Annotated in this window: 46 protein-coding genes, 8 tRNA genes and 1 riboswitch (1 of these 55 running past the window's edge); of the genes, 28 read left to right on the forward strand and 26 right to left on the reverse strand. The window is 70.2% G+C overall.

Annotated features, from left to right (window positions below; all coding sequences use genetic code 11):
- Positions 1 to 210 precede the first annotated feature (210 nt).
- From trmB to ABZS71_RS07240, 3 genes are all read left to right on the forward strand, one after another.
- The gene (trmB, locus tag ABZS71_RS07230) at positions 211 to 951 is read left to right on the forward strand and encodes a tRNA (guanosine(46)-N7)-methyltransferase TrmB (protein WP_356208377.1); all 741 of its coding nucleotides are present in this window, start codon (positions 211 to 213) and stop codon (positions 949 to 951) included.
- A 222-nt stretch (positions 952 to 1173) separates the two neighbouring features.
- On the forward strand, positions 1174 to 2742 hold the full coding sequence (locus ABZS71_RS07235) for a PrsW family intramembrane metalloprotease (protein ID WP_356208378.1): 1569 nt from the start codon (positions 1174 to 1176) through the stop codon (positions 2740 to 2742).
- A gap of 63 nt (positions 2743 to 2805) precedes the next feature.
- Positions 2806 to 4536, forward strand: a complete 1731-nt coding sequence (locus ABZS71_RS07240) for an Ig-like domain-containing protein (RefSeq protein ID WP_356208166.1) — start codon at positions 2806 to 2808, stop codon at positions 4534 to 4536.
- A 146-nt stretch (positions 4537 to 4682) separates the two neighbouring features.
- Here the strand turns inward: ABZS71_RS07240 and ABZS71_RS07245 are convergent, their stop codons facing one another.
- Positions 4683 to 5708 (reverse strand): DUF3578 domain-containing protein, encoded by a 1026-nt coding sequence (locus tag ABZS71_RS07245; protein ID WP_356208167.1) that lies wholly within the window; start codon positions 5706 to 5708, stop codon positions 4683 to 4685.
- Positions 5709 to 5751: 43 nt separating this feature from the next.
- Between ABZS71_RS07245 and ABZS71_RS07250 the strand changes: the two genes are divergently transcribed.
- Positions 5752 to 8886, forward strand: a complete 3135-nt coding sequence (locus ABZS71_RS07250; RefSeq protein ID WP_356208169.1) for a DUF3427 domain-containing protein — start codon at positions 5752 to 5754, stop codon at positions 8884 to 8886.
- A 1-nt stretch (position 8887) separates the two neighbouring features.
- On the opposite strand, the gene ABZS71_RS07255 is transcribed toward ABZS71_RS07250, so the two are convergent.
- Positions 8888 to 9523: an ATP-binding protein gene (locus tag ABZS71_RS07255; RefSeq protein WP_356208171.1), complete on the reverse strand. Its 636-nt coding sequence runs from the start codon at positions 9521 to 9523 to the stop codon at positions 8888 to 8890.
- A 230-nt stretch (positions 9524 to 9753) separates the two neighbouring features.
- Here ABZS71_RS07255 and ABZS71_RS07260 point away from each other — a divergent pair, with 230 nt between their 5' ends.
- The 3 genes from ABZS71_RS07260 (at position 9754) to ABZS71_RS07270 (ending at position 11224) form a co-directional block, all read left to right on the forward strand.
- Entirely contained in the window at positions 9754 to 10599 is an 846-nt protein-coding gene (locus ABZS71_RS07260) for a helix-turn-helix transcriptional regulator (RefSeq protein WP_356208172.1), read from the forward strand.
- Positions 10599 to 10823, forward strand: coding sequence for a DUF397 domain-containing protein (locus ABZS71_RS07265; RefSeq protein WP_356208174.1), 225 nt, complete (start codon positions 10599 to 10601; stop codon positions 10821 to 10823). The genes ABZS71_RS07260 and ABZS71_RS07265 overlap by 1 nt, the downstream gene beginning before the upstream one ends.
- A 95-nt stretch (positions 10824 to 10918) precedes the next feature.
- Complete coding sequence (locus tag ABZS71_RS07270; protein ID WP_356208176.1) at positions 10919 to 11224, forward strand: hypothetical protein; 306 nt, start codon at positions 10919 to 10921, stop codon at positions 11222 to 11224.
- 245 nt (positions 11225 to 11469) lie between these two features.
- Here the strand turns inward: ABZS71_RS07270 and ABZS71_RS07275 are convergent, their stop codons facing one another.
- Positions 11470 to 12414, reverse strand: coding sequence for an aldo/keto reductase (locus ABZS71_RS07275; protein ID WP_356208177.1), 945 nt, complete (start codon positions 12412 to 12414; stop codon positions 11470 to 11472).
- A 107-nt stretch (positions 12415 to 12521) separates the two neighbouring features.
- Positions 12522 to 13703 (reverse strand): M23 family metallopeptidase, encoded by a 1182-nt coding sequence (locus tag ABZS71_RS07280; protein WP_356208178.1) that lies wholly within the window; start codon positions 13701 to 13703, stop codon positions 12522 to 12524.
- 11 nt (positions 13704 to 13714) lie between these two features.
- Positions 13715 to 13851, reverse strand: a riboswitch (cyclic di-AMP (ydaO/yuaA leader).
- On the opposite strand from ABZS71_RS07280, the gene ABZS71_RS07285 reads away from it, so the two are divergent.
- Positions 13844 to 14014 carry a hypothetical protein gene (locus tag ABZS71_RS07285; RefSeq protein ID WP_356208180.1) on the forward strand — a complete coding sequence of 57 codons (171 nt, stop codon included), beginning with the start codon at positions 13844 to 13846 and terminating at the stop codon, positions 14012 to 14014. (Overlaps the previous riboswitch by 8 nt.)
- Positions 14015 to 14168: 154 nt before the next feature.
- Here the strand turns inward: ABZS71_RS07285 and ABZS71_RS07290 are convergent, their stop codons facing one another.
- The gene (locus ABZS71_RS07290) at positions 14169 to 15485 is read right to left on the reverse strand and encodes a PP2C family protein-serine/threonine phosphatase (protein WP_356208181.1); all 1317 of its coding nucleotides are present in this window, start codon (positions 15483 to 15485) and stop codon (positions 14169 to 14171) included.
- Between the two features lie 344 nt (positions 15486 to 15829).
- Positions 15830 to 16600: a DUF6227 family protein gene (locus ABZS71_RS07295; protein ID WP_356208183.1), complete on the reverse strand. Its 771-nt coding sequence runs from the start codon at positions 16598 to 16600 to the stop codon at positions 15830 to 15832.
- Positions 16601 to 17163: 563 nt separating this feature from the next.
- On the opposite strand from ABZS71_RS07295, the gene ABZS71_RS07300 reads away from it, so the two are divergent.
- The 3 genes from ABZS71_RS07300 (at position 17164) to ABZS71_RS07310 (ending at position 19022) form a co-directional block, all read left to right on the forward strand.
- Positions 17164 to 17535 carry a hypothetical protein gene (locus ABZS71_RS07300; protein WP_356208185.1) on the forward strand — a complete coding sequence of 124 codons (372 nt, stop codon included), beginning with the start codon at positions 17164 to 17166 and terminating at the stop codon, positions 17533 to 17535.
- Between the two features lie 167 nt (positions 17536 to 17702).
- Positions 17703 to 18257: a hypothetical protein gene (locus ABZS71_RS07305; RefSeq protein WP_356208186.1), complete on the forward strand. Its 555-nt coding sequence runs from the start codon at positions 17703 to 17705 to the stop codon at positions 18255 to 18257.
- A gap of 279 nt (positions 18258 to 18536) precedes the next feature.
- A complete protein-coding gene (locus ABZS71_RS07310) occupies positions 18537 to 19022 on the forward strand; it encodes a hypothetical protein (RefSeq protein WP_356208188.1) in 486 nt (161 codons plus the stop codon).
- An 87-nt stretch (positions 19023 to 19109) separates the two neighbouring features.
- On the opposite strand, the gene ABZS71_RS07315 is transcribed toward ABZS71_RS07310, so the two are convergent.
- From ABZS71_RS07315 to ABZS71_RS07335, 5 genes are all read right to left on the reverse strand, one after another.
- On the reverse strand, positions 19110 to 20093 hold the full coding sequence (locus ABZS71_RS07315; RefSeq protein WP_356208189.1) for a right-handed parallel beta-helix repeat-containing protein: 984 nt from the start codon (positions 20091 to 20093) through the stop codon (positions 19110 to 19112).
- Between the two features lie 333 nt (positions 20094 to 20426).
- Positions 20427 to 20499 (reverse strand) — tRNA-Lys (locus tag ABZS71_RS07320).
- Positions 20500 to 20605: 106 nt separating this feature from the next.
- Complete coding sequence (locus tag ABZS71_RS07325) at positions 20606 to 22954, reverse strand: DEAD/DEAH box helicase (RefSeq protein WP_356208191.1); 2349 nt, start codon at positions 22952 to 22954, stop codon at positions 20606 to 20608.
- Between the two features lie 264 nt (positions 22955 to 23218).
- The gene (locus ABZS71_RS07330) at positions 23219 to 23782 is read right to left on the reverse strand and encodes a hypothetical protein (protein ID WP_356208192.1); all 564 of its coding nucleotides are present in this window, start codon (positions 23780 to 23782) and stop codon (positions 23219 to 23221) included.
- Positions 23783 to 23992: 210 nt separating this feature from the next.
- Positions 23993 to 24343, reverse strand: coding sequence for a metallopeptidase family protein (locus ABZS71_RS07335; protein ID WP_356208193.1), 351 nt, complete (start codon positions 24341 to 24343; stop codon positions 23993 to 23995).
- Positions 24344 to 24446: 103 nt separating this feature from the next.
- On the opposite strand from ABZS71_RS07335, the gene ABZS71_RS07340 reads away from it, so the two are divergent.
- The 6 genes from ABZS71_RS07340 to ABZS71_RS07365 all read left to right on the forward strand — a co-directional run bounded on the left by ABZS71_RS07340 (position 24447) and on the right by ABZS71_RS07365 (position 29994).
- Entirely contained in the window at positions 24447 to 26024 is a 1578-nt protein-coding gene (locus ABZS71_RS07340) for a metallophosphoesterase (RefSeq protein ID WP_356208194.1), read from the forward strand.
- A 158-nt stretch (positions 26025 to 26182) separates the two neighbouring features.
- Positions 26183 to 26255, forward strand: a tRNA-Glu gene (locus tag ABZS71_RS07345).
- 259 nt (positions 26256 to 26514) lie between these two features.
- Positions 26515 to 26589, forward strand: a tRNA-Asp gene (locus ABZS71_RS07350).
- A 4-nt stretch (positions 26590 to 26593) separates the two neighbouring features.
- A tRNA-Phe gene (locus ABZS71_RS07355) sits at positions 26594 to 26667 on the forward strand.
- A 1034-nt stretch (positions 26668 to 27701) separates the two neighbouring features.
- The gene (locus tag ABZS71_RS07360; RefSeq protein ID WP_355851941.1) at positions 27702 to 28385 is read left to right on the forward strand and encodes a DUF899 family protein; all 684 of its coding nucleotides are present in this window, start codon (positions 27702 to 27704) and stop codon (positions 28383 to 28385) included.
- A gap of 532 nt (positions 28386 to 28917) precedes the next feature.
- A complete protein-coding gene (locus ABZS71_RS07365) occupies positions 28918 to 29994 on the forward strand; it encodes a DUF1152 domain-containing protein (protein WP_355851938.1) in 1077 nt (358 codons plus the stop codon).
- A 181-nt stretch (positions 29995 to 30175) separates the two neighbouring features.
- Here the strand turns inward: ABZS71_RS07365 and ABZS71_RS07370 are convergent, their stop codons facing one another.
- Positions 30176 to 31228, reverse strand: coding sequence for an ABC transporter permease (locus tag ABZS71_RS07370; protein ID WP_356208196.1), 1053 nt, complete (start codon positions 31226 to 31228; stop codon positions 30176 to 30178).
- Between the two features lie 100 nt (positions 31229 to 31328).
- Here ABZS71_RS07370 and hrpA point away from each other — a divergent pair, with 100 nt between their 5' ends.
- The 3 genes from hrpA to ABZS71_RS07385 all read left to right on the forward strand — a co-directional run bounded on the left by hrpA (position 31329) and on the right by ABZS71_RS07385 (position 35887).
- Entirely contained in the window at positions 31329 to 35288 is a 3960-nt protein-coding gene (gene hrpA / locus ABZS71_RS07375) for an ATP-dependent RNA helicase HrpA (protein WP_356208197.1), read from the forward strand.
- A 182-nt stretch (positions 35289 to 35470) separates the two neighbouring features.
- Positions 35471 to 35545, forward strand: a tRNA-Asp gene (locus tag ABZS71_RS07380).
- Positions 35546 to 35665: 120 nt separating this feature from the next.
- Entirely contained in the window at positions 35666 to 35887 is a 222-nt protein-coding gene (locus ABZS71_RS07385) for a DUF6274 family protein (protein WP_356208198.1), read from the forward strand.
- A gap of 439 nt (positions 35888 to 36326) precedes the next feature.
- Here ABZS71_RS07385 and bldC read toward each other — a convergent pair whose 3' ends face one another.
- On the reverse strand, positions 36327 to 36533 hold the full coding sequence (gene bldC / locus ABZS71_RS07390; protein WP_003949541.1) for a developmental transcriptional regulator BldC: 207 nt from the start codon (positions 36531 to 36533) through the stop codon (positions 36327 to 36329).
- A gap of 520 nt (positions 36534 to 37053) precedes the next feature.
- Positions 37054 to 37890 carry a hypothetical protein gene (locus ABZS71_RS07395; RefSeq protein ID WP_356208200.1) on the reverse strand — a complete coding sequence of 279 codons (837 nt, stop codon included), beginning with the start codon at positions 37888 to 37890 and terminating at the stop codon, positions 37054 to 37056.
- A gap of 175 nt (positions 37891 to 38065) precedes the next feature.
- On the opposite strand from ABZS71_RS07395, the gene ABZS71_RS07400 reads away from it, so the two are divergent.
- Together ABZS71_RS07400 and ABZS71_RS07405 are read left to right on the forward strand one after the other, a co-directional pair.
- Positions 38066 to 39223, forward strand: a complete 1158-nt coding sequence (locus tag ABZS71_RS07400) for a Glu/Leu/Phe/Val dehydrogenase dimerization domain-containing protein (protein WP_356208202.1) — start codon at positions 38066 to 38068, stop codon at positions 39221 to 39223.
- Positions 39224 to 39590: 367 nt separating this feature from the next.
- Positions 39591 to 39851: a DUF3073 domain-containing protein gene (locus tag ABZS71_RS07405; RefSeq protein WP_355859106.1), complete on the forward strand. Its 261-nt coding sequence runs from the start codon at positions 39591 to 39593 to the stop codon at positions 39849 to 39851.
- Positions 39852 to 39953: 102 nt separating this feature from the next.
- Here ABZS71_RS07405 and purM read toward each other — a convergent pair whose 3' ends face one another.
- From purM to purS, 6 genes are all read right to left on the reverse strand, one after another.
- Entirely contained in the window at positions 39954 to 41021 is a 1068-nt protein-coding gene (purM, locus tag ABZS71_RS07410) for a phosphoribosylformylglycinamidine cyclo-ligase (protein ID WP_356208203.1), read from the reverse strand.
- Between the two features lie 53 nt (positions 41022 to 41074).
- The gene (purF, locus tag ABZS71_RS07415; RefSeq protein ID WP_356208204.1) at positions 41075 to 42634 is read right to left on the reverse strand and encodes an amidophosphoribosyltransferase; all 1560 of its coding nucleotides are present in this window, start codon (positions 42632 to 42634) and stop codon (positions 41075 to 41077) included.
- Positions 42635 to 42805: 171 nt separating this feature from the next.
- A complete protein-coding gene (locus ABZS71_RS07420) occupies positions 42806 to 43519 on the reverse strand; it encodes a sterol carrier family protein (protein WP_356208205.1) in 714 nt (237 codons plus the stop codon).
- A 183-nt stretch (positions 43520 to 43702) separates the two neighbouring features.
- Positions 43703 to 45952: a phosphoribosylformylglycinamidine synthase subunit PurL gene (gene purL / locus ABZS71_RS07425; RefSeq protein WP_356208207.1), complete on the reverse strand. Its 2250-nt coding sequence runs from the start codon at positions 45950 to 45952 to the stop codon at positions 43703 to 43705.
- Positions 45949 to 46629, reverse strand: coding sequence for a phosphoribosylformylglycinamidine synthase subunit PurQ (gene purQ / locus ABZS71_RS07430; protein WP_356208209.1), 681 nt, complete (start codon positions 46627 to 46629; stop codon positions 45949 to 45951). The genes purL and purQ overlap by 4 nt, the downstream gene beginning before the upstream one ends.
- The gene (purS, locus tag ABZS71_RS07435; RefSeq protein WP_355859117.1) at positions 46626 to 46910 is read right to left on the reverse strand and encodes a phosphoribosylformylglycinamidine synthase subunit PurS; all 285 of its coding nucleotides are present in this window, start codon (positions 46908 to 46910) and stop codon (positions 46626 to 46628) included. Before purS ends, purQ begins: the two co-directional genes overlap by 4 nt.
- Positions 46911 to 47212: 302 nt before the next feature.
- Between purS and ABZS71_RS07440 the strand changes: the two genes are divergently transcribed.
- The 5 genes from ABZS71_RS07440 (at position 47213) to ABZS71_RS07460 (ending at position 48840) form a co-directional block, all read left to right on the forward strand.
- Positions 47213 to 47530 (forward strand): Lsr2 family protein, encoded by a 318-nt coding sequence (locus tag ABZS71_RS07440; RefSeq protein ID WP_356208211.1) that lies wholly within the window; start codon positions 47213 to 47215, stop codon positions 47528 to 47530.
- A gap of 104 nt (positions 47531 to 47634) precedes the next feature.
- Positions 47635 to 47706: transfer RNA gene (locus tag ABZS71_RS07445), tRNA-Gly, on the forward strand.
- A gap of 78 nt (positions 47707 to 47784) precedes the next feature.
- Positions 47785 to 47860 (forward strand) — tRNA-Gly (locus ABZS71_RS07450).
- Between the two features lie 187 nt (positions 47861 to 48047).
- The gene (locus ABZS71_RS07455) at positions 48048 to 48674 is read left to right on the forward strand and encodes an alpha-ketoglutarate-dependent dioxygenase AlkB (RefSeq protein ID WP_356208212.1); all 627 of its coding nucleotides are present in this window, start codon (positions 48048 to 48050) and stop codon (positions 48672 to 48674) included.
- Positions 48675 to 48767: 93 nt separating this feature from the next.
- Positions 48768 to 48840, forward strand: a tRNA-Gly gene (locus tag ABZS71_RS07460).
- 55 nt (positions 48841 to 48895) lie between these two features.
- Here the strand turns inward: ABZS71_RS07460 and ABZS71_RS07465 are convergent.
- The 4 genes from ABZS71_RS07465 to purD form a co-directional block, all read right to left on the reverse strand.
- A complete protein-coding gene (locus ABZS71_RS07465) occupies positions 48896 to 49816 on the reverse strand; it encodes a phosphoribosylaminoimidazolesuccinocarboxamide synthase (protein ID WP_356208213.1) in 921 nt (306 codons plus the stop codon).
- A gap of 316 nt (positions 49817 to 50132) precedes the next feature.
- Positions 50133 to 51644: a N,N-dimethylformamidase beta subunit family domain-containing protein gene (locus tag ABZS71_RS07470; RefSeq protein WP_355859125.1), complete on the reverse strand. Its 1512-nt coding sequence runs from the start codon at positions 51642 to 51644 to the stop codon at positions 50133 to 50135.
- Positions 51645 to 51834: 190 nt separating this feature from the next.
- On the reverse strand, positions 51835 to 53751 hold the full coding sequence (locus ABZS71_RS07475; RefSeq protein WP_356208215.1) for a hypothetical protein: 1917 nt from the start codon (positions 53749 to 53751) through the stop codon (positions 51835 to 51837).
- Positions 53752 to 54069: 318 nt separating this feature from the next.
- A complete protein-coding gene (purD, locus tag ABZS71_RS07480; protein WP_356208216.1) occupies positions 54070 to 55344 on the reverse strand; it encodes a phosphoribosylamine--glycine ligase in 1275 nt (424 codons plus the stop codon).
- 351 nt (positions 55345 to 55695) lie between these two features.
- Between purD and ABZS71_RS07485 the strand changes: the two genes are divergently transcribed.
- Positions 55696 to 56445 carry an SLATT domain-containing protein gene (locus ABZS71_RS07485; RefSeq protein ID WP_356208217.1) on the forward strand — a complete coding sequence of 250 codons (750 nt, stop codon included), beginning with the start codon at positions 55696 to 55698 and terminating at the stop codon, positions 56443 to 56445.
- A 38-nt stretch (positions 56446 to 56483) separates the two neighbouring features.
- On the opposite strand, the gene ABZS71_RS07490 is transcribed toward ABZS71_RS07485, so the two are convergent.
- Both ABZS71_RS07490 and ABZS71_RS07495 read right to left on the reverse strand, forming a co-directional pair.
- Positions 56484 to 57134: a hypothetical protein gene (locus ABZS71_RS07490; protein ID WP_355859133.1), complete on the reverse strand. Its 651-nt coding sequence runs from the start codon at positions 57132 to 57134 to the stop codon at positions 56484 to 56486.
- A 191-nt stretch (positions 57135 to 57325) separates the two neighbouring features.
- On the reverse strand, positions 57326 to 57671 hold the 3' portion of the coding sequence (locus ABZS71_RS07495) for a GntR family transcriptional regulator (RefSeq protein WP_356208218.1). The gene runs 368 nt beyond the window's last position; the window shows 346 of its 714 coding nt (coding positions 369-714); its start codon lies off the right edge, out of view; it ends in the stop codon at positions 57326 to 57328.

Raw genomic sequence — 57671 nt, forward strand, 5'->3', positions numbered from 1 at the left:
CCCCGCACGCCGAGGAAACGGAGACGCCGGTGACGACGGTCGCGGACGACAGGACGTATGAGCAGGGCCGGCCCGGGCCGGCCCGGGCCGGCCCGCCCGTAGAATCGAAGCACTGTGTCCGAGAACCCCACCGCCCCCGATTCCCGCGCGGAGCGCACCCTGCCCGGCGCGGAGCGCACCCTGCCCGCACCCCGTGACCGCAGCGAGCCGATGTTCCCCGGCGGCCCCGTCGCCGACCCGGCGGGCTCGCACCACGAGCGCCGGATCCGCTCCTTCCGCCCCCGCCGCGGCCGGGTCACCGTCGGCCAGGGCGAGGCGCTGCGCCGGCTGTGGCCGCAGTGGGGCCTGGACATCGACGGGCTGCGCCGCATCGACCTCGGCGAGCTGTTCGGCACCGCGGCGGGACCGCGCCCGGACCTCCCCGTGGTGCTGGAGATCGGCTTCGGCATGGGGGAGGCCACCGCGCAGATGGCCGCCGCCGACCCCGGCACCGGCATCCTCGCGGCCGATGTCCACACCCCCGGCCAGGGCAATCTGCTCGCGCTCGCGGAGCGGAACGGCCTGACCAACATCCGGGTCGCGAACGGTGACGCGATCATCCTGCTGCGCGAGATGCTGGCGCCCGCCGCCCTCTCCGGGCTGCGCGTCTTCTTCCCCGACCCATGGCCCAAGAAGCGGCACCACAAGCGCCGGCTCCTCCAGCCCGAGTTCGTCGAGCTCGCCGCCACCCGGCTGAGGCCCGGCGCGCCGGTGCACTGCGCGACCGACTGGGAGCCGTACGCGGAGCAGATGCTCGAGGTCCTGACCGCCAGCCCGGCCTTCGAGAACACCCAACCCGACGGCGGCTACACCCCGCGGCCGGACTTCCGCCCGCTCACCAAGTTCGAGAGCCAGGGCCTGGACAAGGGGCATGTCGTTCATGACCTGATCTTCCGTCGCAACGACACATAACGACCCCTGGGTGATGGGCATAACCCTCAGTGCCCCACTCCCCCTTTCGTTAGGGTCGGTTGAGTGCATCAGTCCCCGCCCCCTCAGCAGCCGCCCGAGCCACCGGCCACGCCGCCGTCCGGCACGCCGTACGACGCTTCGTACGAGGCGCCGTACGGCCGGCAGCCGTGGTTCGACGCCGCGTCCGCGCCGGCGGGCTGGCCGACTCCGCCGTCCCAGGACCTGTGGCGCCGGCACGGCCTCCTCAGCCGCCTCTGGGGCAACAAGGCGCTGCGCGCCACCGCGCTCATCAGCCTGCTCTCGCTCTCCGGCCTGATCATCCTGGCCCTGGTGCGCGAGCAGACCGGCACCAAGGGCTTCCTGGTCGGGCTCGGCCTCGCCGTGCTGCCCGTACCGCTGATCATCGCGGCGTTCCGCTGGGTGGACCGCGTCGAGCCGAAACCGTGGCGGAACCTCCTCTTCGCCTTCGCCTGGGGCGCCTGTGCCGCGACGCTGGTCGCGCTGATCGCCAACGGCTTCGCGACCGAGTGGCTCATGACCACCGTCGACTCCTCGTCCCCCTCCGGCCAGGCGGACGCCGACGCCTGGGGGGCCACCTTCGTCGCACCGTTCGTGGAGGAGAGCGCCAAGGCGGCCGCCGTACTCCTGCTGTTTCTCTTCCGGCGGCGCGACTTCAACGGGATCGTCGACGGTGTCGTCATCGCCGGAATCACCGCCACCGGTTTCGCCTTCACCGAGAACATCCTCTATCTCGGCTCGGCCTTCGTCAGCGACCAGACCTTCGGCTACTCCGGCATCCGGTCCACCACCGCCGCGACCTTCTTCATCCGCGCGGTGATGTCCCCCTTCGCGCACCCCCTCTTCACCTCCATGACCGGCGTCGGCTTCGGCATAGCGGCCGCGGCCGCACGCCACCAGCGCGTCCGCCGCGTCCTCATACCCATCGCGGCGCTGCTGACCGCGATGGTCCTGCACGGCGTCTGGAACGGCTCGGCGACCCTCGGCGGGTACGGCTTCCTCGCCGTCTACGCCCTGTTCATGGTCCCGCTCTTCGGGCTGCTGACCTGGCTGACGATCTGGTCCCGCAAGAACGAGCTGCGCACCGTACGGAGCCAGCTCTCCGTCTACCAGGCCACCGGCTGGCTCACCCCGCCCGAGCCCATCGCCCTGTCGTCCATGCGCGCCCGCGGTATCGCCCGCGATCTCGCGCGCCGCACCCAGGGCGCCGCGGCGGCCCGTACGGTCGGCGAGTACACGGCCTTCGCGACCTCGCTCGCCTTCCTGCGGCGGCGCGCGCACCGCGGCACGGCGGGGCCGGGCTTCGCCACCCGCGAGAAGGAGCTGCTGGACCGCATGTGGGAGCGGAGGGAAGTGGCACAACCGGCGCTCGCCCACGCGGCCCTCTCCGTCCCGATCCCGCGGCCCCGCCCCGTCCCCAGGCCAGTCCCGGGCACGGTGCCCCCGCCGTTCTGGCAGACGGGGCCGACGACGTACGGCGGGTACGGGTACGGGTACGGGGCGCAGCCGCAGCACGGTGCACCGCCGCCGTACGCGGGACCTCCGCCATACGCGGGACCTCCGCCATACGCGGGACCTCCGCCATACGCGGGACCTCCGCCATACGCGGGACCTCCGCCATACGGGGGACCTCCGCCATACGGAGCTCCTCCGGTATACGGGGCACCGCCCTCGTACGCACCTCCGGGCCCCCACCCGTCATACGCCCCCACTGAGCATCAGACCTCGCCCGTGCCGTACGGGCCCGCGGGGCCGCCCCAAAGTCATCTGTAACCTTCCGCGCCTTTTAGACGTGTTCCTTAGTAGAAGCGGGGAGCACGGGGGCGCGGGGGATACATGTCAGCACCATCAACATCATCGGCACCATCCGATTTCGACCAGTACTGCACGGCCACGGCGAAGCGGCTCGTAGCCGCGGTCCATGCCGCGACCGACGATCTCGCCGAAGCCGAAGCCGAGGACGCGGTGCGGGAGGCGTATGCCCAGGCGTGGCAGCGCTGGGACCGCCTGACCGCCGACGGCGATCCGACCCCGTGGGTCCGCACCGTCGCCCCGCGCCTCGCCGTCAGCTCCTGGCGCCGTGCCCGTAACCGCGTGCGGGCCCACTTCCGGCACGGACCGCCCGCCGACCTCCCCGATCTCGCCCCTGACCGAGTGGCGCCGGCCCATGCCCCGCGCGGGCTGAAACCGGCGCAGCGTACGGCCGTGGTCCCGCACCGCCCCGTCGGCGTCCCGCATGTCGGTCTCCCTCTGGCGCCTCGATCCCTCCGCCGCCGCTTCACCGGCCCCGTACGAGCAGAACCCCGAGGAGGCGAAGCGGCGTTGCTGACCCGCTCCTCCCCCGACGGCTCCCACGACTCCTACAACTCCCGCAAGAGGTCCTCTGTGCGCTCCGTACGTTCCCTCCGCATCCTCGCGGCGCCCTCCCTGGCCGTGGCCCTGCTCGCCGGCTGCCAGTCGGCATCGGACACCGCCTCGGTGGACGGCAAACCCGCCCGGATCACCATCACCCCAGACAGCGACGCGGCCGCGATAGCCCCCGACGCCACGGTCAAGGTGGCCGCCGCCCATGGCGCCCTCACCACGGTCCGCATCACCCCCGACGGCGCCGGCAGCCACGCCGTCACCGTGACCGGCTCGCTCTCCAAGACCAAGAGCAGCTGGCGCTCCAACCGCCCGATGACCCCGGGCACGACCTACACCGTCGAGGCCACGGCCACCAACGCCGCGGGCCGCACCGCCACCCAGCACTCCACCTTCCGCACCCGCGCCGGCCAGCAGTTCAACGGCGTCACCGTCACCCCCTCCAACAAGGCGGTCGTCGGCGTCGGCCAGCCGGTCTCCCTGGCCTTCGACCACCCGGTCACCGACAAAGCAGCGGTAGAGCGCCAACTCTCCCTCTCCACCGCCCCCAGGACCGAAGGCTCCTGGGGCTGGGTCAAGGACCCCCTCACCGGCACCGAGCGCGTCGACTGGCGCCCCAAGACCTACTGGCACAAGGGCACCAAGGTCACCCTCCGCGCCCGCCTCAGCGGGGTGAACACCGGCGACTCCCGCTACCTGCGCCGCGATGTCTCCACCGCCTTCACCATCGGCACGGCCCGCGTCTCCAAGGTCGACCTCAACCAGCACACGATGACGGTCTACGAGGACGGCCAGAAGAAGAACACCATCCCCATCTCCGCCGGCCAGCCCTCCTACCCCACCTGGAACGGCACCATGGTCGTCCTCGACAAGGCCCCCACGGTCCATATGACCAGCGAATCCGTCGGCATAGCCGACCCCTACAGCAAGGACGTCCCCTGGGCCGTCCACCTCACCACCTCCGGCACCTACGCCCACGCCGCCCCCTGGAACGAGGGCCGCGGCTACTTCGGCCACGTCAACATGAGCCACGGCTGCGTCGGCATGGCCCTGGCAGACGGCAAATGGTTCTACAGCCGCGCCACCCGAGGCGACGTCGTAGAGGTCACCGGCTCCACCCGCGCCACGGTCTCCCAAGGCAACGGCTTCGGCGACTGGAACCTCTCGTACGGGGCCTGGCAGAAGCTCAGCGCCCTGCGCTGAGCCTTCCTGCACTGCGGGCACCCGCCCCGGTAGGGGTGTGTGCCCGCGTGTGCGTCAGACGAAGGATCATTACTGCTCGTCGACCATCCCGCAGGCCACGGCCATGGGAGAGCCCGCCCATCCGTCCACTGTCTTCCAGAGGGAAGCTATGCCTCGCTCTTCGAGGTAGGGGGCATATGCCTTGATGTCCTCGGTGAAGAGTCCCAGAAGGTGCGGTTTGGCCTGCCTCTGCCGCTCATACAGTAGCTGTACTCGGAGAGCTGCCCCAGGACTTCGCGCACTGCCGTAGTGGGGTTGCCACGCTTGACGGTCTTTGCTTCCACCAGCCACTCCACGCCAGCTTGTCGCAGCACGAGGTCCTTGGGATGCATCTTCTCGGTGATCGGGACGAAGCCGCGCTTTTCCATGTACTCACCGAACCTGCGGACAAGCACTTCATGGGCACGGGACTTTGTGATCGTGCGCTGGAGGATGTGCGCCACGTAGTCGCTGCCGTCCTTCGGCCGGAAGCCATCCAAGCCGGTGTGCTCGAGACGGCTTTCCTTCACCCGCTTGGTTGTCGGAACGCCCTTGGAGGTCGCCTCATCCTTGAGCGTTCTCTCCACCTCAGCCGCCCGTTGAAGAACCTCGGCCATGTGCCACAGGTCTTCGCGCAAGCTGTTCTCCGTCGGCATGGCGGTCGTGCTGTACGTCCGCGCCGCTACGCTGCCCGCTTCGTAGGACAATGCCCGCAATACATCGCACTTGAAGTCAGGGCGGTCCTCCCAGCCTTCCACCAGGTCCTTGGGGAGCCCTCCCAGCAGAGCCTGGGCCCTAGCGCGCAGGTAAGTACGGCGCTTCTTCCCCTCGCCCAACTTCTTCTTGAGCGACGCCACCCCCTGCTGAAGCGTCAGCGTCACCGTGCTGAGGTCAGCCGCGAAGATGTAAGCCAGGTAAAGGCCCTGCTTGGGGTCGCGGGTGATGTCGGGATCGTAGACGCCGATCCACGGGGTCCGGCTCGCATCGCCGCTGCCCCCGTTGCCCTTGGCCTCAAAACCTCCTGGCAGGAGGCGTGCCCACTCCTCCCGTGCTGCACGGAGGCGATCCTGGGCATGGACCCCCGACGACGTCCCCTGCTTCTCGTCATAGGTCAGAGCGACATCGAGGACCGCCCAAGGACTGTCCGAAGCCACTGATAGAACATCACGTGGACGGGTGACACGAGGAGCCGCTGCCATGGCCAATGCCTTCCTAGATCCTGTAAGCCCTGTACCGGGGCTGTACGAACGGCTGATCACCGCCCGCATCGAGGATCAGCTCAAGGCTCTGGACGCCAGCGGATGGAAGGCCATCGAGCAGAGGGTCGGTGAGCACTCCTCCCCGTATGTCCTCGCGCGCCACATCGCCGAGACCGTTCGGCAGGTCTTCGTCGCCTTGGCGCCCGCAGAGCAAGTGATCGCGGCGAACCACATCCTCGAGTCGATAAGCACCCTGGACGGGGCGAAGCAGTGGGTTGACCTCGTCGCACACGGTCCTCGCCAGTTGATTGCCCTCGCCGAACAGGAGGCGCCGGGCGTCTACGGCATCCGACCCGCCACCCCCCTCTCCGAGACAGCGCTCATCACCAACGCACCCGCAGATCCCAATCTTGGCTTCGAGCTACGGGCCGAGTTGGCCACTGCAGACCGTGTCGACCTGCTCTGCGCGTTTGTGAAGTGGCACGGTCTACGCGTTCTTGAGGAGTCTCTCAAGGCAGCTCGCGAGCGTGGGGTGCCGATCCGCGTCATCACGACCACCTACATCGGCGCCACCGAGCGGCGGGCACTGGACCGGCTCGTCAAGGAGTTCAACGCCGAGGTCAAGGTCAACTACGAGGTACGGTCGACTCGACTCCATGCGAAGGCATGGTTGTTCCGGCGCAACAGCGGCTACGACACCGCCTACGTGGGGAGCTCCAACCTCTCCAAGATGGCGCTTCTCGATGGCTTGGAGTGGAATGTCCGCCTGTCCTCCGTGGCCACGCCGCCGGTGTTGCGGAAGTTTGAGGCCACATTCGACTCCTATTGGAGTGAGCCGGGCTTTGAGACCTACGACCCGTACAACGACGCCGGCCGACTAGACGAGGCTCTGACCCTCGCCAGCGGTAAGCAACGGGCCGATACCCACGCCATCAGCCTGTCGGGCCTCGAGGTACGGCCGTACGCTCATCAGCAGGACATGCTCGAGAGACTGCGCATTGAGCGTGAAATCCACGGACGACGCCGGAACTTGCTCGTCGCAGCGACCGGCACTGGCAAGACGGTCATGGCGGCCCTCGACTACAAGGCGCTGAAGAGCACCCACCGTGGACGCCCTCTCAGCCTCCTCTTCGTGGCCCACCGCCAAGAGATCCTTAAGCAATCCTTGCGCACCTACCAGGACGTCCTCGTCGATGCGAACTTCGGCGAACTGCTGGTCGGTGGTGATGTCCCGAACGACTGGACTCATGTGTTCGCTAGCGTCCAATCGCTCAACTCTCGATCCCTAGAGAGGCTCGCTGCTGACCACTTCGACGTTGTCGTCATCGACGAGTTTCACCACGGCGTCGCCCCGACCTATCGCCGCATCATCGACCACTTTGAGCCGATCGAGCTTCTTGGCCTGACGGCCACACCAGAGAGGATGGATGGTCGGAACGTCCAAGATGAGTTCTTCGACGGTCACATCGCCGCCGAAATGCGACTGTGGGAGGCGCTGGAGAACGATCTCCTCAGCCCCTTCCACTACTTCGGCATCGCCGACAACACGGATCTAGAAGGGCTCACCTGGAAGCAGGGCTCCTATGTCACAAGCGAGCTCAACGAGCTCTACACCGGAAACCATGCCCGAGCGCGTCTCATCGTCAAGGCCGTACAAGAGAAGGTGACCGACCCTGGTGCGATGCGAGCGCTGGGCTTCTGTGTCACCGTCACACACGCCCACTTCATGGCCGACTTCTTCCGCCAGGCCGGGGTCAACGCAAACGCACTCGATGGATCTACCCCTGCCGCCGAGCGCGCCCAGGCGCTGAGAGACCTCCGCGACGGCAAGGTACAGATCCTCTTCTCTGTCGATCTGTTCAACGAGGGGCTAGACGTCCCAGACGTGGATACCCTCCTCCTGCTCCGCCCCACGTCCAGCGCCACGGTGTTCCTGCAACAGCTTGGCCGTGGCCTGCGACGCACACCGAACAAGGCAGTCCTCACGGTCCTCGACTTCATCGGCCAGCATCGCAAGGAGTTCCGCTTTGAAGAGCAGTTCCGTGCACTGACGAACTTCACCCGAAACCGGTTGACCGAGCATATCGAACGTGACTTTCCGCAGCTTCCCTCTGGCTGCCAGATCATCCTGGATCGCAAATCGAAAGAACGCATCCTGGACAACATCAAGAGCCAGGTCAATGTCAATGTGAAGCAATTGACGCAAGAGGTCGCAGCCTATGGTGAACCACGACTTAGCGAATACCTCCGGGAGAGCCGTCGTGAGCTGAAGGAGCTCTACCGCGCCAATAACTCTTGGACCCGCCTCCTTAGGCGCGCCACCCTTCTCGCCGGGGACGCCCCCGCCGGCGAGGAACAACTCCTCAAGCGCGTCTCAGCCTTCCTCCACGTCGACGACCCCCAACGCGTAGACGCGTACCGGCGCATACTGGCCGATGACGCCCCCGGCTACGACGCGCTCGATGCATCGGGGCAGGCGTATTCGCGGATGCTCTTCTTCTCCCTGTGGCCGCTCGGTGGCGGATTCTCCAGCTACGCACAGGGGTTTGAGACGCTACGCCAGCAGGTCGCTTTCCGAAGCGAACTGCGTCAAGTTCTTGCGTACAATCTGGAACGCACCGACCACTATCCGATTCCGCTCCACCAGAGTGAGATCCCGCTGACCGTCCATGCCTCGTACAGTCGCGAAGAGATCCTGCCCGCCCTCGGCCAGGCAGACATAGCTGGCTTCTTGCCGGGCAATTTTCGTGAAGGCGTCAAGTGGTGCGAGAGGTTCCGGACCGACGCACTTTTGATCACGCTCGAGAAGGACGACAAGGACTTCTCGCCGCAGACCCGCTACAAGGATTATGCGATGAGCCCAGACCACTTTCACTGGGAGTCGCAGAATCAGACATCGAACGCCTCTCCCACCGGCCAGCGCTACCAGCAGCACAAAGGGCGAGGAACCCATGTGCTGCTCTTCGTGCGCCGCTACAAGAAGACAGATATCGGGGGGCCGCAGCCATGGATGTTGCTCGGCCCCGCCGAATACGAATCTCATCAAGGCAGCAAGCCCATGGGCATCGTCTGGCGGCTCCGACACGAGCTGCCCGCCGATGTCTGGACCTACTCGGCCATCGCAGCCGGCTAGCTCAACCGACTGCACCAAGCTCTGACTCGAAATGCGTCTGGGCTCGGTCGAGAATGTCGTCGGGGTCCACGCCTTGCGCCGCGAGCCAGTGCAGGAGGTCCGAGATGAGGCTGGTCGCCGACTCCTCCAGGGCGGAGCGGTGGGTCAGCCGCACGGCCGGGCTGCCCGCCGCAAGGCCGTACGACTCCATCACCATCGTCGCGCGCTGGATGCGGCGGCGGGTCTCGTCAGGGATCAGGGGCAGCTCGCACCAGACCGCTTTGCCGGCCGCCGTGCGGATCGTGCCCCAGGCAGCCGAGAGGCCGGCGAGGAGCTGAAGGCCACGGCCGTGCTCTTCGTTGCAGGTTGGCTGGAGTTCCTGGGGCTCCTCGTGACTCTTGTCGTGCAGTTCGACTCGAAGCTGATCCGGGCCAGCGTCGAGGACGAGGGTGGCCGCGGTGCCCTGGCCGACGTGTTTGATCACGTTCGACGCCAGCTCCGTGGTGATCAGCTGCGCCTCGTCCACAAGGGCTGACATCCCCCATGCGTCGAGCTCTGCTCTAACAGCTCGGCGGAGGCCGACCAGTTGGAATGGCTCGGCAGCGAAGGGCACCACGAAGCGGCGGGGTTGGGGTTCGGCGACTGAGTAGCGGTGCATGGCCACACTCCCTTTGGGCGCTACGCCAGCGCTGCGCCCAGTCGTGTCCATACGACTGCGCTGCGTAGTCTTCCTGTTGCGAGTATGGCATTGAAACTCTCAATCTGTAACTCTCTCTCCAGAACCAACCTCACCCAGCTCTCCGGTCAACTACCTTTGAGCTCGATCGACTTGCCCCGTTCTGCGGCAGGGAACCGCCAATACCCAGGTGAAACGGAGAGCTGGCAGCTATGTCCGCTGGACCGACAACACGACGACGGCAGCTGGGCGCCAGCCTGCGGAGGCTGCGCGAGCAGAAGGGCTTGTCTCTAGAAGAGGCCGGTGCTCTGGTTGGTCTCTCCAAGGCCACGGTCAGCCGCTACGAAACCAAGGACGGCTCGGTCAAGTGGCCCCTCGTCGATGCCTTGTGCAGGGAGTATGGGGTAGACGACGAAGAGCGCGCCGCCCTTGTCGATCTCGCGAAGAACGCCAAGGTGCAAGGCTGGTGGCAGTCCTACACCGAGGCGATCCCCAGTCGAATGAATCTTCTGCTCACCCTGGAGAATGAGTCAGTTCGCGAAGACCACTACGCACTGGCCTTCATCCCCGGCCTGCTCCAGACGCGTCGATACGCCGAGACTCTCCACCGCAGTGACCCGCAGCCACAGCCAGAGGACAAGCTTAAGCGCAGCATCGAGGTACGGATGAAGCGGCAAGACATCCTCACCCGCCCCAACCCGCTGCACCTCTCGGTGGTACTCGACGAGTCAGCCATCCGCCGGAAGATCGGCAGCCCGGAGATTCGCCGGGAACAGTTGGAGCACCTCATGGACTGCGCCGATCTGCCCACCATCGATCTGCGCATCCTCCCGATTGACAGCGGCCCCCTCGCGTCTGCGATGGGTAACTTCCTCATCCTCGTCGGTACGGATCCCTCCCTCGACGTCGTCTACTTGGAGAACCTGACGGTCTCCCTCTATCTGGAGAAAGCCGACGAGGTGGAGGAGTATCGAAAGGCGTTCACCTACCTCAGCAGTCAGGCTCTCGCTCCAGGCGCGTCAATCAAGCTGATCGACAACGTACGCAAGGAACTGTGATGGCCACGAACGGCAACCCATCCATAGCCGAGCTCGCATCCGCCTCGTGGTTCACGTCCACCTACAGCGGTGGTCAGGGACTCGAGTGCGTCGAAATCGCCTTTCTCTCCTCTCTAACCACCGCCGTGCGGGATTCGAAGGATCCGGGCGGGCCCGTGCTCGGGTTCTCGCAGGGTGCGTGGCGGGACTTCGTCGTGGCCGTGCGGCGGGAACAGATGGGCTGACCCCGCTCGCGGCGCGCTGTTGGGGAGTCGGGGCCGTTGGGGGTGCCTCGTGCGTAGGGTCGGGTGGAGGAGACCCTTGGAGTGGAGGTACGGACATGGCTGGAGTTCCGGCGGGCGTGGTGGCCGCGGGTGGGTTGGTTGGTGGGTATGGGGTGGCTCGGTGGACCAAGAAGCGGCCCTTGGGTGGGGTCGCCTTGGCGGCGGCTGGGGCAGTGGCCGCGCGGGGGTGGCGGGAGAAGGCGGGGAATGGGACCGCGGCCGGGTTGAGTGCGCTGTATGTGGCCGCCTTCGCCGGGTCGCATCCGCTCGCGAGGAAGATCGGGGCCTGGCCGTCCGTCTTCGCCGTCGCCGGCGGGGTCGCCCTCGCATCGTGGGCTCTCGCCGATCGGCGGGAAAGCTAGGGCTGTCCCGGTGCCGTACGGGTGTGGCCTGCGGAGCCGGTGGGTCTGAGGCGGTGACGCGCCGACGCCAGGTGCGTCGCCGTCTGAAGCCCACCGCGAGGCCATCGGCGAGGGGCTGATCAAGGGCGGGCGCGGGTGATGGCCCGCCGATCGGCGAGCGGCGGTACGTAGCGCCGCCGCGGGTGGGCTTGGCCCCGGCCCCGCCGGGGCCGGGGCCGGCGGAGCGCCCGCCGGCGGCGGGAGCGTCAGTCCGAGGCTGAGGTCAGGAGGTCCAGTTCCGGCTGGGTGAGCTTGAGGTCGGGGGCCGCCAGGAGGGCGGGGAGTTGGGAGACCGAGCGGGCGCTGGCGATGGGGGCGGCCACCGTGGGCTGGGCCAGGAGCCAGGCGAGGGCGACCGTGGCGGGTTCGGCGCCGTGGTTGGCGGCGACGTCGTCGAGGGCGGCGAGGACCTTTTGGCCGCGCTCGGATTCGAGGTGCTGGGCGGCGCCCGTCGAGCGGGGGCTGTCGACCGTGGTGCCCGGGCGGTATTTGCCGGTGAGGAAGCCGGACGCGAGGGAGTAGTACGGGAGCGTCGCCAGGCCGTGACGGGTGACGACGTCGGCCGTCTCGCCCTCGAAGGTGTCGCGCGAGACCAGGTTGTAGTGGGGCTGGAGGGCGACGTAGCGGGCGAGGTTTTCCTTGGTGGAGAAGTCCAGGAGGGATTCGAGGCGCTCGGCGCTGATGTTGGAGGCGGCGATCTCGCGCACCTTGCCCTCCCGGACCAGCTCGTCCAGGGTGGTGGCGATCTCCTCCACCGGCACCGACGGATCGTCGTAGTGGGTGTAGTAGAGGTCGATGTAGTCGGTGCGGAGCCGCTGCAGGGATTCCTCGACGCCCGACCTGATGGCGGAGGAGATCAGACCGCGGCGCTCCGGGGAGCCGCCGCCCACCTTGGTGGCGAGGACGATATCGGCGCGGTTGCCGCGGGAGGCGAACCAGTTGCCCAGGATGGTCTCGGACTCGCCGCCCTGATTGCCGGGGGCCCACGCCGAGTAGACGTCGGCGGTGTCGATGAAGTTGCCGCCCGCCGCCGCGTAGGCGTCGAGCACCTTGAAGGACTCGGCTTCGTCGGCCGTCCAGCCGAAGACATTGCCGCCGAGGGAGAGCGGGAAGACGGGCAGATCACCGATCTTCTGCTTGTTGTCAGCCATGCATGGTGTCAACGTCCGCGCCAACGATGTTGTTCCGGAACCGGCGCCGATACGGAACCGGCGGCCCTGGCGTCAAGGGGGGAGAGAGCGCCAGGGCCGCCGGAGTATCAGGGGTTCTGCCCGTGGTCGCGCAGCCAGGGCATCGGGTCGATCGGCGAGCCGCCGCCGGGCCGGACCTCGAGGTGGAGGTGCGGGCCGGTCACATTGCCGGTGGCGCCGACGCGGCCGATGACCTCGCCCGTCGTCACCTTGCCCGAGGTGACGACCATGGACGACAGGTGGCAGAACCAGAGCTCGGTGCCGTCGTCGAGGGTGAGCACGATGCGGTAGCCGTACGAACCGGCCCAGCCCGCCTGCGTGATGGTGCCACCGTGCACCGCCTTGACCGGGGTGCCGGTCGGGGCGGCGAAGTCCTGGCCGGTGTGGTCGGCGGACCACAGGTCGCCGGCCTGGCCGAAGCCGGCGGTCAGGGTGTACGAGGCGACGGGGAGGGTGTAGGCGGCGGCGACTTTGGCACGGCGCTCGGCCTCGGCCTTCTTCGCGGCGACCTCCTTCGCCTTCTGCTCGGCGGCCTTCTTCGCCGCGGCGGCCTCGGCCTTGCGCTGCGCCGCGGCGTCGGCGGCCTTGTTGGCGGCGGCCTTGGCCGCGGCGACGCGCTGGTCCTCGTCGGCGGCGTTCTGCTGGTTCTCGGCCTGCTGCAGGATGCGGGCGCGCAGCGCCTCGCCGGCGTCGGTGGTGCCGCTCTTCTCGTCCTCGGCGGTCAGTCCGACCTGGGAGAGGGGGGCTGTGCCGGGCGTCGAGGAGCCGTCGTCGTCCGAGACCCATGAGCCGATGCCGGGCAGATCCTTGGCGGCCGGGAGCCGGTCCTGGACCTGGTCGGCGACGTGCGCGAGATCCGGCATGGAGATGGGTGCCGCCGGACGGTCCTTGGCGCTCGCCATACCGCCGGCGCCGACCGCCGCGATGACGCCGACTCCGAGGACGGCGCTGCTGCGCGCCATGGTCCCGCCCCGCTGCTTGCCGACGCGGTGTCGGCCGCGCAGGGGAGCGATGGAGTCCTCGGTGGGGTTCCACTCCTCCCAGGGCTCGGTGTCGAACCCGGGATCCGAGCCGTCGGACGCGCCCCCATCGGCGTTCCGGCCGGCGATCCCCTCGGCGACGAAGCGGCCGTCCCCAGCGCCCATCCCGGCGCCGGCGTCAAAGCCGGGGCCGTAGGCGGTGGCGGTCCCGAGACCGCCTCCGGAGGAGCGGTACGGAGCCTCGTTTAGGGCAGACCTGTTGGACGCCACTGGGGCGCACTCCTTTCCTTCCCACTCGCCTACCGGGTTAGCTGACGGGTTCGGAGCAGGAAGGTCTCCTACGGGTCAGGTTCGACCCGATTCACCCCAAGGTGGTGGTTCCCCGGTTCCCTTGGTGCTGCTGTGGTGCTGTGCCGCTGCTGGTGCTGGTGCTGCTGGTGCTGCTGGTGCTGCTGGTGCTGCTGGTGCTGCTGGTGCTGCCGCAGTGCGTATGGGATTCGGCGACGGCGCACGGTGCCGCCCTGGCGACGGTTGTGACGACCGCGCTGCGTTATCGAACGTTAATAGCTGGCGCCATGTGATTCCAAGCTCTTATGAAGAATCCGCGCAGCTTTGGCGTGAACTTAGGAACCAAGAGGGGGCATATAGGGGCGAGTCGACACCCCGGGAAAGGGTTGGCAAAAACCTTGATCCGCTGATCGTGCATCAATTGTTATGCGGAGCGATCCCAGTCGACTACGGACGGTGGTCGCCCTCGTGCGCCCGCCCGTTCCCGTTCCCGTTCCCGTTCCCGTTCGTCCGCTTCGTCCGCCCCGGCGCGCGGCGGACCGCCAGCAGCGCCATGTCGTCCGAGGTCCCGCCGCCCGTATGCCGCTCGACATCGGCCACCAGCACGTCCAGCAGCTCCCCCGGCCCCGAGAAGGTATGGCCGCGCAGCCGCTCCTTCGGGTCGTAGAACTTGCCCTGCCGGTCGCGGGCCTCCGTCACCCCGTCCGTGAACAGCAGCAGCGTCTCGCCCTCCGCGAACCGCAGCTCCGTCACCCGGTCGGGCCAGCCGCCCAGTTCCCCCATCCCCAGCGGCAGCGCGGACGCCTCCGGCTCCAGAGCGCGCACCTTGCCGTCCCCCCGCAGCAGCAGTGGCGCCGGATGGCCGCGGGTGATCACGCGCAGGGTCGACTCGCCGCGCGGGATCTCCGCCAGTACGGCCGTCGTGAACCCCTCGGAGACCTCCAGATCGGCCCGGCGTGCGCCCTCGCGCTGCAACGCCCGCTCCAGCCGGCCCGCCAGCCCCTCCAACGTCGCCTCCTGCTCCGCCGCCTCCCGGAAGGCGCCGATGAGGATCGCGACGATCTCCACGGCCTGCAGCCCCTTGCCGCGTACGTCCCCGACGACCAGCCGGATGCCGTGCGGGGTGTCCTGGACCGCGTACAGGTCACCGCCGATCGCGGCGAACTTCTCCGCCGCCACATAGCGCGCCGCGATATCCAGACCGGCGAGGCGGGCGGGCGGCACGGGCAGTACGGCGCGCTGGGCCGCCTCCGCGACCCCGCGCGCCGAGGCGAGCCGCCGGTCGCTGCGGCGTACGACGCGGTTGATGACGAACGCCAGCAGGGTGACGGTCGCCACCGTGATGATCTCGGTCGCCGCCTGGGTCGGGTCGGGTACGCCGTGCAGCTCGGCCAGCAGACACGCGGCGGCGACGGCGAGGACCCCCGTGACGGCGGTCGGCCGCAGCGGGGAGAGCGCGGCGGCGACCAGCGGGGCGGCGGCGAAGAAGGGGGAAGCTGTGTAGCCGGGCGGGGCGGCCAGGTCGAAGAGGATCCCGCCCAGGAGGAGCAGGCCGGGAATCAGCTGGGCCAGCCGATGGCCTGACGGGCCCTTGGGCGCCTCCTCCGCCGCGCCGGGCCCGGCGGTCCCTCCGCTGGGCGCGCTGGTGTCGACGAGCATATGGAGCCGGGCGCGGGGCCGGCTACGGGTGTCGGCCAGCCGGGCCCAGGCCGTACGCCGCTCCGCACGGGCGCCCGTACGAGCCCTGATCCCTCGCACCCGCACCGGCTTGTCTCGCTTTCCCTGATCCCTGGTCCGCGCACCGAGCGCCCGGCCGTCGCGTCCACCGCCGTCCCCAGGCTTCCGGCTGACGGGCCGCCAGGCGAATCGGTGTCGGCCATGTGGGTGCGTCGGCGCGGGGGCGTCGGCGCGGGGGCGTCGGCGCGGGGGCGTCAGCGCGAGTACGTCAGCGCGAGTACGTCAGCGCGAGTACGTCAGCGCGAGTACGTCAGCGCGAGTACGTCAGCGCGAGTACGTGGGCGCGAGTACGTGGGCGCGAGTACGTCAGCGGGTCGGTGCGTCCAGCGGACGGGCGCGTCCGCGTGGGCGCGTCCGGCACGCGGACGGGATCAGAGGTCGACGCCGAGCGCGCGGGCGTGGCGGTCGGCCGCCAGCTCCGCCGAGACCTCGTCGAGGTAGACCTCGCACACCAGCCGCCCGTCGCGGGTCAGATTGTGCTCCAGCTCCCACAGCACGATCTCGTCACCGCCGGCGAGCAGGAAGGCGTGCTCGTAGAAGCGGCACCAGGTCGCGTCGGGGCCGCCGGAGCGGCGGCGCGGCTTGGGCGCGAGGGCGATGTCATGGGCGAACGCGGTCGCCAGCAGCCGCTCGGTGTCCTCGCCCGGCCGGTCGGGGTTCTCCGCGCGGCGCAATACGCGGCGGGCGTGGTCGGCCGAGTTGTCGGCCACGTACGCGCGCGGGGACTCCAGGGGCTCGGCGGCGTGCAGCAGCTGCTCGGGCAGCCACAGCGGTAATCCGTCGAGCTCCTCCCAGCGGGCGCCGCCGAGGCGGTCGTGGACGCGGCGCTCGGCCAGCGCCAGGGCGTCCTCGTCCGCGTAGAGCTCGTACAGCGGGCTGCCGTCCTCGCCGGTGTTGTGCTCCAGCTCCCACAGCAGCAGGCTGCTGCCGTCGGGGAGCAGGAAGACATGCCGGTAGGTGCTGTAGCCGAGCCGGCCGCACCGCTCATTGCACTGACGGCAGGACCGCAGCTCGGACTGGTGCATCAGCGCGCTCCGCGCCTGGGTCAGTACCGCCTCGCCGATCTCGAAGCCGTTCTGCGCACGGGCGAGAAGCCCGCCCATCAGCTCGGCCGGGGTCCCGCCCGCTCGTGAGTGCCCCATGTCTCTCCTCCCGCCTCCCGGCCTGGATTCGCCGCGCCCCCCGGGCGACTGCTTCGCACACATAGCGTAGCGGCGTGAACACGGGCCGCGCCGCCATTCGGCGAAGCTGTCGGTGTGACTGTGCCTCACTCACTCCTGCGCCGGAGAGGCTGGATGTATCACTCGTCCGGCCGGTCGAACAAACCGGGGGGCGGGGCAAGGCGCCCCCACCGGCCACCGTGCGGCCGCCTCCCCGCCACCGCCGTGCCGTCGCGCGACCGCCTCCCCTCCACCGCCAGGCCACCGCAGGGCCACCCGCGCGGCCATCGCCGACCCCTGTGCCCCCTCCGGCAGTCCCGCCCGGCAGCCGTCTCCGCCCATTCACATAAGAGGGCAACAGGCGTCCGTTACTCCAAATGCCTCTTCCCTTGGGTCTCGTTCGCGGGATTCCCGGGCAACACACTCGCCAAGAACCGCACTATGCCGGACGGGTGAAGCTGACTGGTAGCCCGAAGCCTTAACTGATGAGCTTCGTTGTGTCATGCGTCCGTGAATTCGCGGAACAACCCAGACGGAGGAATTAAGTGAACATCGGCAAGAAGGCAATTCTCCTGACCGCAGCTGCCGGCGCTCTGGTCATCGGCGGCGCGGGCGGCGCCCTCGCCCACAACGGCGACAACGGCTTCATCGCGCAGCTCAACCACTGCGACACGGCCACCGGCCCCATCACCCAGCTCGGCGGAACCGCTCCCACGGGCGACATCAACGTCGGCGCCGACTGCATCAACTTCACCAACAGCAGCGGCAGCGTGTTCCAGTCCAACGACTGCGACACGGCCACCGGCGCCGTCACCCAGCTCGGCATGGCCGCCCCGACCGGCGACATCAACGCCGGCGCCAAGTGCACCAACATCGCCGTCGACGACGACGACAACAACGGCAACCACCGTCGCTGAGTCGCTGACCATCTCACGGTGTTCCCGCCGGTAGCGGGAACACCGTGAGGCATCCCCCCGTTGGGAATCGCGGCCCTGGAAGCCTCCCTTCCAGGGCCGTTGCCACGGAAAAGGCTTTCAGTGGCGGTGATACCGCGCCGTACGGAAAGCCCACTTGGAGGCTCTTTATGCACATGCGCAAGAGGACGGCGCTTCTCGTAGCGGCCGTGGGCGCGCTGCTCATCGGCGGCGCGGGCGGAGCCGACGCTGCCGACCCCAGCCCCGGCGGCATGGCCGGCGCCAACGGCGGGACCCAGAGCAATCGCTGCACCACCAGTTCCGTCGTCGGGACCATTACGGTGACGGCCGCGCCGGGTGACATCACCAATGAGACCAACTGCGTCAACAGCAGCGAGTCGGGTGTGACGGAGCAGAAGAACCGCTGCCGTACCCACTCCGTCGTCGGTCCGGTCACCGTCGCGCTCGCGCCAGGATCCGAAATCACCAACCGCACCAACTGCGTCAACATCAGCAAGTCGGGTGGTGTGACGAAGCAGAGCAACAACTGCCGCACGACCTCCGTGCTCGGCCCGATCACCATCGGTCCCGGCGCCGAGGTCAACAACGAGACCAACTGCGTCAACGTGTCCGGCTCCGACCCCGCGAACGGAAAGCAGGGGAAGAGCGCGGACGGCGCGAAGAGCGGAACGAGCGGCGATCAGGGAAGCCGCCAGCAGCCCTGAACCGCCGAGAGCTTCAGGCGCTCGCCGCCGGGCCCCGGAAGCACTCCGCTCGTCATGAACGCGACCCCAGGGATAATTCCCCCGGGGCCGCGTTCATGTATTTATGATTCATCACTTTCGGCACGAAGAACTCCACCGACTTCAGCACCGGCTGAATATACCTTTACTGTGGCGGATGGGTGATGCTCCCGGTAATCCCGGATCCTGGTCCGCGGATATCTCGTTGATGAGGTGTCTGCGGATCATTCGCGGAGAACCTGATATGGAGGCACCAGAGAAATGCAGATCGGCAAGAAGGTAGCTCTCATGGCCGCGGCGGCCGCGGGCACGATGGTCGTCGGCAGCGCGGGTAGCGCGAGCGCCTACGGCCTCTTCCCGCAGCACAGCGGGGCCACTCAGCGGAACGCCTGCGACTTGAACCAAGGCGCCGTCACCAATGTCGGCGGAGCCTCCCCCACGGGCGAGATCACCACCGGCTCCGACTGCATCAACTTCACCAACAGTGGAGCGGTATTCCAGAGCAACGACTGCGACACGGCCACCGGCGCCATCACCCAGCTCGGCATGGCCGCCCCGACCGGCGACATCAACGCCGGCTCCAACTGCACCAACATCGCCGTCGAAGAGCCGCCCATGGTGGTCGTGCACCAGGAAGCGCCGAAGCACCACAAGGCCAAGGACAAGCACAAGGCCAAGCACCACAAGGCCAAGAAGCACCACAAGGCCAAGGCCAAGCCGAAGAAGCACCACAGCGCGAAGCACTGACGCGTCGATCCCACGGTCGAGCGCGCGGCGCCCCCGGAGCAAACGCTTCCGGGGGCGCTGCGGCATTCAGCAGGTCAGGTGCGCGTCTTACACACTGCACCCCGAAAGAGCCGGCACGCAGTTGTTCGGGTTGTTTCCGGAGACCGTGGTCGCGGTGAGCGCCACCGTGCCGCCGTCGACGAAGATTCCACCGCCCTGGCCGCCATTGGCCGTATTACCGATGACATTGTCGCCGATCAATTGTGCGGCGCCCGCATGATTGAACAAACCGCCGCCGTTCAGTGTGGCGATATTGCCGGACACCACGGTGGACTGTACGCGCAGCGTGCTTCCGAAATTGGCGATACCGCCGCCGAAGCTCCCGGCAGTATTTCCGAGGACCCGGCTGCCGGTAATGGTGAGATCCCCGATTCCGGTGGCGATACCGCCGCCCTCGAAATTGGTCGTCCGGTTGTTCTGCACCGTGACGCTGGTCAGCAGCGTCGTGCCATAGTTCGCGATGCCGCCGCCCGAACTGCCCGCGAGGTTGTCGGAGATCGTGCCGCCCGTGACGTTGAGCGTGGCCGAGGTGTTGATGTGGATGCCGCCGCCGTCCAGCGCGGAATTATGCGTCACATCGGTGGCCGAGAGAAGCGCCGTGGCTCCCGAGGCGACCTCGATGCCGCCGCCGACGTTGCTCGCGGTGTTGCCGGTGACCGTGGACTGGATCAGCCTCAGCGTGCCCAGGTCGAGGATGCCGCCGCCGTCGATGCCCGCCCCCGAGGTCGCCCGTCCGTCGGACAGGGTGACCCCCTTGACCGTGAGCTTTCCGCCGGCGGCGACCTCCGCGATCCGGAAGTCCGTCGCCGAGGCGCTGCGCCTGATGGTCGCTTGGGTACCGGTGATGGTCACGTCCCCGCTGATGATCGGCAGTCCGTCGGGGCCATTGGCGCCGGTCGCCGCCGCGGAGCCGAGCGTGTACACACACCCCGTGGCGAGGACGACGGTCCCGCCCGAGGGCTCGTCGTTGGCCGCGGCCACCGCGGCGACCAGCGCCGCCGAGTCCCCGCAGGGCACCGGGGCCTGGCTCACGCCTCCGCCGCCATCCTCTCCCCCCTTCTCCTCGGCCGAGGCCGGGGCGGAAACCGCCCAAGCCGATACCGCCAGCGCCATGACGGGGATGAAACCGCGAATGGTTGTCGCGAGTCGCACGAGGGTCTCCTTACGCGTTCCTGGGGAGCAGCAGGTTCAGACTGTGCGGCTGAGTACCGATCGGCATCCGCTCAAGCGCTGGTCGAGTGACACTCGATCTTCTGTGCGGCCGGAGCGCGGACACCTCGCCCTCCGGGCCTCGGCAGACGGGGCGACAGGCCCCCGGAAACGACGAAACCGCAGGTCACCGATGGGTGCCTGCGGTTTCTGAGGTGGGTCATCAGGGGCTCGAACCCTGAACCAATGGATTAAAAGTCCACTGCTCTGCCAATTGAGCTAATGACCCGCACCCCCGCAGCATAGCTCGGCCGGGGGCCAACACCCGAGCCAATACCCTCCGGGGGCGAAAGGCCGTGCAACAGCGCGGTGTTGCACGGCCTCAGTGCCGCCGATCAGCCGTTGCGCTTCCAGCGCGGCTTGTCGGCGCGGCGGTCGAAGGACCGGTCGTGCGAACGGTCGTGCGAACGGCTGCCGGCGCTGCCGGCGCTGCCGGCGCTGCCGCCACGGTGGTCGTCGCGGCGGGCCGGACGGTCGTCACGACGGGCCGGGCGGTCGTCGCGGCGGTCGCGGTTGAACGGGCGGTCCCCGCCACGGTGGTTGTGGTCGCGGCGCTCGAACGGACGGGCCGGACGGTCCTCCCGGCGGTCGTCGCGGCGGTCGCGGTTGAAGCCGCCGCGGTCGTCACGACGCTCGAAGGAACGGCCACCACGGTCGTCACGCTGGTTGAAGCCGCCACGGTCATCCCGACGGTCGCGGTTGACCGGGCGGTCGTCGCGCCGGTCGCGGTTGAAGCCGCCGCGGTCGTCACGGCGCTCGAAGGAACGGCCACCACGGTCGTCACGCCGGTCGTCACGGCGGTCGTCGCGCCGGTCGCGGTTGAAGCCGCCGCGGTCGTCACGACGCTCGAAGGAACGGCCACCGCGGTCGTTGTCCCGGCGGTCGTCGCGGCGGTCGCGGTTGAAGCCGCCGCGGTCGTCGCGACGGTCGTCGCGCCGGTCCCGGTTGAAGCCCCCACGGTCGTTGTCACGGCGGTCGCGGCGCTCGAAGTTGCCCCGGTCGTCACGGCGCTCGTACGAGGAGCGGCGCGGCGCCTCGTCGGTCCCCGCGGCGTCGGCGGCGGGCGCGTTCACGGGCTCGGCCGAACGCTGCGCGGGCACTGTCGGAGCGGCCTCGGCGGCGGCCTCGGATCCGGCCTCCGTCCCGGTCGCGGCGGTCACGGTCCCGGACTCCGCCGGGGCGACGGTCTCGCCGCGCTCGCGCGCCGCACGCGCGGCCAGCCGGTCGGCCTCCTCGCGGAGCTCGACGGCCCGCCGCTGCACCTTCTCCAGCTGCCGGGTGAGGTCCTGCGCATCGCGCTCGGCCTGCTTGGCGGCGTTCGCGGCCGCCTCCGCCTGCACCTCGGTGAGCGAACGCGCGCCCGTGATAAGGGCCACGTCCTCGTCGAAGGCACCGGCCCCGCCGACGATGTGCCGGGAGGCGTCGACGCCCGCGTCCTCCATCAGCCGGAAGATCTGGCGGCGCTGGTGCGGGAGGGCCAGCGAGACGACCGTGCCGCTCTTGCCCGCGCGGGCCGTACGGCCGGAGCGGTGCAGATAGTCCTTGTGGTCGCCGGCCGGGTCCACGTTGAGCACGAGGTCGATGCCGTCGACGTGGATGCCGCGCGCGGCGACGTCCGTCGCGACGAGCACGTTCACGTACCCGTCCTTGAAGTCGGCCAGGGTCCGGGTGCGGGCGCCCTGCGTCATGCCGCCGTGCAGCGCGTCGGCGCGTACGCCCGCGTCGCACAGCTGCTCGGCGACGCGGTCGGCGCCCAGCTGGGTCCGTACGAAGATGATGGTGCGGCCCTTGCGCGCCGCGATGGCGGCGGTGACCGGCGCCTTGTCCTTCGGCTTCACCACGAGGACGTGGTGGGTCATGGTGGTCACCGCGCCCTGCGCCGCGTCGACCTCATGGGTCTTCGGGTCGACCAGGTAGCGCTTGACGAGGGTGTCGATCTCGTTCTCGAGCGTCGCGGAGAACAGCAGCCGCTGGCCGCCGGCCGGCACCAGGTCGAGGATCTCGGTGACCTCGGGCAGGAAGCCCATGTCGGCCATCTGGTCGGCCTCGTCGAGGACCGTGATCTGGACCTTGTCGAGGGACGCGGCGCCGCGCTCGATGATGTCGCGCAGCCGGCCCGGGGTGGCGACGAGGATGTCGACGCCGCGCTCCAGCGCGTAGATCTGATTTCCCATCGAGGTGCCGCCGCAGACGACCTTGAGCTTGAGGCCGAGGACATCGCCGTACGGCTGCAGCGCGTCGCTCACCTGCATCGCGAGCTCGCGGGTCGGGGTGAGGATCAGGCCGCGGGGGCGCTTCTTCTCCGTGTGGCCGCCGGCCAGCGTGGTCAGCAGCGGAAGACCGAAGGAGAGGGTCTTGCCGGAGCCGGTACGGCCTCGGCCGAGAATGTCGCTTCCGGCGAGGGCGTCGGGGATGGTCGCAGCCTGGATCGGGAAGGGCGTGGTCACGCCGTTCTGCGCCAGCTTGCGGACGATCTGCTCGGGGAGGCCGAGGTCGGCGAAGGTGATTTCGGGGGCCTTAGGGGTCTCGGGGGCGCTCTGCTCTGCGCGCTCGTCCTGCGGGGACTGCTCGTCCCGCTCGACCGGCGTGGCCTGGTCGGTCTGCTCGGCCTGCTCGGCCTGCTCAGGCTGCTCGGTCTGCTCGTCGTTGCCGGGCATGACGGAGTGATCAGTGGAAACGGACATGCGAAATGCGAAACCTTCCGGAGTCTCGGCACGCGCCCAAACTCCGTGTGGTGTCGCACACGACCGCCTCTATGCGGTCAGCCACGGGATGGCAAGGAACGCGCCTCGCGGCGCCCTTCAGAGAGGCGCCGGGCAAATGGGATCAAACGATCTGCCACCATACGCACCCCGACCCCCCAAGAGCAAATCAGCTCCGCCTGCCCTCGGTTCCCGCTCCGGCCGGCCCAGTCGGCCCCCGCTCCCGCCGCCGCTGCGCCCCTCCCCCTATCCCGCCGGTTCCGCCGGCGGGGAGGCGGGCGGGGACGCGGGCTCGGACACGGTCGGCTTCGGCTCCGCAGGGCTCGGCGGCGGGCTCGTCGGATGCGGCTTGGGCTCCGGGGCGGCGGGGGTCGGGGCGGGGCCGCCCGGCTGCGGCGGCGCGGAGGGGGCCGGGCGGTTCTGCTGGCCACCGTGGTTCCCGGGCGACGGCGAGGGAGACGACTCGGGGTCGGACGCGACGGCCGACGGCGACCGCCTCGCGCCCTCCTTCCGCTTCTCGCCCTTCTTGTCGCGTCTCGGGTCCGTATACGGATGTCCCCTGCCGTCCGAACGCACCACGGTGCCGTCCGGCTCCGCCGCACCGTCCCGCTGATGGGTGCCGCGGTGCTTGTCCGGGCGCTCGGGGTCGTCGGAGATGCTCATGCAGCCGCCCAGTGCCATCGCCGCGGCCAGGATCGTCACGACCGCCGCGCCGCGTGCCGTGACGCGGGGCCGGGTCGTACGCCCGGCGCGCGGGGAAGGGTCCGTCCCAGGGGAACGGTCGGTGCGAGGAGCGGGGGATCCGGGCATGCGCGGGACACCTCCAGGCCGCAGGGCTGTGACGCACTACCCAACTGGCCCTGCCCCGCCCAGGACACGCGTTCGCGCGGGACAACACCGCCGGATCCGGGTGACGCCACCCGATCCGGGTGACGCGCCCCCATCCGAGTGACGCGCCCCCATCCGGGTGACGCGCCCCCGGCGAGGGCACGCCGCCCGGCCCGGGTCATGCGCCCGGCGTCACCCGTAGCCGAGCGTGTGCAGCCGCTCGTCGTCGATCCCGAAGTGATGCGCGATCTCGTGGACCACCGTCACCTCCGTCTCCTGAACCGCGTCCTCCCGTGTCTCGCTCATCCGCAGCGTCGGCCCCCGGTAGACCGTGATCCGGTCCGGCAGTACGCCCGCGTACCACTCGCCCCGATCCGTGAGCGGCGTCCCCTCGTAGAGTCCGAGCAGCTCGGGCTCGTCCGTCGGCGGCTCGTCCTCCACGAACACCGCGACGTTGTCCATCAGCCGCGTCAGCTCCTGCGGGATCCGGTCCAGCGCCTCGGCGACCAGTTCCTCGAACTCCTCGCGCGTCATCTCCAGCACGTGGCCATTGTCGGGCAGCCGGGCCCGGATGGGAGTGCCCCCGCGCGGTGCGCGCCCCCGTCGTCCAGGCATAGGGGCCGGAACCGCCGGGCATACGGGACCAATGGCCCGCGAACCGCTCCGGCTGCTCCGTGCCACCGCTCGACGCGCACGGGCCTCGGCCGTCTCCCCTCTTCGCCGCTTCCGCCATCCCCTCCGACCGCACGCCACCCCCGCCCACCCGCAGGACGCACGAGACGCATGGGACGCACGGGACGCACTGGGCGCGCTCGATCCCGCCGCGCGCCCCCGTCCCCTCGTCCGCGCCGCCGGGCTGGCCGCCGTGACCATGCTCGGCGCCTGGATCGGGCTGCTCGTCGTCGGTAGCGTCCATATCCCCGTAGGCCCCATGGACACCCGGATGGCGCTGCGGCCGTCCCTCACCGGCGGCACCAAGATCAACGTGGCCCCGCTCGGCGCCCTCGAACTCGACAGCCACCACGCCCCGCTCCGCCTCGACGTCGATGTGGACCGGCTCGACCCCGTACGGGCCGAGGCCCTTGTCGACCACCCCGAGCGGCTGTCCGGCCTCCAGGACGAGGTCGCCGGCGATGTCGCCCACGGCACCCTCGACCTCGCGCTGCGCTCCTGCGTCGCCGTCGTCTTCGGCGCCACCGCGCTGGGCCTGGCCGTCTACCGCCGGCCGCGCCGGGCGCTGGCCGCCGGTGGCCTCGCGCTCACGCTGCTCGGCGCCTCCGGGACGGCCGTGTACGCGACCTGGAACCCGCAGTCGGTGCTGGAGCCGCGCTACTCCGGGCTGCTCTCCAGCGCCCCGTCGGTGGTCGGCAACGCGCGCAGCATCGTCACCGAGTTCGACGTCTACCAGCGGGAGTTGGCCCGGCTGGTGACCAACGTCACCCAGCTCTACGAGGCGACCTCGACCCTTCCCGCGTACCAGCCCGACCCCACGACCATGCGGGTGCTGCACATCTCGGACGTCCATCTCAATCCGGCCGCGTGGCACATCGTCGAGTCGCTGGTCCAGCAGTACAAGATCGACGTGATCATCGACACCGGCGACACGATGGACCACGGCACCCCCGCCGAGAACGGCTTCCTCGACCCCGTCTCCGACCTCGGCGCCCCCTATGTATGGGTACGCGGCAACCATGACTCGGCGGCGACCCAGCGGTACATCGCGCGGCGCAAGGGCGTCCATGTGGTCGACGACGCCAAGGTGATCAGCGTCGAGGGGCTGCGGATCGCGGGCATCGGCGACCCCCAGTTCACCCCCGACCGCTCCGTCGCCGCCTCCGGCGACCCGGCCGAGCACCGCGCCGGGCGGCAACTGGCCGACGCCCTCCGGGCCCGTAAGGCCGCGGGCGACCCCGTGGACATCGCCCTCGCCCACAACCCGGTCGCGGCCCGCAAGACGGACGGCACCGTTCCGCTCGCCCTCACCGGCCATGTCCACCACCGCCGTACGGAGGTCCTCCCCGGCGGCACCCGGCTGATGACGGAGGGCTCCACGGGCGGCAGCGGGCTGCGCGCGGTCGACGACGGCGACCCCGACAAGGTCCAGGCGTCCGTCCTCTATCTGGACCGGGACACCCACCGGCTCCAGGCCTGGGACGAGATCGACCTGGGCGGGCTCGGCCTGGCGAAGGCCGAGGTCAGCCGCCATCTCCCGGCCCATCCGTGACCCGGCGGACGCGCCGTTGGGGCCCCGGCACGACCCGCCGGGGCCCCCGGAGCACCCCCGCACCCGCCGCTCCGAAACCGTTTTGGCGAACTTCCCCGGCATCCCATATGCTTCTCGCGTCCCCGAAAGCGCCACCAGGCGCCCAGGTGAGCCATTCGGCCCTCATCGTCTAGTGGCCCAGGACGCCGCCCTTTCAAGGCGGTAGCACGGGTTCGAATCCCGTTGGGGGCACAGCATCTTTATGCAGCCGCAGACCAGCCCTGTTCCGGGGATGGCCTGCGGCTTTTGCGTTCCCCCTCGACCGCCGCCCGCGCGGCTCCCTGAGCGGTCAGAACACGTCCCGAGGTCTGATACGCTGATCCAGCGACATCGACGCGGCGGATCAACGCAAAGCCCCCGGTTCGAAGGTCGCGGGGAGTATGAATCCACCGAGAGAAATCCCGTTGGGGGCATACGTCGCCATGTGCGAGACTCGTGCTCGTACAAGCAAGGTCCTGTGGAGCAGTTTGGAGTGCTCGCCACCCTGTCAAGGTGGAGGCCGCGGGTTCAAATCCCGTCAGGACCGCTGCGGCTGGGTAGCTCAGTTGGTACGAGCGTCCGCCTGAAAAGCGGAAGGTCGCCGGTTCGACCCCGGCCCCAGCCACCGCAGCCCGACCAGGGCAAAGCCCCCGACGAGATCATTCGTCGGGGGCTTCTCCGTTGCCTGTGAGGCCTACGGCTCATGACAGCATGGCCGACTGCAACGGATGACGTAGGCGTTCGTGCGGCGTGTGCGGGTTGCGCGTCGTTGCCGGGCGCGGCGCCGTCTCGCGCCTTCGGCGCCTTGGAGCATGGGTCCGGTGGGGGCGGGCCGGGCCTCGTCGCCATCCGCCTGGCCAGTGGCGGGCAAGAGCCCGGTCGCGGCTCTCGCAGTCCGAGGCTTGGGCCGATGCCGGACAGCGGGTCGCGATACTCCTCTCAAAAATGCTTGATGTGACGCAAGCGTTTTATCAAGCGGTTTCCGGCGCCCTGCCTATCCGGATCGGTCTCAGCCCCGCATCGCTGCGCCGCCACCGGCCGTCCCGTCGGACACTCTCTGTGAGGATGGTTACGAGCGTGACGCCCTGCCGGTCACTGCCGGAGCCCTGTCACCCCTGCTCGCCGGCGGCTGCGCTTCGGCTATGCCGACCAGCAGGGGGAACGGGGCTACCTTAGGCACCGACCACGCCCTCCCTTGCTGGCGGGCATGGCGCATGCCGGCGGCTGACGCGGTACCCGCGGTACAGCGCTTCCCGCGTGGGGCACTCTCGGTCGGCGAGGCAGTCCGGGCAGGCCACACCGTGGTTGAGGAAGCGGCGCCAGACGGTACCCCCGCAAGCGACCACAGGAGCGCCGGGAACTTTCAGTGCTACGAGCGTGGAGCAGGCTGCGCAACCCGGGACCGCTTATAAGGCGGTGCTCAGGGGCCGTCCAGGCAGCCGTCTGGTCGCCGGTTCAACCCTGGCCCCAGCCACCGCGGCCCTCACCAGGGCAGACACCCCCGCCAGGGATCTTCGGCGGGGGTGTTTTCGTGTCACCCCCGACCCCTTCGGTCCGCCGGTGGATCAGCGGCCCCGGCCGACTTCCGCTCAACTGTCGGCGAACCCTGCCCCGCCATAGACTCAAAACGACCTCGGGGCTCCACCCCAGGAGGACGCGATGATGCGGCACACCCGACTGCCCGGCGAGTCCGCGGACTACCTCGCCGCGCGCGAAGAGGTCCGCCTCGCCGAGATCGATCTCATGCGCCGTCGCGAGCAGGTCGCGGCCCAGCGCCGAGCGCTCCCCCAGGGTCCGCCCGTCGACGACTACGTCTTCATCGAAGGTCCGGACGACCTCGACGCGGGCGACACCCCCGTCCGCGAGGTCCCCCTGAGCGAGCTGTTCACCGCCCCGGACCGGCCGCTGATCGTGTACCACTTCATGTACGGCAAGCAGCAGACCGACCCCTGCCCGATGTGCACCATGTGGATCGACGGCTTCAACGGCGTCGCCCACCACATCGCCCAGAACGCCGACTTCGCCGTCGCTGCGGCCGCCGAGCCGCCCGTCCTGCGGCAGCACGCCCGCGACCGCGGCTGGTCCCGGCTGCGCCTGCTGAGCTGCGGTGACAGCACCTTCAAGTACGACCTCGGCAGCGAGGGCAAGGACGGCGAGCAGGACTCCAGCATCTCCGTCTTCATCCAGGACGACGACGGCACGATCCGCCACTCCTACTCCACCCACCCGCGCATGGCCGAGGACATCGACCAGCGCGGCATCGACCTCCTCAGCTCCGTCTGGCACCTCCTCGACCTGACGCCGACCGGCCGAGGCGACTGGTTCCCGCGCGTGGACTACTGATGTCGGTACCTCGGCGGAGTCGCGTCGGCGCTTTGCGTACCCCTCTGTCGGCGGCTGGTGCGCCCTCCCGCCAGCCCCCTACCCGGCACCTGCGGCGCATCAGATCCCGCGTGGGGCACTCTCGGTCGGCTAGGCGGGGTGGGCACCGCTGGCGAAGCCGGACGCGTGCGTGGGGCATCGCCCCCAAGATCGCTGCTATGCCCGGGTCCACCTCGACAGTCTGGCGGCGGATGCGCTCGGGGACCGGGTGCGTTGTGGGCACAGCGGCAGCGTCGGCGGCGCGACGATCTACGCCTTTCCGCCTTCGTCACGGGTCTACGGGGAGCTGGTCGGTGCCAGGATGCGTCACAGGACGATCCTGGCGCTCGGGCCCGGCCCTACGGGGCCGGTACGCGAAACGCGCCCGCGCTCAGAGCTGAGGCGCCGGCACCGTCAGGCGGAGCAGGGCGTATTGCCCGTGGGTGCCCGGGGCGGCGCGCGTGAGGTGCTGAGGTGCTGCCGGTGGTGGGCCGGGGGGCCGTACGCTGGGCAGATGGCGCGGCTGATCGTGGCGGGTGGGGGTGGAGGGGACGCTGTTGCCGCCGCGGTGATCGATAGAGCTCTGTACGGGGCGGATGACCCGGCCGTGGTCCTTACCTACGCCTGGGACCGGCTGCTCGTCGACCCCCTCCCGGGGCCCCGTGGGGCGGACGGCTTCACCGGACTGCGGGCGCTGACGGAGAGCGTGTACGCCGTGCCCGCCGAGGCCGCGCCCGTGGCGCCGGGCGGGTCCACGCTTCCTCGCCTCGCCGGGGAGCTTGCGCACACGTTCGCGCTGATCGACCCCCACCACGGGGTCGAGGGCATGGTCCGGCAGCTCGAGGAGCTGATCGAGCACCTGGCCCCGACGTCGGTCGATCTTCTGGACGTGGGGGGCGACATCCTGGCGCGAGGGGACGAGCCGACCCTGCGCAGTCCACTGGGCGATGCGCTGTCTCTTGCCGTGTGTGCGCAGGTCAGCGCCCCGGTCCGGCTGCTGGTCGCCGGGCCCGGCCTGGACGGGGAGCTTCCTGTGGAGGTGCTGCGGGAGCGTCTGGGGGCGGTGGTGCGTACCCTCAGCGCCGAGGATGTCGCACCGATCGGCGCGGTCATGGAGTGGCACCCGTCGGAGGCCACCGGCATGCTCATGGCCACGGCCCGGGGGGTGCGGGGGCTGTGCGAGGTGCGGGACGCGGGGCTGGCGATCCCGCTCACCGATGCCGGGCCCGTCGTCCATGAGGCCGACCTGGAGGCCGCCTTCCGCCGGAACCGGCTCGCCCAGGCCATCGGCGCCACGACCAGCCTCGCCGAGGCTGAGCGGCACAGCCGCGCCATCTGCGGCTACTCGGAGATCGACTACGAGCGCGAGAAGGCCGCCGGCCTCCAGGACGCGGCTCCGTTCGATCCCGACGCCGCACTCCGGCAGCTGGCCCGCTTCGCGGCGGAGGCTCGCGCACGCGGGGTTACGCACACCACCTTCCGCCATCTCACCGAAGTCCTCGGCCTTGACGGGGGCCACCGCACCGCGCTGCGCGAGCTGTTGCTCGGGGCCCACCCGGAGCGGTACGCCGCACCGCTCTGGCGCCTCTGACCCCACGGATGGGGTATAGTTGATCAAGCAACGCCGCCCGAACGGGCGGAAGTTGATGCGTCGGTCGTCTAAGGAAAGATACTCGTCTCCAAACGAGGGATGTAGGTGCAAGGCCTGCTCGGCGCTCCAGTGAAAATCCTCCTCCCGTCTCCGGGAGGGGGATTTTTTTGTCTCGCCCCGATCACTCCGACGGCGTCGGAGTGGCGCTCGGCGGGCGGCCGCCCGGGTGGCGGTGGCGCCAGATCCAGAAGACGGCGGTGGAGACGAGGGCCCAGCCGGCCAGCACGAGGAAGGGGAAGGCGTGCTGGTGGTGGCCGAAGTAGACCGCCGTGTGCTGGGCGTTGACGGAGGCGCCCGGGGGGAGCCAGCGGCCGATCTCCCCGAGGAGGGAGGGCAGCAGGGGCCAGGAGACCGCGCCGCCCGAGGAGGGGTTGCCGAGGAGCACCATCAGGCCCCAGGTGGGGATGAGCGCCCAGCGTCCGAACAGGACGTTGAACATGGAGAAGACCATCCCCGAGGTGAACATGGTCAGCGCGAGGATCGCCCACGATTCGGCGAACGGCAGATCGAGCGCGCCCAGCCCCCAGTCCACGATCGCCGCGATCGTGAAGCCGCCGAGCATTGCGTACGCGAGGGTGAAGGCGATCCGCTCGGCCGGGTTGAGGCCCCGTGCGTTCACGCTCAGCTGGATGGCGCCGATGAAGCCGATGATCACCGCGGCGAGGGAGATGTAGAAGATCGCGAGCCCACGCGGGTCACCCTTCTGCAGGGGGTTCACGTCCCTCACCTTGACCGGCACCCGGACCGCGCGCCCCACCTTGGTGGCGGAGGAGGTCAGCACCTCGGCGACCGTCGCGCCCGACGCCGCGGAGACGTCCAGCTCGACGCCGTGGTCGCGGGTGCGCAGCACCGCGAAGACCTTCTGCTCCTCGATGGCCCACTGGGCCTTCCCGTACGAGGGGTAGGCGTGCAGCCGGAGCGAGGCGTCCAGGGCCTTCTCCATCCCGGCGACGAACGCCTTCTCGGGGGCGCGGCCACGGCCGGTGGTCACCACGGCGATGGGGATCCGGTGCGGGGTGGGGTTGGCGAAGGCGTAGGTGTACGAGCCGGCGAAGAGCCCCGCGCCCGCGGAGATGATCAGCACGATGACGGTCGCCGGGAAGAAGGGGGAGTGTTTGAAGGCCGACCATCGGGATCGATGCTCAGCCGCTTCGGCACCCTCGTCATCAGCCATGAGATCACGCTAAAACGCACACCCCGGACATACCTCGCGACGCGGCCCGGACGGAAATGGTTCGCCAGCTGTTTTGCGGAGGTGAGATCCTGGGATCCGTATGTCCACGACGCCTGCCCCCACCCTGCCCGCCCTGCTGGAGCGGCTGCCCGAGCTGATGCTGCGTGACCAGCAGCGGCTGGGGCGCCGACTCGACGGCGCGCGCCGCATCCGTAAGCCCGAGGCCCGTGCGGCCGCCCTCGACGAGATCGCCCAGGAGATCGAGCGGGCCGAGCTGCGGGTCGCGGATCGCCGCGCCGCCGTGCCGACCGTCACCTATCCGGAAGAGCTGCCGGTCAGCCAGAAGAGGGACGACATCCTCGCGGCCGTCCGTGATCACCAGGTGGTGATCGTCGCGGGCGAGACCGGCTCCGGGAAGACGACTCAGATCCCCAAGATCTGTCTGGAGCTGGGCCGCGGCGTCAAGGGGCTCATCGGCCATACGCAGCCGCGTCGCATCGCGGCCCGTACGGTCGCCGAGCGCATCGCCGAGGAGCTAGGTACGCCGCTGGGCGAGTCGGTCGGCTGGAAGGTCCGCTTCACCGACCAGGTGGGCCAGGACACCCACGTCAAGCTGATGACGGACGGCATTCTGCTCGCCGAGATCCAGACCGACCGCGAGCTGCGCCAGTACGACACGATCATCATCGACGAGGCCCATGAGCGCAGCCTCAACATCGACTTCCTGCTCGGCTATCTGGCGCGGCTGCTGCCCCGCCGCCCCGATCTGAAGGTCGTGATCACCTCCGCGACCATCGACCCGGAGCGCTTCTCCCGGCATTTCGGCGAGGCGCCGATCGTCGAGGTGAGCGGCCGTACGTACCCGGTCGAGGTCCGGTACCGGCCGCTGCTGGAGGAGGGCGGCGAGGACAGCGACCGCGACCAGATCACCGCCATCTGCGACGCGGTCGACGAGCTGCAGGCCGAGGGCCCCGGCGACATCCTCGTCTTTCTCTCCGGTGAGCGGGAGATCCGCGACACGGCCGACGCGCTGAACAAGAAGAACCTCAGATCGACCGAGGTGCTGCCGCTGTACGCACGGCTGTCGCACGCCGAACAGCACCGGGTCTTCCAGCGCCACCCCGGCCGCCGGATCGTGCTGGCGACGAACGTCGCGGAGACCTCGCTCACCGTCCCCGGCATCCGGTACGTGATCGACCCGGGCACCGCCCGGATCTCGCGCTACAGCCACCGCACCAAGGTCCAGCGGCTGCCGATCGAGCCGATCTCGCAGGCCAGCGCCAATCAGCGCAAGGGCCGCTGCGGCCGGACCAGCGACGGCATCTGCATCCGGCTGTACTCCGAGGACGACTTCCTCACCCGCCCGGAGTTCACGGACGCGGAGATCCTCCGTACGAACCTCGCCTCCGTCATCCTCCAGATGACCGCCGCCGGGCTCGGTGACATCGAGAAGTTCCCGTTCATCGACCCGCCGGACCGCCGCAACATCAAGGACGGCGTGCAGCTCCTGGAGGAGCTGAACGCGCTGGACAGCAAGGAGAAGGATCCGCGGAAGCGGCTCACCCAGGTCGGGCGGAAGCTGGCCCAGCTGCCCGTGGACCCGCGGCTGGCCCGTATGGTGCTGGAGGCGGACCGCAACGGCTGCGTGCGCGAGGTCATGGTGATCGCGGCGGCGCTGTCCATCCAGGACCCGCGTGAGCGCCCCTCGGACAAGCAGCAGCAGGCGGATCAGCAGCACGCGCGCTTCAAGGACGAGTCGAGCGACTTCCTGGCCTTCCTCAACCTGTGGAAGTACATCAGGGAGCGGCAGAAGGAGCTGTCGTCGTCCGCCTTCCGCCGTATGTGCCGCAATGAGTTCCTCAACTACCTGCGCATACGCGAATGGCAGGACATCTACAGCCAGCTGCGCACGGTGGCCAAGACCATGGACATCCACATGTCCGAGCAGGACGCGGCGCCGGACCACGTCCATATGTCACTGCTGGCCGGGCTGCTGTCCCATGTCGGCCTGAAGAACACCGTGGCGGAGGGCGGGAAGGAGACCGCGAAGAACGAGTACGTGGGCGCGCGCAGCGCCAAGTTCGCGGTCTTCCCCGGCTCGGCGCTCTTCAAGAAGCCGCCGCGCTGGGTGATGTCGGCGGAGCTCGTCGAGACCTCCCGGCTGTGGGCGCGGGTCAACGCGAAGATCGAGCCGGAGTGGATCGAGCCGCTTGCCCAGCATCTGGTCAAGCGCACCTACAGCGAGCCGCACTGGGAGCAGAAGCAGGCGGCGGTGATGGCGTACGAGCGCGTCACGCTCTACGGCGTGCCCATCGTCGCCCAGCGGAAGGTGCATTACGGCCGGATCGACCCGGAGACCAGCCGCGATCTGTTCATCCGCAATGCCCTGGTCGAGGGCGACTGGCGCACCCACCACCAGTTCTTCCACGACAACCGCAAGCTGCTCGGCGAGGTCGAGGAGCTGGAGCACCGCGCGCGGCGCCGCGACATCCTCGTGGACGACGAGACGCTCTTCGACTTCTACGATCAGCGGCTGCCCGAGCACGTCGTGTCCGGGGCGCATTTCGACTCGTGGTGGAAGCACAAGCGGCGCGAGGAGCCGGAGCTTCTCAACTTCGAGAAGTCGATGCTCATCAATGAGCAGGCCCAGGGTGTCACCAAGGACGCCTATCCGGACTCCTGGCGCCAGGGGAAGCTCACGTTCAAGGTGACCTATCAATTCGAGCCGGGCGCGGACGCGGACGGGGTGACCGTCCACATCCCGCTCCAGGTGCTCAATCAGGTCACCCCGGAGGGCTTCGACTGGCAGATCCCGGGGTTGCGCGAGGATCTGGTCACCGAGCTGATCCGCTCGCTGCCCAAGCCGGTCCGGCGCAATTACGTCCCGGCGCCGAACTACGCGAAGCGCTTCCTGGAAAGCGCTGTCCCCCTCCAGGAGCCGCTGACGGCGGCGCTCGGCCGCGAGCTCCATCGGATGGTGGGCGTGCGGATCGAGCCGGAGGACTGGGATCTGTCGAAGGTCCCCGACCACCTCAAGATCACCTTCCGGGTGGTCGACGAGCGGCGCCGCAAACTCGACGAGGACAAGGATCTGGAGGCGCTGGGGCAGCGGCTGAAGTCCAAGACGCGGGCGGCGATCTCCAAGGCCTTCGAGAGCTCGAAGGAGTCCGAGGGCATCGAGCAGCGCGGCGGGCTGACCCGGTGGACGATCGGGACGCTGCCGCGCACCTTCGAGACACGCCGCGGCGGCCAGCCGGTCAAGGCGTATCCGGCGCTGGTCGACGAGGGCGCGTCGGTGGCGGTGCGGCTCTTCGACACCGAGACCGAGCAGCGGCAGGCGATGTGGCAGGGCACCCGCCGGCTGATCCTGCTCCAGCTTCCGAACAACCCGGCCAAGTTCGCCCAGGGCAAGCTCTCCAACCAGGCCAAGCTGGCGCTGTCCAGCAGCCCGCACGGCAGCGTCCAGGCCCTCTTCGAGGACTGTGTGGCGGCGGCGGCCGACCGGCTGATCGCGGCCCGCGGCGGCCCGGCGTGGGACGAGGAGTCGTTCCGTAAGCTCTTCGACGCCGTGCGCGCCGACATCACGGACGCGACGGTGGACACCGTGCGGAAGGTCCAGGAGGTGCTGGCGGCGTGGCAGTCGTGCGAGCGCCGGCTGAAGAGCCCGCCGCTGTCGACGAGCGCCGTACTGCTGCCGTCGCTCACGGACGTCAAGGAGCAGCTCGCGGAGCTCATCAAGCCGGGCTTCGTGACCGCGCACGGGGTACGCCGCCTCCCGGACCTCATGCGCTATCTGGTGGCCGCGGACCGGCGGCTGCAGCAGCTGCCGGCCAACGCCGAGCGGGACCGCACCCGGATGGCGAAGGTGCGCGAGATGCGGGACGAGTACGCCTGGCTGCTGGAGCAGTTCCCGCCGGGCCGGCCGGTGCCCCAGGAGGCGTTGGAGATCCGCTGGATGATCGAGGAGCTGCGGGTCAGCTACTTCGCGCACGCGCTCGGCACGGCCTATCCGGTCTCGGACAAGCGCATCGTGAAGGCCATCGACGCGGCGGCCCCCTAGGCCGCCGCCCGGTCGCGGCCCGGTCGCCGCCCGGTCGCGCCTCGGTCGCGGCCCGGTCTGTGAGGGGCCGCCGGAGCCCGGCCGGGCGCGAGTTCGACCGGAGCGCCTGACCTGCTGTAGAGTCTGGGACGCAAGCGCACAACAGCGCGGCGCACACAGCGAAGCTGTAGGGCGTCACTGTTGGTCCTGTGGAGCAGTTTGGAGTGCTCGCCACCCTGTCAAGGTGGAGGCCGCGGGTTCAAATCCCGTCAGGACCGCAAACCCGAAGGCCCGGATCCCCTCGTGGATCCGGGCCTTCGGCGTCTTGACCGCGACCCTCCCCCAGCGGTACGCAGTCGAGTAAAGGTGTGCGTGGGGGTGCGCGGGAGGTGCGGCGTATGACGGCGTCCGCGAAGCATGAGACCAGGGCGCTGCTGCGCGCCCATCTGGCGGCCGCCACGGGCTATCGCCACTTCACCCGGCACTGCCCGATCTGCCACCGGCTGCTGCGGCTGGCGATGGAGCCGTCGGGGGCCGAGGACGGCCAGGAGGCGATCGAGGAGACGGTCGAGGAGACGGTCGAGGAGCAGACGCCCTCCACGTCGCGGCCAACTCGGTAAGCCCTTACCGCAATTGCGCCTTACCGCAGCTTCCCGGCGGGAGACAAGCATTGAGTGGTGTGACAGGAGTCACCGAATGGGTTTCCGGAGTGAGGGAACTTACGCCCCGCTCACAACCGGTCAATTTAATATGTGCAATTGCACCCCCCGTCCAAGCCACCCCGGAGCCGTTTCCGGACCACCCCCGGCTGGCCCGAATGTGTGCCCTCCAAGGGCACTTGGCGGCGGTCGCCGGCGCCCTCCGGGAAGCTGTCACGGGGTCACGGCCGGGGCCTGGAGGGGCATAAAAAAAGATCGCGCTGGACCCGGCGGAGTCCAGCGCGATCAACGACACACCCTGTGGAGCGGTGGAGGGCCTGTTGGGGCAGGCGCCCGTCGTGTGGAGCCATACAGGCGAAAACCGGGCTGGGGGCCCGGAAATGCCCGGTTATGCGGTTGTTCAGGCCTCGCTGCGCTGCTGCGGGATGCCCGCGAGAAGCGCACGGACCTCCGCTTCGCGGTAGCGCCGATGCCCTCCGAGCGTGCGGATGGACGTGAGCTTGCCTGCCTTGGCCCAGCGCGTGACCGTCTTCGGGTCCACGCGGAACATCGTGGCAACCTCAGCCGGGGTCAGCAGCGGCTCGGCATCAGGGGTGCGAGCGGTCATGAGCGGCCTCCTCGGGAGAACCGAACCATCACGGTTCTTTCCTCTAAATTCTGCACCTTGACCCACGTTGCCCGAAATGGCGGACGCGGGCCGAGTCGGTTATAGGACGAACGGCTTGTCCTCGGCACTACAACTACACCATCCGTCCAGCCCCGTCGGCCAAACCGATGGAATTGCCCTCTCAGGTGTTCAACCTCGACGGAAGCCGATGGACCATGCCATAACGGACAGTCACGCAGCCGTGACGATCAGTCACAACAGGATCAGGGGTCACCAGATCCACCAAGGAGTGCAATACCGATGAATCCGCCCATACTTAGGCGGAAGGAGTCCTTCCCGGGCTCCTTGTCCTATTTTGACACGAGGGTGGGGGATTGCCGCAAGGCCCGAAGTCAGTGCTTTAGGTCACGATTGAGGCAATGGCCCGGATCGGGACCTACGTCCCCTGCTCCGCCACCCGGTCGCGCGGTGCCGGCTCAGCCCGCGCTCAGCCCGCGCTCAGCCCGCGCTCTTCGCGCGCTCAGCTCGCGTTCTGCCGTCCGCGTACCTCGCTCCACCGGACGGTCAGCCGCTCGTAAGCGATCCCCGCCCGTTCCCCGTCCCCGTCACGCAGCGCGGCGAGACCCTCCGCCACATCCGCGGCCGAGTGATCGTCCTCCAGCCTCCCCGCGGGCACCGCGTGCACCAGGCCGCCGTAGTCCAGCTCGACCAGCGACCGGGGGTGGAACTCCTCCAGCCACCGGCCGACGTCCATCAGCCCGTCGATCAGCGGCCCCTCACCGAGGGCTTCCTTGAGCACCTTAAGGCCACGCGCCACCCGCCGCCTGGCCTGGACCATGGGAGTGCGGTAACGGAGAATGAGCCCGTCCTCACCCTTGGTGCACTCGCGCTCGTCGTCCGCGAAGAGCACGAACCAGCGCACCGGCACATGCCAGGTCGCCGAGCGGATCCACGGCCGGGCGTCCGGGTTGCGCTCCAGCCACTGCTCGTAGTCCGACGCCGCCTGCCGGCGCACCACCGGGGGCAGCACGGCGTCCAGGAGGGGCCCGGGAAGCCGCTCGGACAGCTCTTCCAGGGCCAGCCAGCCCCGCAGCCGTGTCCGCCACGGACAGACGCAGGTGACGCCGTCCACGACCGCCACGAAGGCGTCGGCGCTCTCGTGCACCGGCACCGGCACGGGAGGCACCGGCAGGAGGTCGGCGAGCGAGCGGCGGAGCTCGTCCTGCGCGCTCGGGATGTCGTCGCGCTTGGCATAACGCGCCCAGTGCGATCGCTCCGGCTCCGGGAATGCGGCCAGTGGCTCATAGACCCGGAGATACGACGCGTACGGGACAATCACCGAAGACGCCAAGGTCACACGCGCTCCCTCAAGGCTGAGACCACCGCCAGGAGTTGCCTACCCCCGGATGACCGCATCGTCCCACGCCCGCCATACGGACTCGGCGGGGACATGCCCCATCCGCCGGGGCCCCAGGGCTTACCCTCTTGCCCAACGGCCCTCCCCACCAGCAAGGAGGGCGCTACCCCGACCTATGGGAGTCACCACCGTGACCGACGTACGTCACACCGTCAGCGCCGACGGTCCGACGGTAAGTCGCGTGCCGAACCCTCTCTCACCTCTCTCGACGCTGTTCCGGTCCGACCTGGGCGGACATGAGCAGGTCCTGCTGTGCCAGGACCGGGAGAGCGGTCTGAAGGCCGTCATCGCCATCCACTCGACCGCCCTGGGCCCGGCCCTCGGCGGCACCCGCTTCCACGCCTACAGCTCCGAGGAACACCCCGAAGACGCGGCGGTCCTCGACGCTCTCAACCTCGCCCGCGGCATGGCGTACAAGAACGCGCTGGCCGGGCTCGACCACGGCGGCGGCAAGGCCGTGATCCTCGGCGACCCCGAGGAGATCAAGACCGAGCAGCTGCTGCTGGCCTACGGCCGCTTCGTGGCCTCCCTCGGTGGCCGCTACGTCACCGCCTGCGACGTCGGCACCTATGTGTCCGACATGGACGTCGTCGCCCGCGAGTGCCCCTGGACCACCGGCCGCTCCCCCGAGCACGGCGGCGCCGGCGACTCCTCCGTGCTGACCGCCTTCGGCGTCTTCCAGGGCATGCGGGCGAGCGCCCAGGCGTCCTGGGGCGCGCCCACGCTGCGCGGCCGCCGGGTCGGCATCGCGGGCGTCGGCAAGGTGGGCCACCACCTCGTGGAGCATCTGCTGGAGGACGGCGCCGAGGTCGTGATCACGGACGTCCGGACCGAGTCGGTCGACCGCGTGCTGGCCCGCCATCCGCGGATCCAGGCCGTCCCGGACACCGACGCGCTGATCCGCGCCGACCTGGACGTCTACGCCCCGTGTGCGCTCGGCGGCGCGCTCGACGACGACACGGTCTCCGTCCTGACCGCGAAGGTGGTGTGCGGCGCGGCCAACAACCAGCTGGCTCACCCGGGCATCGAGAAGGACCTCGCCGACCGCGGGATCCTCTACGCGCCGGACTACGTCGTGAACGCGGGTGGTGTGATCCAGGTCGCTGATGAGCTGCACGGTTTCGACTTCGACCGGGCCAAGGCCAAGGCGGCAAAGATCTTCGATACGACTTTGGCCATATTCGATCGGGCCACAACCGACGGCATCCCGCCCGCCGCGGCCGCCGACCGGCTGGCCGAGCACCGGATGGCGGAGGGCCACGACAGCGCCTGAGGGCGCCTGAGGGCCGCTGAGCCCCGTCCGGCCGATCCGTACGGGCCCTTGCCGGGCGGGGCCGTACGGGCCCCGTCCGGGGCCGTGAGGGGCCGTGGGGGAGCCATCGGCGAGAGATCCCTCACGGCCTGTCGGCGGGTCGGCGCACAAGACACGTTAAAATTGCAGCTGACCAGCGAGGAAGGGGCTCCTCGCGGGTTCTGCCTCGTGGCACGTCGTGTGGGCGACGTACCGTATGGCCACAGAAGCAGGTACCGTTGAAGCCCTACGGACCGGTCTCTCTCTGGGGAGTCCGCTCCGAAACATGAACGTGAACGCGTGTCAAGACTCTGGGGCCGTCGAGCCCCGTCGTTGAGGGGGTCGAGCCATGGGGCGCGGCCGGGCCAAGGCCAAGCAGACGAAGGTCGCCCGCCAGCTGAAGTACAACAGCGGTGGGACGGACCTCTCACGCCTGGCCGAGGAGCTGGGCGCATCGCCGACATCGAACCAGCCGCCGAATGGCGAGCCGTTCGAGGATGACGATGAGCTGGACGATGACCCGTACGCACAGTACGCGGATCTGTACAACGACGATGAGGACGAGGACGACGAACAGTCGGATGCGTCCCCGCAGCGTCGCCGCGCCTGAACCACTCGTTCCAGGCGCTCGGCTTTTCGCCGCACCTCCGCCGGTCCGGGGCACCCGCCTCGGACCGGCTTCTGTGCTGTCCGCGCACGGTGCGCGGTCGGCTCAGCTCGCGTAGTCACCGGTGAGCGTCACCGCTTCCGTGTCCTGCGCCGTACGCTCGGTGATCTCGCCGCTGACCCAGGCCTCCACGCCCCGGTCAGCGAGTGTGGTGAGCGCCACGTCGACCGACTCGCCCGGTACGACCGCCATCATGCCGACGCCCATATTGAGCGTCTTCTCCAGCTCCAGGCGCTCGACCGAGCCGGCCTCGCCCACCAGCTTGAAGATCGCGTCGGGGGTCCAGGTCGAGCGGTCGACCATCGCGCGCAGGCCCTCCGGGATGACCCGGGCCAGATTGTTGGCGAGCCCGCCGCCGGTGATGTGCGAGAAGGCGTGCACCTCGGTCGTCCGGGTCAGGGCCAGACAGTCCAGCGAGTAGATCCGGGTCGGCTCCAGCAGCTCCTCCCCCAGGGTGCGGCCGAGCTCCGGCACCTCCCGGTCCAGCGCCCAGCCGGCCCGGTCGAAGAGCACATGCCGAACGAGTGAGTACCCGTTCGAGTGAAGTCCGGACGACGCCATGGCGATCACCGCATCACCCGTTCGGATGCGATCCGCGCCCAGCACCTGATCGGCCTCGACCACGCCCGTACCGGCCCCGGCGACATCGAAGTCATCGGCGGCCAGCAGCCCCGGATGCTCGGCGGTCTCGCCGCCCACCAGCGCGCAGCCGGCCAGGGCACAGCCCTCGGCGATGCCCTTGACGATGGCCGCGACCCGCTCCGGGTAGACCTTGCCGACGCAGATGTAGTCGGTCATGAAGAGCGGCTCGGCGCCGCAGACGACCAGATCGTCCACGACCATGCCGACCAGATCGCGGCCGATGGTGTCGTACACGCCCATCCGCCGCGCGATGTCCACCTTGGTGCCCACACCATCGGTGGCGGAGGCCAGCAGCGGCCGCTGGTAGCGGGCCAGCGCGGAGGCGTCGAAGAGCCCGGCGAAGCCGCCGATCCCGCCCACGACCTCGGGGCGGGTGGCCTTCTTCACCCACTCCTTCATCAGCTCGACGGCGCGGTCGCCCGCCTCGATGTCGACGCCCGCGGCGGCGTAGGTGGACCCGGACTCGGACATGACGTTGAGATCTTTCGTATCGGGGATGACAGGCGGCAGGGCCCGTGCGGACCCTACGGGCGGCGCAGCGCGTCAGCGCCGCCGACACCTGCGGTCAGCGTCTTCACACCGTCGGCGTCGCCGCTGCTCGGGGCCTGTGTCTCGGACTCCAGAAGGTGCTTGCCGAGCAGCTCGGGATCGGGCAGATCCATCGGGTACTCGCCGTCGAAGCACGCGCGGCACAGATTCGGCTTGGCGATCGTGGTCGCCTCGATCATGCCGTCGATGGAGATGTAGGCGAGCGAGTCGGCGCCCAGCGACTTGCCGATCTCCTCGACCGACAGACCGTTGGCGATCAGCTCGGCGCGGGTGGCGAAGTCTATGCCGAAGAAGCACGGCCACTTGATGGGCGGACTGCTGATCCGGATGTGCACCTCGGCCGCCCCGGCCTCACGGAGCATCCGCACCAGGGCGCGCTGGGTGTTGCCGCGGACGATCGAGTCGTCCACGACCACCAGGCGCTTGCCCCGGATGACCTCCTTGAGGGGGTTCAGCTTGAGCCGGATGCCGAGCTGCCGGATGGTCTGCGAGGGCTGGATGAAGGTCCGGCCCACATAGCTGTTCTTGACCAGCCCGGAGCCGTACGGAATCCCACTGGCCTCGGCATAGCCGACGGCGGCGGGGGTGCCGGACTCCGGCGTCGGTATGACGAGGTCGGCGTCGGCCGGGGCCTCGGCGGCCAGCCGACGGCCCATCTCGACCCGGGAGAGGTAGACGTTACGGCCCGCGATATCGGTGTCCGGGCGGGCCAGATACACGTACTCGAAGACACAGCCCTTGGGCCTCGCCTCGGCGAACCTGGTGGAGCGCAGCCCGCCCTCGTCGATCGCGACCATCTCACCGGGCTCGATCTCCCGGATGAAGGACGCGCCCACGATGTCCAGCGCCGCGGTCTCGGACGCCACCACCCAGCCGCGCTCCAGACGGCCGAGCACCAGCGGGCGGACGCCCTGGGCGTCACGCGCCGCGTACAGCGTGTGCTCGTCCATGAAGACGAGGCTGAAAGCGCCCTTGACTTTGGGCAGCACGAGAGGGGCCGCCTGCTCTACGGTCAGCGGCTTGCCGTCCTCGTCGGCCTGTCCCGCGAGGAGGGCCGTGACGAGGTCGGTGTCATTGGTCGCCGCGACCTGGGTGGCCCGGCCGTTGTCCCTTGGCAGGGCCGCGACCATTTCAGCCAGCTCGGCGGTGTTAACCAGGTTCCCGTTGTGACCGAGCGCGATCGATCCGTGCGCGGTCGCCCGGAATGTTGGCTGCGCGTTCTCCCACACCGAGGCTCCGGTGGTGGAGTAGCGGGCATGGCCGACCGCGACATGGCCCCGGAGGGAGCCGAGGGAGGTCTCGTCGAAAACCTGCGAGACCAGGCCCATGTCCTTGAAAACGAGAATCTGGGAGCCGTTGCTCACCGCGATGCCCGCGGACTCCTGTCCGCGGTGCTGCAGCGCGTACAGCCCGAAATAGGTGAGTTTGGCGACCTCTTCGCCCGGCGCCCAGACTCCGAAGACGCCGCAAGCGTCCTGGGGGCCCTTCTCGCCGGGGAGCAGGTCGTGGCTGAGTCGTCCGTCACCACGTGGCACGGGATCGAGTCTAGGCCAGTTCCCGGGCGCCTCCGAACGAGGGACGGGTGCGGGGAGATACATCACATCTGCCGGGGCCCCGGCGGCCCCCTTCCACCCCCTTTCCGACCGGGATCGGGGGTGGGGCGGGGGTGGATGAGCGGGGCACAGATCACATCGGGGGCCGGGGGCTCAGGTGAGGACCGGGAGGTGAGGGGAGAGGTCAGCTCGTTCGCCGCTGGCCGTCACCTGGGCCGACTCCACGGCCTCCGGCCACGGGAGGCGGCCCGTGGCGAGGCGGATCCAGGGGAGCGGGGCGGTTTCGATGACGTTCGGGGGTGTGCCGCGGGTGTGCCTGGGGCCCTCGACGCACTGGACGACGGCGAACGGCGGGACGCGGACCTCGACCGAGCCGCCGGGCGCCTTCGCCGCGAGGGCATCGGCGAGGACACGGGACGCGGTGGCCAGCGCATGGCGGTCGTACGGGATCGAGACGCCCGTGGCCGTCGCCAGGTCGTCGGTGTGGACGATCAGCTCGACACAGCGTGTGACCAGGAAGTCGTCCAGCCGCATCGCCCCGCCCCGGGCGGCCACCAGCCGGTCTGCGGGCGCCGTGGCGATGAGCTCGGCGAAGCGCGCGGCGGCCCGCTCCAGCGGTTCGCCGGGATCGGGCTCCGTCTCCGGCTCCGCCGGCGCGGCGGTCGCGGTCGCCCATTCCGTGACGGTGAGCTCCCGCGCGGACGGCGCCGGGTCCTCCAGCCGTACGGCCGCCGACAGACGCGCGCCCAGCCGCTCGTCGCCCAGCTCCCGCACCGCGTCGCGGAGATGCGCGAGCTGCGCGGTCACGGCGGCGCGCGTCTTGGCGGGGTCGTACATACGGGCGCGAGCGCGGGCGCGGGGAGGCATGGCCCGAGCTTACTCAGTGGCGAGGACATCCCCGGACAGCGCGGACAGCCCCCGGCGGCCAGGGCAGACCCGGCGGCGTCGAGCACATCGACGCCTACGACGCCTTCTGGGGCACCTGACCGAACAGACCGAGCGGCCCCGCTCCCGCCGACGCGGGAAGCGGGGCCGCCGCAGCACCGGACGTCAGGCCAGCAGGCCCGGGATGGTCGCCTCGTACGACTCCTTGAGCTCCGCCAGCGGCAGGGAGAACTGCCCCTGGACGTCGATCTCGTCGCCGTCGATCACGCCGATACGGACCGCCGGGAGACCGCGCGCCCCGCACATGTCGTTGAAGCGGACCTCCTCGCTGCGCGGAACGGCGACGATCGCCCGGCCCGCGGACTCGGAGAACAGCAGCACGAACGGGTCCAGACCGTCGGGAACGACGATCCGGGCACCCTTGCCGCCGCGCAGACACGACTCGACGAGCGCCTGGATCAGGCCACCGTCGGACAGGTCGTGCGCCGCGTCCACCATGCCGTCACGCGAGGCCGAGATCAGGATCTCGGCGAGCAGCCGCTCGCGCTCCAGGTCCACCTTCGGCGGCAGCCCGCCCAGATGGTCGTGGATGACCTGCGACCAGGCCGAGCCGCCGAGCTCCTCGGCGGTGTCGCCGAGGAGGTACAGCAGCTGGCCCTCCTCCGCGAAGGCGATCGGGGTGCGGCGGGCGACGTCGTCGATCACGCCGAGGACGGCGACGACCGGCGTCGGGTGGATGGCGGTGTCCCCGGTCTGGTTGTAGAGGGAGACATTGCCGCCGGTCACCGGGGTGCCGAGGGTCAGACAGCCGTCCGCAAGACCGCGGGTGGCCTCCGCGAACTGCCACATGACCGCGGGGTCCTCCGGCGAGCCGAAGTTGAGGCAGTTGGAGATGGCGAGCGGCTTGGCGCCCGAGGCGGCCACATTGCGGTACGACTCGGCGAGCGCGAGCTGCGCCCCCGCGTACGGGTCCAGCTTGGCGTACCGGCCGTTGCCGTCCGTGGCGACCGCGACGCCGAGGCCGGTCTCCTCGTCGACGCGGACCATGCCGGAGTCGTCGGGCTGGGCGAGCACCGTGTTGCCCTGGACGAAGCGGTCGTACTGGTCGGTGATCCAGGACTTGGACGCCTGGTTCGGGGACGAGACGACCTTCAGCACCTGCTCGCGCAGCTCTGCGGGGGTCGCCGGGCGCGGCAGCTTGTTCGCGTCGTCCGCCTGCAGGGTGTCCTGCCAGTCCGGACGGGCGTACGGCCGCTCGTAGACCGGGCCCTCATGGGCGACGGTGCGCGGCGGGACGTCCACGATCTGCTCGCCGTGCCAGAAGATCTCCAGCCGCTCGCCGTCGGTCACCTCACCGATCACGGTGGCGATGACGTCCCACTTCTCGCAGATCTCCAGGAAGCGGTCGACCTTGTCGGGCTCGACGATCGCGCACATGCGCTCCTGCGACTCGCTCATGAGGATCTCCTCGGGCGAGAGGGTCGCGTCACGCAGCGGCACGGTGTCCAGCTCGACCCGCATGCCGCCGGAGCCGGCGCTGGCCAGCTCGCTGGTGGCGCAGGACAGGCCGGCGCCGCCGAGGTCCTGGATGCCGTCGACCAGGTCCTCCCGGAAGATCTCCAGGGTGCACTCGATGAGCAGCTTCTCCTGGAAAGGGTCGCCGACCTGCACGGCGGGGCGCTTGGCCGGGCCCGTCGAGTCGAAGGTCTCGGAGGCGAGCACGGAGACGCCGCCGATGCCGTCGCCGCCGGTGCGTGCGCCGTAGAGGATGACCTTGTTGCCGGCGCCGGACGCCTTGGCGAGGTGGATGTCCTCATGCTTCATCACGCCCACACACAGGGCGTTGACCAGCGGGTTTCCCTGGTAGCAGGGGTCGAAGACGACCTCGCCGCCGATGTTGGGCAGCCCCAGGCAGTTGCCGTAGCCACCGACGCCCGCGACGACACCGGGCAGGACCCGCTTGGTGTCGGGGTGGTCGGCGGCGCCGAAGCGCAGCGGGTCCATGACGGCGACCGGGCGGGCGCCCATGGCGAGGATGTCGCGGACGATGCCGCCGACGCCGGTGGCCGCGCCCTGGTAGGGCTCGATGTACGAGGGGTGGTTGTGCGACTCGACCTTGAAGGTGACCGCGTACCCCTGGCCGACGTCGACCACGCCCGCGTTCTCGCCGATGCCGACCAGCAGGGCGTCGCTCTCCGGGGCCTTCTCGCCGAACTGCCGCAGATGGACCTTGCTCGACTTGTACGAGCAGTGCTCGGACCACATGACGGAGTACATGGCGAGCTCGGCGCCGGTGGGCCGGCGGCCCAGGATGGCGCGGATGCGCTCGTACTCGTCCTGCTTGAGACCGAGCTCGGCCCAGGGCTGCTCGGCCTCCGGGGTCTGCGCCGCGTGCTTCGTGGTGTCCAGGGTCATGCGCTGACCAGCCTCTTGAGGATCGAGGTGAAGAATCCGAGACCGTCGGTGCGACCGGTGCCGATCAGCGGTTCGACAGCGTGTTCGGGGTGGGGCATGAGGCCGACGACATTGCCCGCCGCATTGGAGATACCGGCGATGTCGCGCAGCGAGCCGTTGGGGTTCAGCTCTTGATAGCGGAACACGACACGGCCCTCGGCCTCGAGTTCATCGAGAACCCGCTCATCGGCGACATAGCGGCCGTCGATGTTCTTCAGCGGGATGTTGATCTCCTGGCCCTGCTCATACGAGCGCGTCCAGGCGGTCTCCGCGTTTTCCACCCGCAACTTCTGGTCGCGGCAGATGAAGTGCAGATGGTTGTTCCGCAGCATCGCGCCGGGCAGCAGATGGGTCTCGGTGAGTACCTGGAAGCCATTGCAGATGCCAAGCACCGGCATACCGGCCTTCGCCTGGTCGATCACCGACTCCATTACCGGAGAGAAGCGGGAGATCGCCCCGGCCCGGAGATAGTCGCCATAGGAGAAGCCGCCCGGCAGGATCACCGCGTCGACCTGCTTGAGGTCGTTGTCACGGTGCCACAGCGGTACGGCTTCCAGCCCCGCGGTGCGCACCGCGCGCTGGGTGTCGCGGTCGTCGAGCGTGCCGGGGAACGTGATGACTCCGACGCGTGCGGTCACGACCCCGCCTTCACGGCGGCGGTGTCGGCGCCCTCGCCGACCTCGACCTTCACTGCGAAGTCCTCGATCACGGTGTTCGCGAGGAAGGTCTCCGCGATCTCATGGATACGGGCGAGGGCGGCATCGTCGACCGGGCCCTCCACCTCGAGTTCAAAGCGCTTGCCCTGACGGACGTCGGCGATCCCCTCGAAACCGAGGCGGGGCAGTGCTCGCTGCACCGCCTGGCCCTGGGGGTCGAGGATCTCCGGCTTGAGCATGACGTCGACTACGACGCGTGCCACTGGCACTCCCGGTGGTGTGGTGCTGGTGCGTAAGGCGGTGGCCCAAGCCTACCCCGAGCAAAATTCTACGCGAGTAGATACGGGCGCCTCGGTCACGTTTAAGCATCGTCGGGGGCAACTGCTGGGGAAAGCCCCCGGAAAAACGTATGGTCCCGATTGCGGCGTGACACGCGGATGAAATTACCGGGGTTCACAATGCATTGCCGATCGCTGTACAAATGAAAAAGCATTGTTCGCTACAACCGGACACCTGACATCTATGCACCTCAACGCATCGATGCAGCCCGAAAGGACCGATATCCGTGGCGCAGCGCGTAGTAGTCACGCTCTCTGACGACATCGACGGCGGGGATGCCGAGGAGACGGTCTCGTTCGGAGTCGACGGCAGGTTGTACGAGATCGACCTCAGCGCAGAGAATGCGTCGAAGCTGCGGGATGTACTCGCCCCCTACGTGGAGGCCGGCCGCAAGCGGTCCCGCTCGGGCAAGACATACCGCCGCACCGCCGTCGCCCCGGACCCGGCCGCGGTGCGCGCCTGGGCGCGGTCGCGCGGCATGGAGGTGCCGCCGCGAGGCCGGATCCCCAAGAGGGTCTACGAGGCGTTCAACGAGGCGAGTTGAGCGACCCGTTCGGCCGAGTTGCACAACACCCCAGGTGATCCGCTAGAGTCTGAACCACGCCGAGGGGCGAGGCCGAAAGGCCACAACCCCGAGGAAGACACCATGCGGGTGTAGCTCAGTAGTAGAGCGCCCCCTTTCCAAGGGGGAGGCGCAGTGTGCGATCCCTGTCACCCGCTCTCATCTCTTGCATCCGTCCGTGGATGGATCAGGTAGAGTGATGCACGCGCCGATCGGTGAAAGCCGGTCGGAGGCATGCGGACGTGGCTCAGTTGGTAGAGCATCACCTTGCCAAGGTGAGGGTCGCGAGTTCGAATCTCGTCGTCCGCTCCATACATATCTCAGGCGCCGGTCGAATCGACCGGCGCCTGAGGTGTTTTTCACCCAGGCTCTTCAACGCCTCCCGCACCCAACAATCTTGATGATGTGTCATCGGTCATGGTTCCCGGTGGCGTGGTGACGGCTCGGTGCGGCGTCACGGAACAGCACATACGTTCGGTAGTTCGATTACCCTGGACGCATGCCCCCGTACTTCCAGGGCTCGCTCTTCGACCAGACCGACGACATCCGGCTCGGCCCGCTGCGCGGCGCGCGCAGGACCGTGCTGGGTGACGGGGCCTGGATCGATGTGCTGCCCGGGTGGCTGAGCGGGGCCGACTCCCTGTTTGTGCGGCTCGCCGCCGAGGTGCCCTGGCGGGCGGAGCGGCGCCAGATGTACGACCAGGTTGTGGCCGTCCCGCGGCTGCTCGCCTTCTACGGCGCCGAGGACCCGCTGCCGCACCCCGTCCTGGATGAGGCGCGCGCCACACTCTCCGCGCACTACGCCGCCGAGCTGGGCGAATCGTTCACCACGGCCGGGCTCTGCTACTACCGGGACGGCCGCGACAGCGTCGCCTGGCACGGCGACCGGATCGGCCGGGGCGCGCGTGAGGACACCATGGTGGCCATCCTGTCCGTGGGCGCCCCGCGCGACCTGGTGCTGCGGCCGCGGCGCGGCGGCGCCACCATGCGGCGGCCGCTCGGGCATGGTGACCTGATCGTGATGGGCGGCTCCTGCCAGCGGACCTGGGAGCACGCCATCCCGAAGACCACACGGGCGGCGGGACCGCGGATCAGCGTCCAGTTCCGGCCGCACGACGTCGCCTGATGGCGAGAACCGGGCCCGCGCGGGCACCGAGGTAGTTCGGCCGCCGCGGGTTTGGTTATAGTGGATGCGCGCCAGGGGAAGCCCGCGGCGCATGCGGACGTAGCTCAGTTGGTAGAGCGCAACCTTGCCAAGGTTGAGGTCGCGAGTTCGAGCCTCGTCGTCCGCTCGGTGAACGAAGGCCCTGGTCGGTTGACCAGGGCCTTCGCCGTGTCTCCGGGGGCCTACGACCAGGGGATGCCGGTCAGCCGCTCGTACGCCTCGGCGTACTTCGCCCGCGTCCGCTCGACGATCTCGTCCGGCAGCGGGGGCGGCGGCTGCTCGCCGTGGCGGTCCCAGCCGGAGGCCGGGGAGGTCAGCCAGTCGCGGACGAACTGCTTGTCGAAGGACGGCTGGGGGCGGCCGGGCTGCCACTGGTCGGCCGGCCAGAAGCGGGAGGAATCGGGGGTCAGCACCTCATCGGCCAGGATCGGCTCCGCGCCCTCCGCGCCGGCCGTCGCCTCCGCGTAGCCGAACTCGAACTTGGTGTCGGCGACGATGATGCCCCGCTCCCGGGCGATGTCCCGGGCCCGGCTGTAGACGGCGAGGGTGGCCTGGCGCAGCTGGGCGGCGGGCTCGGCGCCGATGCGGTGGGCGACCTCCTCGTACGCCACGTTCTCGTCGTGCTCGCCGACCTCGGCCTTGGTGGCGGGGGTGAAGATCGGGGCGGGCAGTTCGGAGCCGTCGGTCAGCCCTTCGGGCAGGGCGAGACCGCACACCGTGCGGCTCTCCTGGTACTCGGCCAGGCCCGAGCCGGTCAGATAGCCGCGCGCCACGCATTCGACCGGGACCATCCGCAGCGACCGGCACACCAGGGTGCGGCCCTCCCAGTCGGCGGGGGCGCCGGCGGGCAGCTCGGTGGAGAGGACGTGGTGGGGGACCAGATCGGCGAGCAGATCGAACCACCAGAGGGAGAGCTGGGTGAGGACCTTGCCCTTGTCGGGGATCTCGGTGGGCAGCACCCAGTCGTACGCCGACATCCGGTCGCTGGCGACCATGACGAGATCGCCCGCCTCGTTCCGGTAGAGGTCGCGCACCTTGCCCGTATGCAGGTGCTGAAGGCCCGGCACCTCCACCGGCTCGGGCTTCTCGACGAATCCGGACACGCTGCCTCCTGGTGGTTTTGTCCAAGCCCCGATGATTCTGCCGCACGTGGGGGTGGGTACCGGAGGCGGGGCGCGCGTCGATGGCGGGCGCTCCCCGGGATTCCGCTTCGGTCCGGGCCCCCGGGGTCCGCCCGCTTGGAGGTTCCGGCCCCGGGGGGGCCGGCCCGCTTGGAGGTTCCGCCCCCGGAGGACGGCCCGCTTGGAGGTTCCGGCCCCGGAGGACGGCCCGCTTGGAGGTTCCGGCCCCGGAGGACGGCCCGCTTGGAGGTTCCGGCCCCGGGGGACGGCCCGCTTGGAGGTTCCGGCCCCCTGAGGGTCAGGCCCGCTTGCAGATGCGGTCCAGGAGATTGGCCGTCGCCCGCTGGATGCGCTCATCCGTATGGCCGGGCCGGTCCAACGCCGGCGACCAGGCAAAGGTCCCCGACGCGAACACCAGGGCCCCGCTCGGGGCGCGGTAGAGGGAGGTTTCCTGGTGACGGGTCGCGCCCTCCGTGTCCTGGTACGGGGAGTGGGCGAGCAGGATCCGGCGGAGGTGCTCGGGCAGGGCGGTGCGCGGGAAGTAGCGGTCCGCCTCGCCCGCGACCAGGCCCGGCAGCTCCTCGCCCTCGCCCGCGCCCGTCCCCTCCCACAGCCAGTGGTCGGCGTTGCGCACGATCAGCGGGCGCGGCTCGGGCACCCGGCCCGCGTACTGGATGCCGATCAGCTGCTGCTCGGGCGCCGTCTCCCGCCACAGCGCGGAGCGGCCGGGGCCGCGGCGCTTGCGGCAGGTCAGCAGCCGGTCCGGACCGGAGGGCGAGGGGGCGAGCTCGACCTGCCAGTACATGGTGTTCGCGGAGAGGAAGACCAGCGAGGTGCCGCTGTCGCGGGCCAGCTCCACGGTGCGGCGCATCGGCGCCGACCAGTACTCGTCATGGCCGGGGAAGACGAGGCCGCGGTAGCGGGTGGGGTCGACGCTGCCCGCGTGCAGATCGCGCATCTCGGCGTAGGCCAGGTCGTAGCCGTAGCGCTCGGCCCACCGGATGAAGTCGTACGCGTGTCCCACATGCAGCGGCAGCCCCGCGCCCGCGTACGGCCGGTCGAAGGAGACCGTGACCGCCGCCTCCGGCTCGCCGAGCAGCCGGCCCCGCTCGTCCCAGGCGTGGTAGAGGCTGGCGCCGGTCCGGCCGTCCTCCGGGTACAGGTTGTACGCCTGCCAGGTGAAGTCCGGCAGGACCAGCAGGAGGTCGGCGGGGTGGGTGTCGCGGACGGTGAAGGGGATGTGGCTGCGGTAGCCGTCCACGGTCGTCAGCACCGCGACATACGCGCCGAGCTTCCAGTACGAGGGGATCTGCAGCCGCCAGGACAGCCACCAGTGGTGGCAGGAGACGGTGCGGTCGGCGGTGAGCGGGGCCGGCTGGACGATCCCGGACAGCCGGGGGCTGGTGGTGATCTTCAGGGCGCCGTCGCCGCCGTAGTAGCCGATGCGGTAGATGTCCACGCTGAACTGCTGGGGCGGGTCGACCGTGATCCGGAAGTCGATGGCCTCGCCGGGGGCCGCGGCGGAGGTGGAGGTGAACCCCTTGATCTGCCGGTGGACGTCATCGGCGGTGCGGGGGCCGGGGATCTTGGCGAGGCCCTTCCGGCCCGCCAGGCCGGCGGGCCGGTCGGTGACCCGGTCGGTGGCTCCGGGGACGTGGACGTGGTTCACGTACCACGGGACGACATGGCCGGTGTCGTCGAAGTAGTTCTCGCTGCCACGCAGCCAGGGCAGCGGGCCCTGGCCGAAAGGATCCGTCACCGCGTGGGCGAGTGCCCCCGACTCCCAGCGCCGGATCTGGTCCGTCCCCATCCTCGCTCCCCCTCTCCCTGCGTACCCCGGCGGCTTCTCGCCTCGCTGTCCTGTGCGCACCGTGCCGCCGCGGTCCGGCCTTGTGGGCCGGTCCCAGCACATCACATTACGCACCCACTCCGTCACCCATCGTCGTGAATTTGCCGGAACGAGAACCGACCGAGCGGAAGGCGAGCCGGGAAGACGCGGACTACACCAGGCGAACGGGCTTCTCCGGCCGCACCCCCACCTCGCCGAGCCAGGCGCGCAGCGGCTCGGCGTCGCCGTCCTCGACCAGACTCAGCACCGGATGGGCCAGATCGGCCCGGCGCCGGCCGCCCACCAGCAGTGCGGGCCCGTCCAGCCAGTCCAGGCCGGGGGCCGCGCCCGCGGTGTCCACGGCGGCGCAGCACACCATGGCGGTGACATGGTCGGCGAGCAGCTCACGGCCGGTGCGGGGCGGCTGGAGCGGGAACAGCGGGGCGAACCCGTCGATCCACGGATCGCCGCCGGCCCCTCCCCCACCGGCCCCCTCCGCCGCCGTACGGGCCTGGCCGTGCGCCCGTGTGGTGGCCTGCTGTACGGCCTCCTCGCGGGCCACCTCCACGCTGAGCCGGGCGGCGAGCTCCGGGGCGCGGCCGCTGCCTCCGTCGCCTTCGGGGTCGCTTTCGGCGCTGCTCCAGGGGGCGGCCCCGGCGAGGGTGAGCCGGTCGATGACCCGGGCCAGGGTGGGCGGGGCGGGTGCGCTCGCGCGGCCCGGCGGGGGGCCTATGGGGCCGGTCCGCTCGTCGAGGACCCGGTTCAGCCGGGCGGCCTCCAGCCGCCACTTCCGGTCCACCACCTCCTCCGGATACCGGCCCCAGTCGACCGGGGACCAGTCCGCGCCCGGCTCCGGCGGGCCGCCGTGGAAAAGGCGGGCGGCGAGCAGCGAGGTCGCCTCGTCGATCAGACCCGGCTCCTCCAGCAGATCGCAGGCCGGCCGCTCGCTGAGCCGGGAGGTGAATCCCTCGGCGAGCCGGTCGCGGCGGGAGAGCTCGGTGAGCGCCGCGACCACGCCCGCGTCCAGCCGGGCCGGCCAGCGGCCCATCCGCCAGGCGGGCAGCGCGACCCGGGTCAGCAGCCGGTCCCAGCCCGCGTAGGCCAGGCCCACCTGTTCCTGCGCGACGATCCGCAGACCGTAGTCGACCGCCTGGGCCCGCTCGGAGGCGGCCGCGGCGACCGCGCGCTCCATCTGGGCGGCGTGGTCCCGGCAGCCGCGCAGCAGCAGCCGGGCGACCCAGCCGACGAAGGCGAGGGCGGGGCGGCGGACCACCGCCACCACGGCGGACCCCGGGGCGGCGGACGACGGCTCGCCGCCGGGCGAGGCGACCGCCACGGCGGCGTCCAGCCCGCGGACGAAGCGGCGGGCCGCGGCTATGTCGGGATGCACGGACGGGCCGGTGCCCGCCACCACCGGGGCGAGCAGGGCGCGCAGCTCGGCGACCCGCATCCACCACAGGAACGGCGAGCCGATCACCAGCACGGGCGCCTGCGGGGCGCGGCGCTCATGGCGGTCCATGACCCGGTCCACGCCCCGGTCCAGGCCCGCCGCATCGGCTCGCCGGCCGGGGCTCCGCCCGGGTCGGGTTACGGGTCTGTGGAGGGCGCGGGGATCGTCGACCGCGATGGCGCCGCGGTCCCGGCGCTCCCGGCGGCCGCCGTGCGCCGGATGCGTACGGTCCTCCAGCCAGCTGTCGCAGTCCGGGGTGAGCGCTATCGACGACGGCGCGGGCACCTCCAGCCGCTCGGCCAGATCGCGGACCAGCCGGTAGAGATCCGGGGCCGTCTCCTCGGCGATGGGCACCGTGGGGCTCAGCGCGGGCTTCGCCCGCACGATCACGGCGGCCACGGCCGCCGCCACCAGCAGGACCAGCAGGGCGCCGCCGGTCACCACCCAGCGCAAGGCCGTCCAGCCCTGGTCGTGCGGGCCGCCGCCGATGCGGCCGGTCGCGCCGCCGACGAGCAGCACGACGGCCGCGGCCGCCGGGAGGAGCGCGACCGCGAGCGCGGTGCTCCGGATGCGCAGCACGGCGAGGGCACGGGCGCGCGCCGCCAGTGCACCTGCTTCGGGACCTGCCACGGTTCTCATCACCCCCCTACTGTCCAGCCGGTCTGTGAACGGCGGACGACGGCGGCGTTGTCTTCCCCCCACTGTCGCACCGGCCGCCCGCAGCGCAATGCCGGTGGGCCAGTTGCCGCATCTCGCCTGAGCGGCACACTAGTTGGGGGCCGGTCGCGCGTCAGCAGGATGCGGAAGCGGTCACCCGATGGAATGGCCTTGGGTAAAACCGGGAACCCGCGATTGCGAATTCGGGTCCCGTGTGATCAGCCCGGTGTGGCGTCCGGTGCGGGGCCCCTCGGGCCTGCTCGGGGCCTGCTACGGGCCTGCTCCGGGCCTCCTCGGTGGCTACTTCGGGTCCTGGGGGGCGTCCGCGGCCGCCTTCGCGGCGATGTCGGAACGGTGGTGGGAGCCCTTCAGACCGATCCGGGCCACCGCGCGGTACGCCCACTCGCGCGCTGTGCCCAGGTCGGAGCCGGTCGCGGTGACGGACAGCACCCGGCCGCCCGCGCTCACCACCTCACCCGAGCCGCCGTCCCGCTTGGTGCCCGCGTGCAGGACGTACGCCGTGGGGCCGTCCTGCTCGGCCACCTCCGCCAGTCCGGTGATCGGGTCACCCGTACGCGGCGTACCCGGGTAGTTGTGCGAGGCGACGACGACCGTCACGGCCGCGCCGTCGCTCCAGCGCAGCGGCGGCTCGGCGGCCAGGCGGCCCGTCGCGGCGGCGAGCAGCACCCCGGCCAACGGGGTCTTCAGCCGGGCCAGGACCACCTGGGTCTCCGGGTCGCCGAAGCGCGCGTTGAACTCGATGACGCGGACGCCGCGCGAAGTGATCGCCAGCCCCGCGTACAGCAGCCCGGAGAAGGGCGTGCCGCGGCGGCGCAGCTCGTCCACGGTGGGCTGCAGGACGGTCGCCATGACCTCGTCCACCAGCTTGGGGTCCGCCCACGGCAGCGGGGAGTACGCGCCCATGCCGCCCGTGTTCGGGCCCTCGTCGCCGTCGTAGGCGCGCTTGAAGTCCTGCGCGGGCTGGAGCGGGACCACGGTCTCGCCGTCGGTGATCGCGAAGAGGGAGACCTCGGGGCCGTCCAGGAACTCCTCGATCACCACGCGCCCGCACGCCAGCGCGTGCTCGCGGGCGGCATCGACATCAGTGGTCACCACGACGCCCTTGCCCGCGGCGAGGCCGTCGTCCTTGACGACGTACGGGGCGCCGAACGCGTCGAGCGCCTCGTCGATTTCGTCGGCGGTCGTGCAGACATAGGAACGGGCCGTGGGCACGCCCGCCGCCGCCATCACATCCTTGGCGAACGCCTTGGACCCCTCCAGCCGCGCGGCCTCCGCGGACGGCCCGAAGGCCGGAATCCCGCGCTCGCGCACAGCGTCGGCCACCCCCGCCACGAGCGGCGCCTCGGGGCCGACCACCACGAGCTCCGCCCCCAGCGCGGCGGCGAGGTCGGCGACGGCGGCGCCGTCGAGCGCGTCGACCGCGTGCAGCTCGGCGACCTCGGCGATGCCGGCGTTGCCGGGGGCGCAGTGCAGTGCGGTGACATCGGGATCGAGGGAGAGTGCGCGGCACAGGGCGTGTTCGCGGGCGCCGCTGCCGATGACGAGGACGTTCACGGTAAGCACCCTATTGCCTCCCCCGGACCGCCGACGCCCCGCCCCAGCCGGTGGACTCCCCCCCCGTCCCCGAGGGCCCGCTCACCGGCGGCGCCGGTCGGTACGGAACGGGGGCGGGCCGGCCCCGGGACAGGGGCCGATCCGGGGCCGGGGAGCCCCGGGTCGGGCCGCCACGGGGGTGGGCGGCACTCTTTTGGGTGAGGGGGTGGGTGGGCCTATATCTGATGGGGCAGCTCTAACGGGCGGATATCCCGTGATCGGGTCCGCGTGGCCAGCCGTTCGGCGGTAGGAATGGTGGTTGCGCATCAGCCGCGCGCCAGGAGAAACAGCCGCCGCAGAGGGAGTGCACGGGTGAGTCAGCCGGAGATGCAGCCCGAGGGGCCCCCTCGGCAGGAGGATGCGAGGACCCAGGGGGACCTGCTCGGTCGGCCCTTTCCGCACGGCGACTGGGGGGAGCCCGCGGAGCGGCTCGACGAGTTGTACCGGTGGGTCGAGGAGGGGGCGCTGCGGGTGGCGGAGTGGTATCTCGCCGACCGGGTGTGGAAGCGGCGGGCCGCGCGGGTGCTGCGGGTGGGGGCCGCGGTGGCGGGGGTGGTGGGGGCCACACTGCCGCTGCTGGATCTGATCGGGGCGCTGGGCAGCGGCGCCGGCTGGGGCGCGCTGGCGCTGCTGCTGGCGGTCGCGTGTGTCGGCTGCGACCGGTTCTTCGGGCTTACGTCCGGCTGGATGCGGGACGTGGCCACGGCGCAGGCCGTGCGGCGGCGACTTGAGGCGCTGCAGTTCGACTGGGCGTCGGAGAGCGTACGGGAGGTGCTGGGCCCGACCGAGGGCACCGCGACCGAGGCGGTGGAGCGGTGTCTGTCGGTGCTGCGGCGGTTCTGCGAGGACGTGTCGGAGCTCGTACGGACCGAGACCGCGGGCTGGATGGTGGACTTCGGATCCGGTGCGGCGCCGCTGTTCACCCAGTCGCTGTTCACGCAGTCGCTACTGGCCCAGGGCTCCCGCCCGGACAGCGGGAGCCCCGCGAGCCGCTTTCCGCTGCCGCCCGGCCCGGCCCGGCCCAATATGCCCCGGCAGCGTCCTCCTGAGCCGCCCCGCTGACAGATGTCAGCGAAAGACAACGTCAGCCGAAGACGACGTCAGCTAAAGACGATCATTGAGCCTTGGCCCAGGCTGCGCGTCGCCGCCGCGTGCAGCCCCAGCCACACATGGCGTTCCCGCGCGAACGGGCTGTCCTCGTACGGCACGGGCGCCGCCGGTTCTTCCAGGCTCGTCGGGCGGGCCGGGGGCGCGGGGGCGACCGGGGGGTTCTGCGGGTCGATGCCCAGCGCCGGGGCGACCGCCTCCAGTTCGCGCAGCAGCCCATGGCTGGATCCCAACGGACCGCCGCCCTCCAGCAGTTCGTCGTTGGACAGCGGGCTCTGGAAGTCGACGGGGACATACGCGCCCGCGTGGTCGTAGTGCCACACTAGATGCGACTGCTGCGCGGTGGGCTCGAACATCTCCAGCAACTGCTCGTAGTCGCCGCCGAGTTCGTCCACCGGCGTGACCGCGAGCCCGCACAACTGCAACATGTAGGCGCGGCGCAGAAAGTGCAGCGCGTCGTAGTCGAAGCCCGCGACCGGGGCGACATCCCCGGACAGGCCCGGCATATAGCCGAAGACGGGCACCGGCGGCAGATCGGCCTCACCGAGCGCCTTGTCGTACGCCGCGATCTCCTCGGCGAACGGGTTGTCGGGGCTGTGGCACAGCACATCGACGAGGGGGACCAGCCAGAGGTCACATGCCACGCGATCTCACTCTCGTATCCGTACGGTCGATGAGCGGCCCAGCGTAATGCCCCACGTACGCGGCGCGAAGAGGGCTGTGCGTCAGCCCGTGGTCGTGGGTGAGCCGGTGCCGGTGGCTCCGGTAGCGGAGTCCGACGCCGTCCCGGTGGGCCCCGACGAGGGGCCCGCGGCCGGTGCGGACGGCGCGCGGCTCAGCGGGATGTGGTGCCGTTGCCGGCCGCGCCCGCCCCCACCACCAGTCGCTCGATGAGCATGCGGAAGTGCGTGTTGTACGCCCCTATCAGCCGCTCGGAGGCCGTGGGGTCGCCGCGCGTCACCGCCGCCGTGAGTTCGCAGTGCCCGGCCCACAGCTGCCCGCGCAGATCGGGCACGCGGCGCAGATACGGGACGGTGAAGACCCAGGTCTGCACCCGCAGCCGCTGCAGGAAGTCCAGCACGTACGGATTGCCGACCAGACCACAGATCTCGCGCCAGAAGCGCAGGTCGTAGCCGATCAGAATGTCGAGGTCGCCGGAGCGGGCGGCGCGCTCGGCCTCC

Source organism: Streptomyces sp. NPDC005393 (genome assembly GCF_040606675.1).
GTDB lineage: Bacteria > Actinomycetota > Actinomycetes > Streptomycetales > Streptomycetaceae > Streptomyces.

Coding starts and splice junctions, on each gene's coding strand:
- trmB (WP_356208377.1), top strand. CDS start 211: ATGTTCCCCGGCGGCCCCGTCGCCGACCCGGCGGGCTCGCACCACGAG.
- ABZS71_RS07240 (WP_356208166.1), top strand. CDS start 2,806: ATGTCAGCACCATCAACATCATCGGCACCATCCGATTTCGACCAGTAC.
- ABZS71_RS07250 (WP_356208169.1), top strand. CDS start 5,752: ATGGCCAATGCCTTCCTAGATCCTGTAAGCCCTGTACCGGGGCTGTAC.
- ABZS71_RS07255 (WP_356208171.1), bottom strand. CDS start 9,523: ATGCACCGCTACTCAGTCGCCGAACCCCAACCCCGCCGCTTCGTGGTG.
- ABZS71_RS07260 (WP_356208172.1), top strand. CDS start 9,754: ATGTCCGCTGGACCGACAACACGACGACGGCAGCTGGGCGCCAGCCTG.
- ABZS71_RS07265 (WP_356208174.1), top strand. CDS start 10,599: ATGGCCACGAACGGCAACCCATCCATAGCCGAGCTCGCATCCGCCTCG.
- ABZS71_RS07270 (WP_356208176.1), top strand. CDS start 10,919: ATGGCTGGAGTTCCGGCGGGCGTGGTGGCCGCGGGTGGGTTGGTTGGT.
- ABZS71_RS07275 (WP_356208177.1), bottom strand. CDS start 12,414: ATGGCTGACAACAAGCAGAAGATCGGTGATCTGCCCGTCTTCCCGCTC.
- ABZS71_RS07295 (WP_356208183.1), bottom strand. CDS start 16,600: ATGGGGCACTCACGAGCGGGCGGGACCCCGGCCGAGCTGATGGGCGGG.
- ABZS71_RS07305 (WP_356208186.1), top strand. CDS start 17,703: ATGCACATGCGCAAGAGGACGGCGCTTCTCGTAGCGGCCGTGGGCGCG.
- ABZS71_RS07310 (WP_356208188.1), top strand. CDS start 18,537: ATGCAGATCGGCAAGAAGGTAGCTCTCATGGCCGCGGCGGCCGCGGGC.
- ABZS71_RS07325 (WP_356208191.1), bottom strand. CDS start 22,954: ATGTCCGTTTCCACTGATCACTCCGTCATGCCCGGCAACGACGAGCAG.
- ABZS71_RS07330 (WP_356208192.1), bottom strand. CDS start 23,782: ATGCCCGGATCCCCCGCTCCTCGCACCGACCGTTCCCCTGGGACGGAC.
- ABZS71_RS07340 (WP_356208194.1), top strand. CDS start 24,447: ATGGCCCGCGAACCGCTCCGGCTGCTCCGTGCCACCGCTCGACGCGCA.
- ABZS71_RS07360 (WP_355851941.1), top strand. CDS start 27,702: ATGATGCGGCACACCCGACTGCCCGGCGAGTCCGCGGACTACCTCGCC.
- ABZS71_RS07365 (WP_355851938.1), top strand. CDS start 28,918: ATGGCGCGGCTGATCGTGGCGGGTGGGGGTGGAGGGGACGCTGTTGCC.
- ABZS71_RS07370 (WP_356208196.1), bottom strand. CDS start 31,228: ATGGCTGATGACGAGGGTGCCGAAGCGGCTGAGCATCGATCCCGATGG.
- hrpA (WP_356208197.1), top strand. CDS start 31,329: ATGTCCACGACGCCTGCCCCCACCCTGCCCGCCCTGCTGGAGCGGCTG.
- ABZS71_RS07385 (WP_356208198.1), top strand. CDS start 35,666: ATGACGGCGTCCGCGAAGCATGAGACCAGGGCGCTGCTGCGCGCCCAT.
- bldC (WP_003949541.1), bottom strand. CDS start 36,533: ATGACCGCTCGCACCCCTGATGCCGAGCCGCTGCTGACCCCGGCTGAG.
- ABZS71_RS07400 (WP_356208202.1), top strand. CDS start 38,066: ATGGGAGTCACCACCGTGACCGACGTACGTCACACCGTCAGCGCCGAC.
- ABZS71_RS07405 (WP_355859106.1), top strand. CDS start 39,591: ATGGGGCGCGGCCGGGCCAAGGCCAAGCAGACGAAGGTCGCCCGCCAG.
- purM (WP_356208203.1), bottom strand. CDS start 41,021: ATGTCCGAGTCCGGGTCCACCTACGCCGCCGCGGGCGTCGACATCGAG.
- ABZS71_RS07420 (WP_356208205.1), bottom strand. CDS start 43,519: ATGCCTCCCCGCGCCCGCGCTCGCGCCCGTATGTACGACCCCGCCAAG.
- purL (WP_356208207.1), bottom strand. CDS start 45,952: ATGACCCTGGACACCACGAAGCACGCGGCGCAGACCCCGGAGGCCGAG.
- ABZS71_RS07455 (WP_356208212.1), top strand. CDS start 48,048: ATGCCCCCGTACTTCCAGGGCTCGCTCTTCGACCAGACCGACGACATC.
- ABZS71_RS07470 (WP_355859125.1), bottom strand. CDS start 51,644: ATGGGGACGGACCAGATCCGGCGCTGGGAGTCGGGGGCACTCGCCCAC.
- ABZS71_RS07475 (WP_356208215.1), bottom strand. CDS start 53,751: ATGAGAACCGTGGCAGGTCCCGAAGCAGGTGCACTGGCGGCGCGCGCC.